The following is a 56,359-nucleotide window of genomic DNA, read 5'->3' on the forward strand; positions in this document are numbered from 1 at the left end:
GTGGAGGTCGGGTCCAGCGCGGAGCACGGCTCGTCCATCAGCAGGATGTCCGGTGAGACGGCCAACGACCGTGCGATGCACAGGCGTTGCTGCTGCCCGCCGGAGAGCGCGCCGCCCGGGGTGTGCAGTCGGGTGGCCACCTCCTCCCAGAGCCCGGCGCGGCGCAGGCTGGTCTCCACCAGGTGCCGGCGCTCCTCCTTGGACACCTTGATCCCGGCCAGCTTGAGCCCGCTGGAGACGTTGTCCTGGATGGACATCGCCGGGAAGGGGTTGGGCCGCTGGAACACCATGCCGATCCGGCGCCGGACTTCGGCGGGGCGCCGCCCGGGCCGGTAGACGTCGTCCCCGTCCAGCAGCACCTCGCCGGCGAGGGCGGCGCCGCGCACCATCTCGTGCATCCGGTTGAGGATCCGCAGGTAGGTGGACTTGCCGCAGCCGGACGGGCCGATCAGCGCGGTGACGCCGCCGGCCGGCATCGCCAGCGAGACCCGTTCCAGCACCTTGCGGCTGCCGAACCAGGCGGACACGTCGCGGGTCTCCAGCCCGGCCAGCGGCTCGCCGCCGGGGTGCCGCCGGTCGGCGTACGGGCCGGGGGCGACCGGGGGGAGGGTGAGGGTGTCGGCGGCCGGGTCGGTCGCCGGGGTGTCGGCCAGTGGCACGTCGGCCAGTGGTGCGTCGGTCATCGGTACGGTCCTCCGGGCGCGCGTCAGTAGAGGTTGGGCAGCAGGGCGGCGGCGTTCTCGTAGACCGCCCAGAGCAGCGCGCCGACCACCGGCGCGAGGCTCAGGTACGCGGCCGAGCGCCGCCAGTGCCGGGCCAGCAGCAGCGCGCCGAACACCGCGCCGAGCAGGCCGAGCGACCACAGCTGCAGCGTGGCCAGCGCGCCCTTGTCCGCGGCCAGCGCCTTGTCGTACGGGACGGTCGCGGGCCGGCCGCCGGGGTTCTGCGCGGGGTCGCCGTCGAGCCGGGCGCCGATCAGCACGGTGGAGCCGGGGATCCAGTCGGAGTCGCCGGTGACCAGCACCAGCCGGTTGCGGGCCGGGTCGCCGATCGGGTGGTCGCCGTCGCCGTACGTGGTGACGGTGTAGGTGAACCTGCCCTGCCCGGTGGTGGCTTCGATCCTGTCGCCGACCCGCAGCCCGGCCAGGTCGGCGAACGGTGCGCCGAAGGTGGCGCCGCGGCCGAAGACCACCGCGACGCCGCTCTGGCCGGGCAGCGCGGTGTCCCGGCGGTGGCCCGGCCCGCGCATCAGGTCCCGGCCGGTGGTGCCCTCGACCACGACCGCCTGGTGCAGGCCGATCGCAGGGATGTCCAGCAGCGCCACCGGGTCGCCGTCGGCGGCCGGGCCGGTCGGGGCGACGGCCCGGGCCAGCTGGTCGCGGAAGGTCTTGTACGCGGTGGACTGGTAGTGCTTCTCCTGGATGTGGGAGAGCGTGAACAGGTAGCCGACGAAGCCCAGCACCAGCGTCGCCGCCAGGCTGACCACCCAGGCGCCCTGGAGGAACCGGCGCCGCCCGGCCGGGACCGCGGACCCGGCCGGGGCGGCCCCGGTGGCGGGCCCGGCGGCGGGCCGCTGCTCGGCCGGCGGCGCGGCCGGCTTCTCCAGCAGGGGGGCGGTCACGAGGTGCCGCCGGAGCCGTTGCGGCGGCGCAGCAGGCGGCGGCCGAGCAGCGGCGGGACGAGGACCACGGCGAGCAGTTCCACCGCGGTGAGGGTGGACAGCGTCCAGTCCTCGGGCTTGCCGCTGACCTCGACCACGTCGGCCGCCACCTGGGTGGCACCGCCGCGGCCGCGGGCGACGACCTGGCCGGTCTGCGGGTCGATCACGTCGCCGGTGCCGTCGCCGTCACCGGGTGCGTTCGGGTCGCCGGCGGCCGCACCGCCGGGCGCGTTCGGGTCGCCGCCCGCCGCGCCGCCCGCACCGCCGGCGCCACCGGCCGTACCGGCGCCGCCCGCACCGCCCGTCCCGCTGCCGCCGGAGCCGTTGCCACCGGACCCGCCGGAGCCACCGGTGCCTCCGGTACCGCCCGCCGCACCACCGGCACCGCCGCTCGCGCCACCGGAGCCGCCCGCGCCCGAACCGGTCTTCACCGGCTGGCCGTTCTGCACGGTGCAGTCCAGCGGGGAGCCCTGCTTGTCGCAGGGGCTCGGCATCGGGGCGTTCTTGAGGACGGTCAGCTCACCGGCGGAGTTGAAGGTCGGGTTGGCGCAGTCGGAGAGGGTGTCCGGGTTCACCGGGCTGGCGTTGCCGGGGATGGACTTGGTCTGCAGCAGGCCACCGCGGACCAGGCCGCGCGGGATCGGCGAGTACCCGAGGTCGTCCGCCTTGCCCTGGCCCTCGCACAGCACGTAGGAGAGGAAGCGGCTGAGCGCGGAGCCCTTGTCGTTGTTGAAGCGCGGCGGCGGGGGCAGCGCCGCTCCGGCGCGCGGCACGATCAGGTAGCTGTAGCTGGAGATCGGGTAGGCGCGCGGGTCGTTCATGGTGTAGACGCCGTCGAGGTTCTGCTGCAGGTAGTTCGGGTCGTTCGCCGGGGTGCTGTCGTCCACGCCGCGGATCTTGGCGGCGGTGAGCGCGACGGCGACGTTGGAGGCGGTCGGCAGCGAGTAGTACCCGGCCGAGTTGAGCACCTTCACGACCGGCCAGTTGCTGCGCTTGGCGAAGGCGTACTCGTCGTAGCCGATGGTGCCCTGGTTGCCCGGGGACTTGATGTAGCCGGCCACCACGTCGGAGCCGTTCTGGGCGGTCATCCGGCCGGACTTCGGGAAGAACTCGGTGTAGTCGCCGCAGCTCACGCCGTTGACGGCGGTGCAGTAGGCGTCCCACTGGTCCTTGTGGGTGTGCTCCATCCAGCGGGTGAACTGCGCGGTGGCGCCGGAGCCGTCGGAGCGGATCACCGGGGTGATCGGCAGGTTGGGCAGGGCCTTGCCGTAGTCGGCGGTGATCTTCGGGTCGTTCCAGTTGGTGATCTTGTTGGTGAAGATGTCCACGACGGTCTGCGGGGAGAGCCGCAGGTCGGTGACCCGCTTGCCGCCGACCACCAGGTTGTACATGAAGGTGGTGCCGCCCGCGGTGATCGGGACGTAGGAGAAGCCGTAGGTCGGGTTCTCCTTGCCGCCGCCGCCGGCGGCCTGGCCGCCCTGGCCGAGGCCGGTGTCCTGCCCGGAGCGGAACGGCACGTCGGAGGCGGTGAAGTCGTCCTGCCCGATGGCCCACTGGGTGCGGCCGGCCGCCGAGCCGACCGGGTTGAAGTTGATCTGGATGCCCTGTGGGGACACGTCCTGCCGCCACTGGTCGATGGCGGGGCCGGCCCAGCTGGAGCCGTCCGCGCTCAGCGAGACGGAGGCCGCGTGGGCCGGGGTCTGCCCGAGCAGCAGGGAGGCCGTGGCGAGCGACAGGGACATCGCCCCCGCGAGCAGCCGGGCCATGGAGCGCCTTGCGGCCTCCCGGAACATGTGAACTCCTCTGGGACGGAGGGTGGTCGGACGGGACATCACTGCTGCGCCTGCGGCCGGAGGGCGTGCGGGCGGGCGGGCACGCCGACGGCTGCCGCCTCCAGGCGGCGGGCCTCCCGGTCGATCCGGCGCTTCTGGGCCCGGGTCAGCTGCCCGGGCCGGCGGCCGCCGATCACGCGGGCGGTGACGAAGAGGATCAGCACCACGCCCATCAGGGTCAGGCCGGCCGCGAAGCCGCGCGCGATCATCCCGTCGTACGGCTGCTTGACGTAGTTCCAGATGTACAGCGGCAGCGAGACCTGGTGCCCCTCGAACGGGTTGCCGTTGAACTGCGAGGTGAAGCCGGAGGTGAGCAGCACCGGCGAGGTCTCGCCGACGCCGCGCGCCATGCCGAGCACCACCGCGGTCACCAGGCCGGGCCGGGCGGTGGGCAGCACCACGTTCCACACCGTGCGCCACTGACTGCCGCCGAGCGCGTACGAGGCCTCGCGCAGGGTGCCGGGCACCAGGCGGATGACCACCTCGGCGGCCCGGGTGACGATCGGCATCATCATCACGGTGAGCGCGAGCGAGGCCGCGAAGCCGCTCTTCTCGAAGCCGAAGGTGATGATCACGACGCCGAGGATGAACAGGCCGGCCACGATGGACGGCAGCGCCGTCATCGCCTCGACCAGGGTGCGCACCGGCCGGGCCGCCCGGCCGCCGACCTCGGACATGAAGACGGCCGCCCCGATGCCCAGCGGAACGGCGAACAGCGTTGCCAGGCCCAGCTGTTCGAGCGATCCGACGATGGCGTTGAGGGCGCCGCCGGAGGTGAGCGGGTCGAGCGGGCCGGTGTGCTCCATGGACTGGGTGAAGAAGTTGAGGTGCTGGGCGGCCTCCCAGCCCCGGCTGGCGACGTAGCCGATCTGGTCGGCGATGAGCGCGACCACCAGCAGCCCGGAGCTCCAGGCGACCACGGCGACCAGCCGGTCCCGCACCATCTGCGGGTTCCACTGGATCCGGCCGAGGACGGAGTAGCCGGCCAGGAAGAACAGGTACCAGCAGATCAGGAAGCCGAAGGCGCCGCTGAACGGCAGCACCCGCTCGTACAGCACCCAGTCCAGCGCGAGCGAGCCGGCCGCCGCGCCCACCACGGTGAGGACGTCGTCGCGGGTGACGCCGCCGATCCGGAGCTTCTTCTCGGGGCGCGGGGTGTCGGCCGCGGCGGGCTCCGCGGGCGCGGGGGCCCCGGCGGGCCCGGGCGGCGCGACCGGCGGCAGGTCGAGCGTGGTCATCGGAGGGTCCCTTCACGGTTCGGGCGGCGGCCTGCCCGGCAGGCGGCCTGACGGTTCGTCATGCTCAGTCCGCCGTCGCGGCGCCGGAGCGCGAACGGTTGATGACGATCCCGGCCAGCACGTTGACCAGCAGGGTGAGCGCGAACAGCACCAGACCGGCGGCCATCAGCGCGGAGAGCGACAGCGAGTCCGACTCGCCGAAGCGCAGCGCGATCAGCGCGGAGATCGAGTTGGCGCCGTTCTCCAGGATGTGCGTGATGGCCTCGAAGTTCGGCGAGATGATCAGCGCGACGGCGATCGTCTCGCCCATCGCCCGGCCGAAGCCCAGCATCACCGCGCCGATCACGCCACCCTTGCCGAACGGCAGGACGACCGCGCGGACCATCCCCCAGCGGGTGGAGCCCAGCGCGTACGCGCCCTCCCGCTCGCCCTGCGGGGCCTGGGAGAAGACCTCCCGGCTGAGCGAGGTGATGATCGGGATGATCATCAGGGAGACCACCACGCCGGCGATGAAGGTCGAGGAGGTGTACGAGGTGCCGATGTCGCCGATCCGCACCTTGAGGAAGGGGATGACGTCGCCCAGGTGGTTGGCCATCCAGCGGACGAAGCCGATGATCCGCGGCTGCAGGAAGAACAGGCCCCACAGGCCGTAGACGATGCTGGGGATGGCCGCCATCAGGTCGATGAGCGAGACCAGCGCGGCGCGCAGCCGCACCGGCGCGTACTCGGAGATGAAGACCGCGGTGCCGATCGCCACCGGGACGGCGATGACCAGCGCGATCACCGCGATCAGCAGGCCGTCGGGCAGGACGGCGGCGATGCCGAAGTTGTGCGCGGCGGTCTGCCACCTCTCCTCGGTCAGGAAGGACCAGCCGACGGTGCGCAGCGCGTCGGTGCCGCGCAGGATCAGGAAGAAGGCGATCAGTCCCATGATCGCGAAGACCGAGAAGCCGGCCAGCCGCAGCACGCCGCGGAACACCCGGTCGCCCGGGGTCGCGGGGGCGGTGATGGCGCGCGGCACGTCCTGGTCGGGCCCGTGGTCGGGTTGGCGCGGCACCCCGGCGTACGGTGCCGCGGGCTCAGCGGCGGATGTCATGGTGTGCTCTCCGTGCTCGGAACGGGCCCGCTCGGGAACGGGCGTGCTCGGTGAGGGTCCGGGGCGCTGCCCCGGCGGGAGGCAAGCGCTCGGCGGGGCCGTGACGGCGGCCCCGCCGAGCACCGGTTCCTACCTGCGGCGCAGCCGCGACCACTGGGTGCGGGCACCGGCCAGCACCTTCGCCCCGGCCGGGGTGCCGCCGAGGAACAGCGCGGCCGGTCCGCCGACCAGCAGCACCAGGCCGGCGATCAGCGCGATCGGCAGCAGCAGCCGGGCGGTACCGGGCCGGTCGGGCACCGGGGTGCCGACCGGGGCCGCGGCGAGCGGACTCCCGGACGGGGCCGCGGAGGGGGCGGCGGTCGCGCCGGGCTTGGCACCGGCGGCCGCCGGGGTGCCGGGCGCCGCGGCGCCGCCGGCCGTACCCGCCCCGGTGGAGCCGGTGGAGCCGCTGGAATCGCTGCCGGACAGGCCGTCGGAGGAACCCGCGCCGGTGCCGCCGGAGTTGCCGTCCGCGCTGGTGGCGGTGTTGCCGGTGCTGCTCACCGGGCTCGTCCCGCCCGAGGTGCCGCCGGTGGTCCCGCCGGTCGTACCGCCGGTGGTCCCGCCGTTGCCGCTCTCCGGCGTGCCCGGGTCGGTGCCCGGGGTGGTCGTCGGCGCGGTCTGGTTGCCGGGCAGCTTGCCGTCCTGCGCCTCCACGTGCTGCACGGCCTCCTGGGCCTGCTGCCGCTGGGCGCCGGTCAGGGCGAGGAAGCCGGGGGCCAGCCGGCCCGGCGCGATGCCGTAGGTCTGCCCGTCGGTGGTCACCGTCTTGAGGAAACGCGCGATCGCGGACGCCTTCGGGGCTGCCACCCCGCCGGTCGGCACCATCGCGTACTGCACGTAGCTCAGCGGGTACGCCCGCTGGTCCCGGGAGAACGCGGTGTCGGGCGTGCCGTAGGGCAGCTGCTGGACCCCGGTGGCCGGGTCGGCGGGCATGTCGGCGACGGCGGCCTGGAAGCCGGCCGTGCCGGGCGACACGTAGGAGCCCGCCGGGTTGAGCAGCGCGGCCTCCGGCAGCGAGAACGCCTTGGCCTGGGCGGTGTCCATGACGGCGAGCATCGCGCGCTGACCGACGGACTGCACGGAGCAGGGCTTGTGGCCGTTGGTGACCGGGTCGATGTTCGGGTCCTGGCAGTTCGGCTGACTCTGCATCATGTTGCGGGCCACGCGGCCGAGTCCGTCGAGGGACGGGTTCCACTCGTACTGCTTCCAGTGCCGGAGGTCCGCGGTCGAGCTGTCCTTGTCGGGCCCGGTGAAGTCCTGGGTCTGGAAGGCCTCCGCCGGGTAGCCGGCGAACTTGGGCTTCAGGTAGAAGCTGTCGACGTGCATGCCCCACGGGTCCGGCTCGCCGTCGAGGAAGCGGGCCGCGTCCGGATCGGCGGCCACCCACGAGGTCAGCAGGTAGGTGAAGTCGGTGGTGCCCCCCGGGACGCCGGGGAAGACGGTCAGGGTCGCGCCGCAGCCCTTCGGCCAGTGGATCCCGTTGGCGTCGGTCTCCGGGTTCAGCTGCTTGAACTCGGGGTCGGTGAACAGGCAGATCGGGTTGCCGGCCACGGAGGGGATCGCCGCGCCCGGTGACGCGTAGGACTGGGTCAGCAGCTTGGCCAGCAGTCGGGCGTTCAGCTTCATGTCGCGGATCTGCCGGCCGGTCGTCGGATCGTCGACCACGTACGTGACCGAGATGCCGGTCGTGGCGAGCGGCGCGTAGACGTACGGGCGCGGGGGCGTCGACGGGTCCGCCCGCGCGGTCAGCGCCACGTCCGTGGTGCCGCTGCCGCCCAGGAACGCCGCACGGGCCTGCGGCTCGCCGCCGGCCGGGATGTAGCCCACGGTCATCGGCGAGTCGCCCAGGCACAGGCCGGCCCGCCACTGCTGCATCGCCCGGTTGGCCATCTCCAGGCCGGCGGTGCCGAAGGACTGGTCGCTCGCCGAGCAGGAGTCCGGTGAGGGGGCGAAGCCGAGTGGGACCACGGTCCGGTGCAGCCAGGCGCACTGCTCGCTGGTCCGGTTGCCGGTCTTCCAGTTCTGGTAGGTGGAGCCGGGCTTCATGATGCCGTCCGAGGCGGTGTTGAAGAAGCCCTCGTTGTCCATCTCGTGGTCGTCGCAGTCGGCCAGGCCGTCCCGGATCTGGTAGATGTCCAGCGGGTCGCCACCGTAGTTCGGCTCGACCACCAGCGAGCAGGGGTGGGTGGCGTCACAGCCGAGCGTGGCGCTCTCCTTGGAGCTCCAGATCTCGATCGAGGCGGTGCCCGAACCGTCCGGGGCGGTCGGGGCGAGCACCTGGTTCGAGGGCCACTCCGGCGTCTCCAGGTGGGTCGGGCGGGGCGGCTGCTCGAAGCCCTTCGACCGGTCGCCGCCGTAGAGCGTGCTGCCGTAGCAGTCCGTCACCACCGGGTCGGTGCCCTTGCACTGGTAGACCCGCACCGCGTACAGGTTGAGGGTCGACTCCTTGGGTGTGACCGTGACCGGACCGCCGGACTGGGTGACGGTCGGCGTGAATCCGCTCCAGGAGACCTGGAGCACCTGGTTGGTCAGGTTGGTCGTCTGGGAGACGGTCACGCTGCCCTCGGGGCCGTACTGCCCGGTGGCCGGAATCCAGATCTTCGGGCCCTTCACCGTCACGGCGGAGTCGGCGTGCGCCTGGGGCACCGCGCCGAACCCGATCGGAACGACGGCGAGCGCCGCCACCACGGACCAGACGAGCGCCAGGGCCGGTAGTCGCCGGCGCCACCGCCCGCTGTCTCTCGGGTCGGGTACGCGGTTTCTCATGGCGGGGCCTCCGGGAGATGCGGGGCCGCCGAGGGAGGCGGCACACGGGAGTCGAGCGCGCTGGAAACGGACGGTTCCGTGCGTACTATTCGGCCAGCCGGACATGGCGGGATCCGGTCGACCAGATGTACGAGACCACAACGCGGCTACTCCGTACCGGAGTTGGGAACTCCACAAGCGGCGGGCCCGCGCCGAGGCGCGGGCCCGCCGGTCTGCGGTCCGGTGCGGCGCGGGTCAGTGCGCCGGGGTGTAGGACAGCGCGAGCGAGCCGATCTGCTGGCCGGCGGTGAAGAACTTGGTGCCGAGCTTGGTGTCGAGGAAGTTCGCACCCTCGGCGTCCACCTGGAAGCTGGAGGAGGCCAGGCTCTGGGTGAGGCCGGTGCGGTTGATCACGTTGTCGCCGGCCGGGTCCAGCAGCGGCACGGGCGTCGTCGAGCCGTTCGGCACGGCGGTGAAGTAGCCGTTGGCGACCGAGAAGTCGAACTGCTTGAAGGTCACGCTCCTGCCGGTGGCGAGGTTCAGGAAGAGCAGCCCGCCGCCGAACTGCACGTCGCCGTAGAAGCCGGGGATGTTCGCCTCGCCACCGTTCACCGGGAGCGTCACGGTGAGGCCGGCGTTCGGGTCGAAGGTCGGGTTGGCGGGCTGGAGCGGAATGACCACGATGCCCTGGAGCGCGGCGCTCGTCAGGAAGTTCACGTCGGTGGTGATCACGGCCTGGCCCGCGGCCGGCGTGGCCGGGGTGGTGTCGGCGACAGCCGCACCGCTCACGGCGGTCAGGGCGAGAACGACGGCGGCACCGGTCGAGGCCAGGCGCGCGCTGATGCGGGACATGCCGAACTCCTTGGGAGAGGGAGGGGAGAGGTGGTTCCGGCCGTGCGGTCGGGCCGGCGGCCGCAGGGGTGAGGTCCCTGCGGCCGCCGGGTGGTGCGGGGTGACTCAGGAGTGGGTGACGCTGCCGCAGGCGAAGGAGGACAGCGGCAGGAAGCCGAAGCTCTTGAGGTCGGTGGCGCCGTTCTTGCAGATCCAGCCGGTGCGGCTGAAGATGGCGCGCAGGGCGTTGCCGTGCGCGTCGGTGGCGGTCCACTCGGCGTCACGGAAGACGTTGTAGACCACGCGGGAGTACGCGGTGGCCGCGAACGCGGAGCTGATGGTCTTGTTCACGGTGTCGACCGGCGCGACACCGTCGACGGAGCGGATGGTCAGCGGGCCCTGGACGTCGGCGCCGCTGCCCTTGCCGAAGTAGACCTGGCCGATGTAGTGGGCCACGGAGTAGGGGACCAGGGAGTTGACGTCGGCCAGCTTGGAGTCGCTGCCCTGGTTCTCCTGGACGCTGCTGTCCACGCAGGCGCCCGGGGTGACCGCGGTGCCGCCACCGATGGTGGTGAGGAAGAACGAGCGGGTGCCGGAACCGGTCTGCGGCAGGAAGGGCTTGATGGTGGCGTTCGGCAGCGACGGGTTGATCTGGGTCCAGTTGGTGACCGCGCAGGTGTAGATGTCCTTCAGGTTCGCCGTGGTCAGGTTCGCCGGGGCGTTGCCGGTGGACGGGGCGGCCCACGCAACGGCGTCCTTGGCCATCGCGACGAAGTCGTCGGTGGTCGGGTCGGTCGGCTGCGGGGAGCGCGAGGAGCGCGCGAAGTCGACGGTGGCGCTGGTGTTGGCGTTCAGCGCGGAGATGCCGGCGCCGGAGCCGTTCGGGCGGGTGATCGGGGTGGCGCCCGACTTGGTGGTGATGGTGCCGGCCGGGATCGCGTCCCAGCTGTACAGGTGCGGGTCGCTCGGGTTGACCAGGGTCGCGTTGTAGTCGGCGGCGATCTGGTTCAGCACGGCCTGGGTGGTGTCCGAGCCGACACCCACGATGTCCTGGGAGTTCGGCAGGCCGGCCGGGTCGGCGACGGCGGTGCCGGCGAAGACGGTGGCGACCGAGGTCGCCAGCGCGGCGGCGGCAAGCAGGTTGGCAGCGGTCTTACGCATGTTTCTCTTCCTCCGGTGGGAGAGACGTCCATCGCGTGACCCGCACTCCGTTCGGGAGTCCGGGGCCGGTGACCGCGTCCGCTGCGGCCCGTCCGGCAGTGCAGATCCTGTCCGGCGGGCAGGTTCCGCCGGAAGGGAGGTCGGGCCCTGCCACGGAATGTCGACTCATCGGTTCAGCGAGGTTTAGGCACTGGTCAACGCGGACGCGACAGGGGCGCGACAGGGCCTCCGAACAGCGTCGACGTTCTTCTCCAGGAAGCTGCTCGGGGTGTTGCCGGAAACCTGGACTTCACCGAAAGCGCACGAACGGAAGGCCGCGAACGATCAGGGGCGAGCGGTCAGGGGCGAACGATCAGGGGCGGACGGACCGCGGCAGCGCGGAACGACGACGGGGCGCGAAGAGGGACGACGACAACGGGATACGGCGGGTCGATACCGCGGCGGATGCGGAGACGGACTACAGCGGTCGGCGGCCGTCGCGCCCGGAGCGGCGCAACTCCTGGCCCACCCACTGCAGTCCGGCCAGGAAGCCCTCGATGCCCGCCTGGCACTGGTCGCGCCGCAGGTACCCGCGCGCGCTGCGGGCGACCGGAACGGCGGAGGCCACCCCCGGCCGGGTACTGCGCACCGGCAGGTAGGCGGCCCAGACCCACTGACGCCCTTCGGACTGCCCGATCGAACATCGCAGCGCGGCTCGCTCGATCAGCAACTCCCGGACCGCCTCGGCGAGTTCCTCCTCGCTCCGGTAGGTCCGCGCGCCGACGCCGAGCGGTCTGCCGTTGGCGGCCCGCAACGCCCAGCCGACGCAGCGGTCGGCCGCCGGCACGATCAGCAGCCGCGGACCGCGCCGCTCAGCGACCATCGGTGCGCCTCAACGGCACTGCGCGCTCGGGCAGTTCGCGCGGTGGCTGCTTGGCGAGCAGCACCACGAACCGCCGGAAGGCGTTCTGGCACGTCGCGTACCGCTCGTACGCGCGGCTGGAGCGCACCTCGGGGAGATTGCGCGAGCCCGGGATGACCCAGACCCAGCCGATGCCGTCCCGGACGTGGGTGATGCGGGCGGTCAGCTCGTCCGCACCGGCCCGTAGGCCGTCGAAGCCCCGCTCGGCCTCGCCGGCCGTCTCGAACGCGGCCGGGGTGATCGCGACGACCCGGCCGTTGGGCGCCTTCAGTTGCCAGCGGTAGCGCCCGTCCGCGGCCCGTTCGGCGCGGAACCCCCCTCGACTTGCCCCTGCTGCGGTGTGACCGCGGCCGGAAGCGTCCACTGCCCCCTCCGTCCGGTTACCTTCCGGTTTCCCCTCCGAGACGGAGCAAAGCTATGTGTGCACACAGAGCCGCCGAAAGCCCAGAACGTTCACAACTTGCGCTGTTGGTCGGGAAGTTCTCTCTCGTTTAACTTTCACTTGTCTTTACCGGAGAGTCCGCTTCCAGGCCGTGGACACCCTCGGAACCGGGCCGTGGAAACCCTCGGAACCGGGCCGCGGACACCCTCGGAACCGGGCCGCGGACACCCTCGGAGCCGGGCCGCGGACACCCTCAGAGCCGGGCCGTCCAGCGCACCGTGGTGCCCTTCCGGTAGGGCCCGCTCTCGTGCCAGGCGTCGCCGCCGAGCGCCTCGGCGCGCCGGGCGAGGTTGAGCAGTCCGCTGCGCCGGCCGCCCGCCGGGATGCCCACGCCGTCGTCGGTCACGGAGAGCACCACACCGGGCCGGCCACCCCGGTCCAGCGACTCCGGGTCGCCGCCCACCGGCCGCCCGGCGTCGCCCAGGTGGACGGTCGCGTCGATCTCCACGCCGACCCGGGAGGCCCGCGCGTGCCGTGCCGTATTGGAGAGCATCTCCCGCAGAGCGGCGAGCAGTTGACGACCGGTCTTCTCGCCGACCAGGCTCTCCACCGGCCCGACGAAGCTCACCGAGGGCTTGAAGCCGAGCGCCGCCGCGGCCTGGCTGGCCTCCCGCAGCACCCGGGTGCGCAGGGTGTCCGGCGCATCGCCGTGGTTGTCGTGCTGCAGGGCGTAGATGGTGGTGCGGACCTCCTGGATGGTGGCGTCCAGTTCGTCCACCGCCTTGCCGATGCCGGTCCGCACCTCGGGGACGACCGCCCGACGGGCCGCGCTCTCCAGCATCATCCCGGTGGCGAACAGCCGTTGGATCACCAGGTCGTGCAGGTCGCGGGCGATCCGGTCGCGGTCCTGGAAGACGGCGAGGCGCTGCTGGTCGCGCTGGCCCTCGGCGAGCCGCAGGGCGAGCGCGGCCTGCGAGGCGAAGGTCTCGGCGAGCTGCTTCTCGCTCTCGGTGAAGGGCAGCGCACCGCACGGGCGCCAGACGCAGAGCCCGCCGAGCACCCGCCCGGCGGCGACCATCGGCACGGCCATCGACGGGCCGAAGCGGCGGGCGAGCCGCATCACCACGGTCGGGTCGCGGGACATGTCGTCGAGGGCGACGCTCTCCCCCGCCAGCAGCCGGGCCGCGAAGCTCTCCTTGGGCAGCAGCTCGCCGCGGACGAACTCGGCCACCTCGCCGGAGGCGTGGGCGACCCGCATCTGCCCGTCCCCCTCGCCCTCCGGGCCGGTCGGCAGCAGGATCATGCCGAGCGCGGCGTCCGCCAACTCCCGTACCTGCTCGGCCGCGACGGTCAGTGCCGTCTCGGCCTGCTCGGCGGAGAGCAGGGCGGTGGTGACGGCGGCTGCGCCGGCGATCCAGCGCTCGCGGCGGCGGCCCTCCTCGTACAGCCGGGAGTTCTCGATCGCCACGCCGGCCGCGGCGGCGAGCGCGTGCACCACCTGCTCGTCCTCGGGGGTGAAGGCGCCGCCGCCCTTCTTCTCGGTGAGGTAGAGGTTGCCGAACACCTCCTCGCGGACCCGGATCGGCACGCCCAGGAAGGTCTTCATCTGCGGGTGCCGGGACGGGAATCCGGAGGAGCGCGGGTCGGCGCCGAGGTCGGCCAGCCGCAGCGGTTCGGGGCGGTCGATGAGCACGCCGAGGATGCCGCGCCCGGCGGGCAGTTCGCCGATCGCGGCGGCGGTCTCGTCGTCCACGCCGACGTGGATGAAGTCGGCCAGTCCGGTGCCGCCGGGGGCGATCACGCCGAGTGCGGCGTACCGGGCGTCGACCAGCTCGGCGGCGCCGGTGGCGATGCGGTGCAGGGTGGCGTGCAGGTCCAGCCCGGCGCCGATGGAGACCACCGCCTCCAGCAGCCGCTGCATCCGGTCGGTGACGGCGGCGGCCGACTGCAGGCGCTCGGCGACCTCGGTGACCAGGGTGTCCAGGCCGAGCGAGGCGATCTCGGGCACCCGATGGGGTGCCGGCTCGGGGGTGGCCTCGGAGGCGTCCGGCGTGGGGTCCATGAAGAAAGACTAGTTTGTACGCTTTTCAGACGAAGGCTGGCGCGACCGGCGCCGCCACGGCTAGCGGGCCTCCCCCACCGGCTCGAACAGGCCGTCCGACTCCAGCAGGCCGTCCGCCTCCCGCTCCCGCCGCCACATCGCGTGCAGCCGCCCGTCCGGGTCGGCGACCAGCTCCGACCAGCGGCCCCGCTCGGCCACCCGGCCGCCCTCCAGCACCAGCACCTCGTCCACCGTGGCGTCGTCGAGCCCGGCCAGCCGGTGGGTGATCAGCACGGTGGCACGGCCCTCGGTGGCGGCCAGCAGGTCGGCGGTGAGCGCGTCGGCGGTGGGCAGGTCGAGGTGCTCGGCGGGCTCGTCCAGGACGAGGACGGGGAAGTCCGCGAGCAGCGCCCGGGCCAGCGCGAGCCGCTGGCGCTGACCGCCGGACAGGCGGGCGCCGTGCTCGCCGACCATGGTGTCCAGGCCGTCCGGCAGCCCCTGCGTCCAGTCCAGCAGCCGGGCGGCGGCGAGCGCGGCACGCAGCTCGTCCTCCCCCGCGCCGGGCCGGGCCAGCCGCAGGTTCTCCCGCAGCGAGCTGTCGAAGACGTGCGCGTCCTGCGCGCAGAGCCCGATCACCCGGCGGACGTCCTCGCCCGCGAGCGCGCGGCTGTCCACAGCCTGTGGACGACCGGCGGCGAAGGTGACGGCGCCGGCGCCCGGCTCCAGGAAGCGCAGCAGCGCCTGGGCGAGGGTGGTCTTGCCGGAGCCGGACGGGCCGACCACGGCGATCCGGCGGCCGGGAGCCAGGTCGAGGTCCACCCCCGCGAGCGCGTCCACCGCCTGCCCGGGGTGCCGTACGGTCAGCCCGCGCACCGCGACCGGCAGCGGCTGCTCGGGCAGCTCGGCCGGGGAAGAGGGCTGGCCGACCGTCGGGGCGTTCAGCACCTCGTCCAGCCGGGCCCGCGCGGCGCGGCTGCGCTGACGGGCCTGGACGGCGAGCGGCATCCCGGTGACGGCCTCGAAGGCGGCCAGCGGGGTCAGCACCACCAACGCCAGGCAGACCGGCGCCAGCGCCCCGCCGCGTACCCCCTGGACGCCGACGGCCGCCGCGGCGGTCACGGTCAGTCCGGTGAGCAGCGCGATCAGCCCGGTGCCGAGCGCGGTGGTGGCGGCCGAGCGGGCGGCCAGCCGGGTCAGCGCGGCGTCGGCGGTGCGGACGGCGGCCAGTCGGCCGGGCAGCGCGCCGGCCACGGTGAGCTCGGCGGTGCCGGTGAAGGCGTCCACCACGGCGGTGGCCAGGCGCCCGCGCGCCGGGGCCTGCCGCCGTTCGGCACCGGCCGACCAGCGGGCGGCCAGCGCGGGCACCACGGCGCCCGCGAGCAGCAGCCCGAGGCCGAGCACCGCACCGGCGGCGGGCAGGAAGGCGGCCAGCGCCAGTGTCGAGCCCAGCGCGACCACGCCCGCCACGGCGGCCGGCAGCCGCCAGCGCAGGTAGTGGTCCTGGATCGCGTCCACGTCGGCGACCAGCCGGGAGAGCAGGTCGCCGCGCCGGAAGGCGGGCAGTCCGGCCGGGGCGAGCGTGCTCAGCCGCCGGTACACGTCGGCCCGCAGGGTGCCGAGGGTGCGCAGCACCGCGTCGTGCGACACCAGCCGCTCGGCGTAGCGGAAGGCGCTGCGGCCGATACCGAAGGCCCGCACCGAGGTGACGGCCATCATCAGGTAGAGCACCGGCGGCATCTCGGAGGCGCGGGAGATGAGGTAGCCGGAGGTGGCCATCAGCGCGACGGCGCAGCCGAGGGCGAGCGCGCCGAGCAGGACGGACAGCGCCAGCCGGGGTGCACTGCCGGTGCCGGTCTCCGGCTCCTCGGGGACGGCGGGGGCCGGCGTCGGCTTCCCGCTGTGGGCGAGCGGGACGACCGGACCGGCGACCGGGACGGCGGAGGGGCCCGCGAGCCGGACCCGCTCGTCCGCGACGGCCAGCAGCGCGGGCCGGTGCGCGACGATCAGCACGGTGCGCGCCGGGTCCTCGGCGAGGGTCCGGACGGTGTCCACGACGGCTGCCTCGGAGGCGCCGTCCAGGTTGGCGGTCGGCTCGTCGAGCAGGACCAGCGGCCGGTCGTCGGCGAGCAGCACCCGGGCGAGCGCGAGGCGCTGGCGCTGCCCGGCGGAGAGCCCCGCGCCGTCCTCGCCGAGCCCGGCGGCCAGGTCGGTCACGAAGTCGAGCGCGTGGGCGGCCCCCAGCGCCGTCCACAGCTGCTCGTCGGTGGCGTCGGGCCGGTGGAGCCGCAGGTTGTCGGCGACCGTCCCGGCGAACAGGTGCGGGTGCTGCGGCACCCAGGCGATCTGCCGCTGCCAGCTCCGCGGTTCCAGCTCGGCCAGGTCGTACGACCGGCCGTCGGCGGCGGTGATCCGGACGGTGCCGGCCTCGGGGGCGGTGAGGCCGAGCAGGACGGCCAGCAGGGTGGACTTGCCGGCGCCGCTCGGGCCGGTCAGGGCGGTGGTGCTGCCCGGACGCAGGGTCAGCCCGGCGCCGTCCAGCGCGGGCTCGGTCCGTCCGGGGTGGCGCACGACCAGGCCCTCGGCGCCGATCACGGCCCCGGCGAGGGCGGGCGCGGGCACCGTGCCGGCGGCGGGCAGCGGGGTCTCCAGCACCCGGAACAGCTCGTCGGCGGCGGTCAGCCCTTCGACGCTGGAGTGGTAGAGCGCGCCGACCTGGCGGATCGGGACGTACACCTCGGGGGCGAGGACCAGGATCAGCAGTCCGGTTTCCAGGTCGAGCGTGCCGTCCACCAGCCGGAACCCGACGGTGACGGCGACCAGCGCGACGGACAGGGTGGAGAGCAGCTCCAGGGTGAAGGAGGAGACGAAGGCGATCCGCAGGGTGCGCAGGGTGGCCCGGCGGTAGTCGGCGGTGATCCGGGCGATGGTGGCGGCCTGGGTGCGGGCCCGGTTGAACACCTTGAGGGTGGGCAGGCCCGCGACGACGTCCAGGAAGTGGTGCGAGAGCCGGGCCAGGGTGTCCCACTGCCGGTCCATCCGGGACTGGGTGGCCATCCCGATCAGCACCATGAACAGCGGGATCAGCGGCAGCGTCCCGGCGATGATCGCGGCCGAGGTGAAGTCGGCGCCGACGATCCGCAGCAGCACGATCACCGGGACGACCACGGCCAGCGCCAGCTGCGGCAGGTACCGGGCGAAGTAGTCGTCCAGCGCGTCGATGCCGCGGGTGGCGAGGGTGGTGAGTTCGCCGGTGCGCCGGCCCGCCAGGTAGGACGGGCCGAGCGCGGTGGCGTGGTCGAGCAGCCGGCGCCGCAGGGTGGACTTCACCCGGGCGACGGACCGGTGCGCGGTGAGTTCGGTGAGCCAGCCGACCAGCCCGCGCCCGACGGCCGTCAGGGCGAGCAGCAGCAGCGGCGTGGTCAGCTCGCCGAGCGTCGCCCCGCGCTGGAAGGCGCGGACGACGATCTCGGCGAGCAGGCTCGCCTGGGCGACCACCAGGGCCGCGCCCGCCGCGCCGAGGAGCACGGATCCGGCGAGGAAGACCCGGGTGGTGCGGGCGTACCCGAGGAGTCGGGGGTCGACCGGCTTCATCGCGTCAGACCCGGTCGAGCGGGGCGGCCGGGGCGGCCGGGGCGTGCCCGGGGATGTGCTGGACGCCGATCCGCTTGCGGAACACCCAGTACGTCCAGCCCTGGTAGAGCAGCACCAGCGGGGTGAACACCGCCGCCACGACGGTCATCAGCTTCAGCGTGTACGGCGAGGAGGCGGCGTTGGAGACGGTCAGGCTCCAGCCGGGGTTCAGGGTGGACGGCATGACGTTCGGGAAGAGCGCCAGGAAGAGCATCGCCACGGCGGCCACGATCGTCGCCCCGGAGAGGACGAACGCCCAGCCCTCGCGGCCGAGCCGGTTGGCGACCAGGGCGCCGGCCAGGGCCAGGACGGCGATCACCAGGGCGGCGAGGCTGCGGCCGTTGCCGCTGTCGGCCTGGGTCCAGGCCAGGAAGGCCGACGCCAGCACGGCGGTGGCCAGTCCGGCCTGCAGGGCGGCCCGGCGGGCCCGCTCGCGGATCTCGCCGACCGTCTTGAGCGCGGCGAACACCGAGCCGTGGAAGGTGAACAGGGCGAGCGTCACCAGGCCGCCGAGCAGCGCGTACGGGTTCAGCAGGTCCCAGAGGCCGCCGACGTAGTTCTTCTGCGCGTCGATGTCCACGCCGCGCACGATGTTGGCGAAGGCCACGCCCCAGAGGAAGGCCGGCAGGAGGGAGGACCAGAAGATGGCCTCCTCCCAGTTCCGCTGCCAGCGGGCGCCGTCGCGCTTGGCCCGGTACTCGAAGGCCACGCCGCGCACGATCAGGCAGACCAGGATCACCAGCAGCGGGACGTAGAAGCCGCTGAAGAGGGTCGCGTACCAGTCCGGGAAGGCGGCGAAGGTGGCGCCGCCGGCGGTCAGCAGCCAGACCTCGTTGCCGTCCCAGACCGGGCCGATGGTGTTGATCAGCACCCGTCTCTCGGCGGTGTTGCGGGCCAGGCCCTTGGTCAGGATGCCGATCCCGAAGTCGAAGCCCTCCAGGAAGAAGTAGCCGATCCACAGGACCGCGATCAGCACGAACCAGACGTCGTGGAGTTGCATGTCAGATCCTCAGTTCCGCAGTGGTCCTCAGTGCCCCGTGTCCCGGTGCCTCAGTAGGCGAAGGCGAGCGGCTTGTCGGCGTCCTCGTCCGAGGTCGGTCCGCGCAGCGAGCGGACCTCGGTGGGCGGCTGTTCGGTCACCACCGGGCCGGCCTTGGCGTACTTGACCAGCAGGCGGACCTCGATGACCGCGAGGATCGCGTACAGCGTGGTGAAGGTGGCCAGCGCGCCGATCTGGGTGCCGACGCTCACGTTGGGGGAGACCGCGCTGGAGGTGGTCATCAGGCCGAAGACGGCCCAGGGCTGGCGGCCCATCTCGGTGAAGATCCAGCCGAAGCTGTTGGCGATCAGCGGGAAGCCCATGGTCAGGATGCCGATCCGCCAGCTCCACTTGGTCAGCGCCGGGCTGAGCTCGCGTCCGGGGGTGAGCATCAGCCGGGGCACCTCGGTGTCGCCGGTGCGGAACCCGGGGCGCAGGAAGAGCTTCTTCCGGGTGGTCCAGAGCCCGATCAGGCCGGCCACGAAGGAGGTCATCCCGAAGCCGATCATGAGGCGGAAGCCCCAGTAGGTGACGAAGATGCTCGGGATGTAGTCCTTGGGGTTGCCGCCGTGCAGCGCGGCCTCGGCGGCCGCGGTGTCGTTGATGCCGGGGACGGAGGAGCTGAAGTCGCTGTGGGCGAGGAAGGAGAGCACCCCGGGGACCTCCAGCGCGACCGAGTTGTGGCCCTTGCCGACGTCGCCGACCGCGAAGACCGAGAACGGCGCGGGCGCCTGGCTGTCCCACAGGGCCTCGGCGGCGGCCATCTTCATCGGCTGCTGCTCGAACATGACCTTGCCCAGCTCGTCGCCGCTGAGCGCGGTGCCGGCGCCGAAGACCACGGCGAGCACCAGGCCGAGCCGCAGCGAGGTGCGCATCGAGGCGGTCTTCCTCGGGTCGGCCGTCTCCGGCTTGCGCTTGGCCTTCCAGAGGTGGAAGGAGGAGATGCCGACCATGAAGGCGGCGCCGGTGAGGAAGGCGGCGGTCAGGGTGTGGGCGACGACGGTGAGGGTGGTGTTCTGGAACAGCACCTTGGTGATGTCGGTCAGCTGCGCCTTGCCGGTGGCCGGGTCGATCGCGTACCCGACTGGGTGCTGCATCCAGGAGTTGGCGGCCAGGATGAAGTAGGCGGAGAGCACGGTGCCCAGCGCGACCATCCACATGCAGGCGCAGTGGATCTTCCTCGGCAGCTTGTCCCAGCCGAAGATCCACAGGCCGATGAAGGTGGACTCGAAGAAGAAGGCGATCAGCGCCTCCATCGCGAGCGGGGCGCCGAAGACGTCACCGACGAAGCGCGAGTAGTCGGACCAGTTCATGCCGAACTGGAATTCCTGGACGATTCCGGTGACGACGCCCATCGCGATGTTGATGAGGAAGAGCTTTCCCCAGAACTTGGTCGCGTGGAAGTACTTCTCCTTGTTCGTCCGCACCCAGGCGGTCTCCAGGCCGGCCACGACCGCGGCCAGGCTGATCGTGAGCGGAACGAAGAGGAAGTGGTAGACGGTGGTGATGCCGAATTGCCATCGCGCGATGGTCTCGTGAGCGATTGCCAGTTCCACGTCGCCCTCTCTCCCAACCTGCCCGCACGTTCGACGGGCGCATTCCGGACAGACTTCTTGTGTAGTCGTAGACCGCCGCCAAGCCGTGCAAGCTTGCCCGCTTGTGAACGTGAACACGTTCACAAGGGCCAGTATCCACCATCCTTACGGGGGAACTGCAGGTGGGGTGGGGTTGACGGACCTGTGCGGTGCGTCACGGTTTGGCGGCGGTCCGCACAGTCTGCGGACCCGGCCCCGGCCGGGGCAACGAACGACCGGGCGGATGCGGACGGGCTCTTGGCCGAACCGGCGCTTGACAGGCCGACGCCCCGCTCGCCACGGCGAACGGGGCGTGCTACCGCCCGACGGGCCCGGTCAGGCGCGGCCGAGGAGCTGGGTGCCCGCGGTGGAGTCGGCGCGAGCGGTGAAGAACTCGGTGAAGCCGTGCAGGAACTCCTCCCGGGTGATCCGCCCGTCCCCGTCCGTGTCCAGCCGGCGGAAACCGTGCGACAGCTCGACCGGATGCACCCGCGGTCCGCCGAACACCGCGCGGTACTCGTCGAACTCCAGGAAGCCGCTGCCGTCGGTGTCGGCGGCCGTGAACACCGCCCGCAGCGCGGGCAGCAACCCCAGCTCCAGGTAGGCCCCGTCCCGGTCGCAGCCGGCCACGGTGGCCGCCACGAACTCCTCCCGGCTGACCTTCCCGTCACCGTTCGCGTCCATCGCCGCGCGCAGCTGCTCCCACCAGCCCTCGAAGGCCTCGTACACCCGGGCCTCACCGGCCTCGTCCAACTCCAGCTGCCAGCACACGTTGTGCGCCATCGCCCGCAGGTCGTGCGCGGTGATGAAACCGTCGCCGGTCTGGTCCAGCACCTCGCGGAAGAACCGGTCCAGCCGGGGCCCGCGGGTGTCACGCTGCGGGCGGTAGCGGCGCCGGCCCGGGCCCGCCTCCTCCGGGGAGCGGTAGCGCAGCCGGTCCGGGAGCCGGCCCACCAGCGCCCCGGCGCCGCGGTGCAGCAGCACCGACAGCAGCGCGCCGCGCCGGGTGGCGGCCAGCCCGAACCGCTCCCGCACCACCGGCGGCAGGTCGGCCACCGTCAGCTCGGTGATCACCCTGGCGACGAGGGCCCGGACCACCCGCCAGCCGGCGTCCCCGAGGAACCACAGCCGCCGCGGCCGGGGCGCCTCGCGCAGCAGGTCGCCCAACAGGTAGCGCGCGGCCTCGGTGAACTCCAGCCTCTCCCGGGCGTACCGGGCGAAGTAGCCGGGCAAGTCCTTCGCGGTGGCGGGCAGTTCGCCCTCGGGCAGGCCGAAGGCGGCGACCGCCTCCTTGAACTCGGCGTACGCCTCCTCCAACTGCCCGGCGTCGTAAGGGTCCCCGCCGAGGCGGCGCATCGCGACCACGCACTCGAAGAGCGTCAGCAGCACCCACGCCCTGGTCGCGGCGTCCCGGGCGTCGTAGGCCCGCCCGTCCGGCCCCGTCCCCCGGATCCGCTTGTGCGCCCGGTCCAGCCGGGCGACCTCCCGCCGCAACGTCTCCGCGTCCTGGTAGAACAGCCGCCGCCCGCTCCCCAGCGTGTGCTCCACCCGCCGCCACGGGTGCGCCCGGTACGTCGAGTGCTCCGCCATCCCCGCCCCGACCACCGGATCCGCCGCCTGCAGCACCAGCAGCCGCCACGCGACCAGGACGATCCGCCACTCGGACAGGTCCCGCCTGAACGACGCCCCCGGCTCAGCCACGGCGCTCGCCGGTGATCTCGGGGCCGATCACGAAGCCCTTGGCCGGGCCCTCGGGGATCACGGCCTCCTTGCCGTAGGGGATACGGGCCGAGTACTCATATGCGCGACGCTCGTGGTCCGGCCCGGTGAGGATGGTCACGATGCCACCGTCATCGTGGTCGTCGATGATCACGTACACCGGGATGCCTGCAGCAGCGTACGCGCGAAGCTTGAGGACATGGTCGCGCTTACGAGCCTCGGCACCAGGAGAAACGGTCTCGACCACCAGCGACACACCGGAAGCCAGTACCCCTACGCCCTCGGGGTGCTCGATCTCGTCGACATCGTCCGGCGCCACGAAGACGTCCGGAATGAGCACCTTGAGGCCGGCAATGACGTTGCCGTCCTGCGCAGGCCCGTACCCGGTGCCCCTCAGATGGTCATACAGAGCCCGCCCCAGCCGCCTGTTGACAGTGAAGTGACGAACTCCGCCGGTGGGTGACAACGTGATCGTCCCCTCGATGATCTCCGCGCGGAAGCCATCGGGTACATCCATGGACTTCCACGCCTGCCACAGCAACTGGTCCAGGTTCACGACGGTCTCCTCGGCAACGAGCGCACTCATGTGAGACACCTCTTTCCCGTCCAGTGTGATCAGCCCGTGCGGGTCCGCACAAGCAACGGCTGCACGGTCGCACACGACCGAGGAGCCGGTTGGGTGAACGGCTTCCGGTTCACTCGATCGGGGCGTTTCGGGCGCGGAAACGCCGGAACTGCAGGGCGGGCCAGGGCCTGTCCTGCGGTTCCGGTGCGGCTCGCGGCCTCCTCCCGAGCGGGCGCGAACCGGGTGGATCAGGAGGTGGAGCGGGTGGCCGGCTTGCGGCGGGAGACGTAGAGGGCGGCGGCGCCGAGGCTGACGGCCAGGCCGGAGCCCAGTGCCAGGTACGGGGTGGCCGGGCCGGAGCCGGTCGCGGCGAGTTCGGTGGTCGAGCCGGTGGTCGAGCCGGTGGTGGTGGCCGCCTGCGAGGTGGTCGTACCGGTCGAGGTCGCCGGCTGGTTCGAGGTGGTGGTGGCCGCGTCCTTGGTGGTGTCCGAGGCCGGGGTGACGGTGGTCGGCTTCTCCGCGGGCTTCTGCACCGGCTGGTCGACCGGCGTCTGCACCGGCTGCTCGACGGGCTTCTCGACGGGCTTCTCGACCGGCTTCTCGACCGGCTTCTCGGCGGCCGCCTTCGCGTCGGCGAGTGCCTTGTCCGCGGCGGCCTTGGTGGCGGCCGCGGCCTTGGTGGCTTCCTGGGCGTCGAGGATCTTGCGGAACTCGGCGACCCGGTCGTCGTCCATCGCCCTCATGGCCGCGTCGGCGGCGGCCTTGGCCTCGGTCTCCGCGGTGTGGGAGGCGTTGGCGGCGTCGAACGCCTTCAGCATCTCCTCCCTGGCCTTGGGCCGGTCCTCCTCCTTGGCCCGGCCGAACGCGGCGGCGGCCTCGCCGGCCGCCTTGTCGAGGGCCTCCCTGGTCTGGGTGGCCAGGGCGGCGGCGGCCTTGGCCTTCTCGTACGCGGCGCGGAGGGCCGGCGGGGTGGTGTAGGTGTCGAACTTGGCCTTGAGGTCGGCCTCGTGGGTCCTGGCCTGCTCGTAGGCCTTGGCCGCGTCGGCGGCGGCCTTCTCCAGTTCGGCGATCGAGCTGTCGTTCCCGGTCTGTGCCGCCGGAGCCGACTCCGCGAAGGCGGGTGCCGCGGAGAACACGGCTGCGGGCGAGATCACGGCGGCGATGACGGCGGCCGAGACCAGCGAACGGCGGAGTTTCACGATGACCCCTTTCGGGTCGGAAAGAAAGCGGGGGCCTCGGTCCGGACTGATCGTCACGGCCGGGCGGTGCCGATCATAGGCAGACGCTTTCTTTACGCTCCATGCCGGTTTCCGGCAATGATCGCGCCCTCGATCTGCCTGGTCCGCAACGGAATTGACGAGTCGACAATCAACCGGCAGTCGGCCCGCGGCCGGCCCTCAGAAAGGCCGGTCGGCGTTGTTGGGCAGTTCGACCCGGAACGTCGCGCCCTCGCCGGGCGCGGTGTCCAGGCTGAGGGTCCCGCCGTGCGCGCGGGTGAGGGCGGTGGCGATGGCGAGGCCGAGTCCGGCGCCGCCGCCGTTGTCGCGGCTGCGCGAGGCGTCGACCCGGAAGAAGCGGTCGAAGACCCGCTGGGCCTGTTCCTCGGTGAGGCCCGGGCCGGTGTCGGCGACCTCCAGCAGGCAGACGCCGCCGGGCCCGGCGCCCACCCCGATCCGCACCGGGGTGCCGGCCGGGGTGTGCTTGACCGCGTTGCCGACCAGGTTGGTCACCACCTGCCGCAGCCGGGCCTCGTCGCCGAGGACGGGCGCCGCGCCGGGTGCGCCCGTGCCGGAGGGGCCGGTGAGCGCGACGGGACGGCTCGGGTCGAGCGCGGTGAGGTCGTGCAGGGCGTCGGCGGCGAGGGTGCGCAGGTCCATCGGGGCGAGGTCGAGCGGGCGCTCCTCGTCCAGCCGGGCGAGCACCAGCAGGTCCTCGACCAGGGCGCCCATCCGGTCGGCCTCGCTCTCGATCCGGGTCATGGTGCGCGTGACGTCCGCCTCGGTGGGCAGGGCGCCCATCCGGTACAGCTCGGCGAAGCCGCGGATCCCGGCCAGCGGGGTGCGCAGCTCGTGCGAGGCGTCGGCGACGAAGCGCCGCATCCGGGCCTCGGACTCGGCGCGGGCCGCGAAGGCCGCCTCGATCTGGGTGAGCATCCCGTTGAGCGCGACCGACAGCCGTCCGACCTCGGTGCCGGGGGAGAGTTCGGGCATCCGGTGCGACAGCTCGCCGGCCGCGATCCGCTCGGCACCCTCCTCGATCCGCCGCAGCGGCCGCAGCCCGGCCCGTACCGCGAAGAAGCCGAGGGCGGTGATCAGCACCAGGACGGCGCCGCCGATGGCGAGGAAGGAGGTGCGCAGTTTGCCGAGGGTGGCGTCGATGTCATCGCGGGAGACGGCCACCATGACGTGGGTGGGGGTGGCCGTCGGGGAGGCGTACGCGTTGGAGCCGGCGGTCTGACCGCGGGGGGCCTGGAGCGGCAGCACCAGCACCCGCCAGCGGTGCTCGCCGCGCTGGTCGGGCAGGTCGAAGGGGACGTCGGGGGCGGTCCGCGCCGGGTCCAGGCCGGCGAGCTGCGGCGCCGGGTCGGTGTCCGCGACGGGTTGGCGCATCACCGCCTGGACCTTGCCGTCCGCGGAGAGGTACTGCACCAGGTACTGGCTGGGCAGGGCGATCCGCCGGCCGGTGACGGCGGGCCGCCCGGGGTTGGGGGTGGACACCTGGGCCGGAGGCTTGCGGGACAGCGGCAGCCCGTAGCGCTGGAGCTGCTCGTCGAGCTGCTCCACCAGCTGGCTCCGGACGGTGCCGACGACGAAGCCGTCACTGACCGCGAGGCCGGTGGTGACCAGCGCGAGGGCGAGCACCAGCAGCCGGGCGCGCAGCGACAGCCGTGAGGTGAACCGGGCGAACACGTGCGGCGGTACCGGTCAGCCCTGCGGGGGGCGGCGCAGTGCGTAGCCGATCCCGCGCACGGTGTGGATCAGCTTGGGGCCGTGCGCCTGGCCGGAGTCGAGCTTGCGGCGCAGGTAGGAGATGTACGACTCGACGATGGAGAGGTCGCCGCCGAAGTCGTAGGCCCAGACGTGGTCGAGGATCTGCGCCTTGGAGACCACCCGGCCGACGTTGGCCATCAGGTAGTGCAGCAGCTTGAACTCGGTCGGGGAGAGCGAGACCGGGGTGCCGCCGCGGGTGACCTCGTGGGCGACCGGGTCGAGGCTGAGGTCGGCGACGACCAGTCGGCCGTCCTCGGCGGGCCCGCCGGCCCGGCGCAGGATGGCGCGGATCCGGGCGATCAGCTCTTCGAGGCTGAACGGCTTGGTGACGTAGTCGTCCGCGCCGGCGGCGAGGCCCTGGACCTTGTCGCCGACGCCGTCCTTGGCGGTGAGGAAGAGCACCGGCAGGTGGTCGCCGGGGTGCCCGTGCGCCGGCCCGGCTATCTGGCCGCGGCTGGTGCGCTCGCGCAGCTTCTCGACGACGGTGAAGCCGTCGAGGTCGGGGAGCATCACGTCGAGCACGACCAGGTCGGGGCGCTCGGCCGTGATCAGTTCGAGCGCCTCGGTGCCGCTGGCGGCGGACGCGACCCGGAAGCCGGAGAAGCGCAGCGAGGCGGCGAGCAGTTCGCGGATGTTGGGCTCGTCGTCCACGACGAGCAGGAACGCCTCGCCCTGGCCCCCGGCCACCGTGGAGCCGCCTGGTGTGGTGACAGTGCCTTGCACGGGGCTTTCGCCTCCCGGTCGGACGATGGCGTTCAGCATGAGGCTAGCTCTCGGAGGCTATGCGGCATGGATGAATGTTGGATTAACACCTTATCGGTCGGTTTTGCGACGACAAGGCCATAGCCGGGCGCTCGGTGGTGTGCGGATGGGCGTGGACACGCCCGGTGCGCCCCCGGACAACAGTGCCCGCCCCCTCCCGTTCGCCGGTATGACCTGGCTCACTCCCCCGCGGACGGAGCCCCGACCACCGGGTGCAGGTCCGCCCACGGGCGGAGCTTCTCCGGGTTGCGCACCGCCCAGATGTGGGTGATCCGGCCGTCGGCGACCCGGAAGGCGATCACCGTGACGGTGACGCCGTCCTGCCGGGCGACCAGGCCGGGCAAGCCGTTGACGGTGCACTCCAGCAACGTCGTCGGCGGCGCGAGACGGGCGATCTCCAGGTAGGCGCGGGCGATCCGCTCGTTCCCGCACAGCGGCTGCGGCAGGGCGCCGACCAGTCCGCCGCTGTCGGCGATCACGGTGGCCCCGGGATCGAGGACGCCCATGAGCGACTTGAGGTCCTTCGCCTCCCAGGCCCGTTTGAACTCCCGCACCACGGCCGCCTGCGCGCGCGTCGGCACCGCCGGGGCCTGCGCGGCACGGATCCGCCGGCGGGCGGAGGTGGCCAGCTGACGGCAGGCGGCCGGCGAGCGGCCGACGATCGCGGCCACCTCGGCGAACGGGTACCGGAAGACGTCGTGCAGGACGAAGGCGACGCGTTCGGCCGGCGTCATGGACTCCAGGACGACGAGGAAGGCCATGGTGACCGACTCGTCCAGGGTGATCCGGTCCGCCGGGTCCGCCGCCGCGGTCGTCGCGGCGGACGTCCACTCCCGGCCCTCCGGCAGCGGCTCGGGGATCCACTCGCCCACGTAGCGCTCCCGCCGCGCCCGGGCCGAGCCGAGGACGTTGAGACAGATCCGGCTGGCGACCGTCGTCAGCCAGCCGCCGGGCGAGCCGATCGCCTCCCGCTCCCGCCGCGGCATCGCGTACCAGCGGGCGTAGGTCTCCTGCACCACGTCCTCGGCGTCGGCCAGCGAGCCGAGCAGCCGGTACGCGAGATTGGTCAACTGCCGCCGCTCGCTCATGATCGCGCCCAGGCGCTCGTCCCGCACCGTTCCCCGCCCCTTCGCGTCGTCGGACCCTTCACCCATCTGACAGGACCGCACTGCGGAATGTGACGCCTTTGCCGTCACCTCACATCCCGAACCGCTGCCTTGTCGTACCGGTCGAAGGCAGGAACCGAGACGGAGGAACCCGATGAACGACTTCCGAGCGACCGCCGACCTGGTCGAGATCCAGGCGCTGCAGGCCGAGTTCACCGATGCCGTGATGATGCGCGACCGCGCCCGGCTGTCACGGCTGTTCACCCCGGACGGCGCGCTGCGGATGCCGAACATCCCCGTCGAGCTGGTCGGCCCCGAGCAGATCCGCGTCGGGGGCGAGAAGCTGCAGGAGCAGTGGGACTTCTTCGTCCAGAACACCCACCCCGGCGCGATCCGGATCGACGGCGACACCGCGACCGGCCGCGCCTACCTGTTCGAGCTCGCGCGTCTGAAGAGCGGCCTCCAGGGGCTCAACCACGCCGTCTACCACGACCGTTACCGGCGCACCGAGGACGGCTGGCGATTCACCGAGCGGGTCTACGAGGTGCGGTACCTCGACACCACCCCGCTGACCGGCTCGGCGCCGGCTCGACGCGCCGACCCGGATGACCCGGGCACCGTCCTGCTGCTGCGCGAGGCCGTCGGCTACTGAGCGCCGTCGGCAACCGAGGACACCCGGGCGCAGGAAGTCGGCCGGGCCGACTTCCTGCGCCGGTGCGGTCCGGCTACGGCTCCAGGCGGTGCGGGCCCCGGAAGAGGAAGGTCGCCTCGCGGATCGACGGCAGGCCGAGGGCGAGCATCAGCAGCCGGCCGAGCCCGAGGCCGAGGCCGCCGTGCGGCGGGGTGCCGTAGCGGAAGCAGTCCAGGTAGCCGGAGAGCGGCCCGGTGTCCATGGCCTTCTCGCGGGCCTGGGCGACCAGCCGGTCGTAGCGGTGCTCGCGCTGGGCGCCGGTGGTGATCTCCACGCCCTTCCACAGCAGGTCGAAGGACTCGGTGACGGTCGGGTCGTCCTCCGGTCGCAGGTGGTAGAACGGGCGCACGGAGGCCGGGAAGCGGGTGACGAAGACGAACTGGTGCCCGGTCTCCTCGGCGATCAGGGCGCACAGCGTCCGCTCGCCCTCGGGGTCAAGGTCGTCCTTGACGCCCTCCGGGTCCCAGCCGGTGGCCCGGAGCCGGGCCAGGGCGTCGGCCATCGTGATCCGGGGGAACGGCAGTTCGGGCACGACGACCTCCGTGCCGAAGTGCTCGGCGATCGCCTCGCCGTGGCGCTCGGCCACGGCCGCGAGGACGCGGCGCAGCATCCGCTCCTCGAAGGCCATCACGTCCTCGACGCCGTCGATCCAGGCGATCTCGACGTCGACGCCGGTGAACTCGGTGGCGTGCCGGGAGGTGAAGGACGGCTCGGCCCGGAACACCGGCCCGATCTCGAAGACCCGGTCGATGCCGCCGGCGATCGCCATCTGCTTGTAGAACTGCGGCGATTGGGCGAGGTAGGCGGTCCGGCCGAAGTAGCCGACCTCGAACACCTCGGCCCCGGACTCGGAGGCCGTGCCCATCAGCTTCGGCGTGTGCAGTTCGGTGAACCCCTCCTCGGCGGTCACCTCGCGCATCGCCCGCTCGACGGTGGTCTGGACGTCGAACACCAGGTGCTGGGAGGGGCGCCGGATGTCGAGGAACCGCCAGTCCAGGCGCTGGTCGATGCCGGTCTTCTCGTCGATCGGCAGCTTCGGCTCGGCGAGCGCGACGATCTCCACGCGGGACGGGACGATCTCCAGACCGCCGAGCTTCACCTGCGGGGCGGCAACCACCTTGCCGGTGATCTTCACCGCGGACTCCGCCGTCACACGCTCGAAGGCGGCCTCGATGACGTCGCCGTCCCCACCGCGCGGGTGGGTGACCTGAACGAGGCCGGTGTGGTCACGGACCAGGACGAACTGGATGCGCCGCTGCAGCCGCAGCGTGTTCACCCAGCCGTAGACGGTGACCGTCTCCTCGATGTGCGCGTGGAGGTCTGCGACGAGGGTGCGCGTCATGGCGGCAACTCCCTGGGTTGCGGGCGCGTTGGTCGCGCCGACGACGAGCGGTAGACGGCCGCTCGGGGGGACGCGCCCACCATAGGCGGCCAAGATCGTGGAAGTCGCCCGGATTTCTACGGCGGCGCGGATCGCGGCACGCAGAGCGCGGCTCGCGGCTCGTGGCTCGCGGCTCGTGGCTCGCGGCTCGCGGCTCGCGGCTCGCGGCTCGTGGCTCGTGGCGCGCGGATTCAGCCCATGCCGAACGAGTCGTGGACCGGCCGCACCTCCACCGCCACCACGTGGAAGTCGAGGACGCGCCCGGCGATCTCCCGCGCCCGCTCCGGGCTCGCGCAGTCGATGACGTAGTAGGCGGTCAGGTGCTCGGCCGCCGCCGCGAAGGGCCCGTCCACGGGGGTCGGACCGTCCGGACCGTCCCCGTTCCACCGGAGCGTCGTCGTGTCCGCCGGGTACGCCAGCCCCGCGCCGTTCAGCATCTCGCCGGAGCCCTCCAGGTCCCGGTGGAGCTCCTCGTGCCGACGGAACACGCCCGCCCGCTGCTCGTCGGTCATCGCCGCGGTCGCCGCCGGATCGGCGTACATCAGCACCATGTACTTCATGCCGCGATCCTCGCACCGGAACGCGTGGATGCCGGGGCTCACCGCACCGGTTCCGCCGTCACGGCTGCCGAGGGGCGGCCCCTCGCGTGGGTGGGCGCGAGGGGCCGCGGGGGCGGATGGTTCCAGGATGGTTCCAGGGGCCGCGGGTCAGAGGGTCCAGCCGAGGGTGGTGCCGTCCGGGGCGGTGTAGCCGATGCGCTGGGTGTCCGGGCCCGCGTCGAGGGTGAACCACTCGCGGCGGGGGCGGTTGTGGGCGAGCCAGCTCTCGTGGACGGCGTCGATGTCCTGGGCGGCGTCGCCGTCCCGGGCGGCGGCGAGGGCGTGCAGGCCCGCCCAGAAGGAGAAGCCGGGGTCGTCCAGGACGCGGGGGTCGGCCGCGGGAGCCGCCGGTGCGGGGGCCTCGCCGGGGTTCAGCGGCGTGCGGGCGGCCGGGCTGGGGAGGAAGCGGCCGACCGCGCGCCCGTCGGGCAGCTTGGTGAGCCTGGCGACCGCGCCGCCGACCGGGGCGAGGATGAGCCCGCCCGGCGCGCACTGGTCGAGCCAGGCCCGGGGGATGCGGCGGACCTCGCCGGTGGCGATGATCCGGTCGTACGGCGCTCCGGCCGGGTGCCCGTCCGCGCCGTCGGCCCGGACGACGGACGGTTCGAAGCCGGACTCGGCCAGGCGGGCGCGGGCGGCGGCGACCGGGTGCTCGGTGCGGTCGGTCGAGGTGACGGTGGCCGCGCCGGCGAGGTGGCAGAGCAGGGCCGTCTGGTGACCGGTGCCGGTTCCGATCTCCAGCACCCGGTCGCCGGGGCGGACGTCGAGCGCGTCGAGCGCTTCGGCCAGCAGGCTCGGCGGGGCGGCGGCCGAGGTGGCGACTCCGCCGCGCAGGCCGCCCGGCGCGGCGTCCTCCGCGTGCACGCCGTCGATCCCGGTCACCAGCACCCGGTCCGCGTACACCTCCCGCAGCCACGAGTCGTCCCCGAAGTCGTCGGCGCGCCAGGGCAGGTGGAGACCGCTCTCCTCGCGGTAGAACACCGGGACGAACGGGTGTCGCGGCACCGCGAGGAACGCCTCGACCACCCGGGCGGACAGCCCGACGGTTCCGCGCTCGACCTCGGAGGCCAAGTCGACCCTGGCACGCAGGAGTTGCTCGTCGGTGTGGAGGACGGTCGGCATGCCCGGTCGGCCCTTCCCTGCTCGCGGTCACGGACGTCGGGGCAGACCGGTCACCTGCTCGATGAACCGTCCGGCCGTTTTGCTTTCCCCCGCGACCGGCGCCCCCGATGCTCCCGAAGACGTGAACAGATGGTCAAGACTTGTGAATGAATGAATTGCTGAATTCGCCGGGCCGGGCGGGCGGTTCGCGTTTCCGGGCTCAGCCGAAGACGGCCGTCGGCTCACCGGTGTACCAGGTGTTGTCGATGCGGAGCCGGCGGATCACCCAGCGGTCGCCGTCCCGGACGAGGTCGACGTCGTACGGGTTCTTCAGCAACGCGTGCGTGGCCGGGTCTGCGGTGAGCAGGTGCTGGGCCTCCACCAGGGCGGTGAGCCGGGCGGTGTCGCCGTCGATGGTGATCCGCGGGTTGGTGACCTGGTGGGTGGTGTCCACCCGGCCGGCGAACATGGCCAGGATGGTGGTGACGATGGTGTCGCGCCCGGACATCAGCGGCGGCTCGGCGCCCCACTTGGCGGCGGCCGGACGGAAGTCCAGCTCGGCGTCGGCGGCGAAGGCCGAGGCGAACAGCTCCTCGTCCTTGAGGTCCTGCCCCAGGCCGAAGCGGTAGAGCGCGTCGACGATCTCCGCACGGTCCCTGAGCTCGGCGACGACCGCGTCGGTGTCGTGCGCGGGGGCGGTCAGGGCGCGGTCGCGGGTGACGTACATGATGTCCTCCTGGGGGCGGGGCGTTGTGCCGACACCGTTGATCCTGCTCGCAGCCTGATGCGCCATCAACGCGGGCCTGCGCAACGATCGTGAAGTCCCGCTTAACGCCGGAAGGGTGGGTATACGTGCTGGAGCGCCATGAGCTGGAGGCCTTCCTGACGCTCGCCGAGGAACTGCACTTCGGCCGCACCGCCGAGCGCCTGCACGTCTCCACGGCCCGGGTCAGCCAGACGATCGCCAAGCTGGAGCGCCGGATCGGCGTCCCACTGTTCCACCGCACCAGCCGCCGGGTGGAACTGTCCTCCTCGGGACGGCAGTTGGAGGAGGAGATCCGGCCCGCCTGGGAGCGGATCACCGACGCGTTCGGGCGGGCCGTCGAGGCCGGACGGGGCCTGACCGGGCTGCTGCGGGTCGCCTTCGACGGGCCGGCGGCGGGCCAACTGCTGGTCGGCGTCGCGCAGGTGTTCCGCGACCGGCACCCCGACTGCGACGTCCGGATCCGTGAGGCACACCTGCCGGACGTCCTGCCGTGGCTGCGCGGTGGCGAGGTGGACCTGGCACTGACCTGCCGCCCGATGCACGCCGAGGGCATCGCCGTGGGTCCGGTCCTGGTGCGGGAGCCCCGCATGCTCGCCGTACCGGCCGGGCACTCCTTCGCCCGCCGCACGGCCGTCTCCGTCGAGGACCTCGCCCGGGTGACCGTGCTGCAGCTCCCCGAGTCCCTGCCGGACGCCCTGCGCGACGACCGCGCACCGCGCCGGACGCCCGCCGGGAAGCCCGTCACGCTCGGCCCGTCGGCCGCGACGTTCAACGAGGTGCTGACCCTGGTCGGCGCCGGGGAGGGCGTCTTCGCCGTCGGCGCCCACGTACGGCGCTACTTCGCCCGCCCCGACGTCGTCTACGTGCCCTTCGAGGACGCCGCGCCGGTGGAGTGGGGCCTGGTGTGGCTCGCCGACGGCGCCACCGCCCGCGTCCGGGCCTTCGGCGAGGCCGCCCTCGACGTGGTGCAGGAGCACACGCCCGCCCCCTGAGCGGTGCTCCGCTGTCCGCCATCAGGGTCAAGGACCGCCCCGCCTTGCCCATCCGCTGGCGTGCCTGGTGAAGCGGCGGCGCCCGTTCGGGCTGAAGTGGTGGCACCATTCCCACCCGCCCGGAGAGAGACCCATGAAGACTTCCCGCACGATGACTGCCACGGCCGCCGTCGCCCTGATCACCGTGGTGTGCGGCGGCTGCTCCAGCAGCACGAAGACGACGGCCCCGGCGAGCACCTCACCCGCGGCGACCTCCACGGCGACTTCCACGACGAGCGCCTCCGGCAGTCCGAGCGCCACGTCGACGTCGACGGGGAGCGCGAGCCCCACCGCCGCAGCCACCGGCGCGGCCGTGGTCGGGGCCGCCACCGCCGGCAAGTACCAGAACATCCTGGTCGACTCCCAGGGCAAGACGCTCTACCTGTTCGAGGCGGACACCTCGCCCACCTCGACCTGCTACGACGCCTGCGCCACCGCCTGGCCGCCGCTGCTGACCACCGGCACCCCCACCGCCACCAACGGCGTCGACCAGGCCAAGATCACCACCACCGCCCGCAAGGACGGCACCTCCCAGGTCGTCTACAACGGCCACCCGCTCTACCACTTCGAGGGCGACACGGCGAAGGGCGACACCAACGGCGAGGAGTCCAGCGCCTTCGGTGCCAAGTGGTACGTGGTCAACGTCTCGGGCAACAAGGTCGAGGGCGACTGAGCGGATGGCTGATGCCGAACGGCCGTCCCGTCCCCGGTGGCGGGCCCCCGGCCTCCTGTGGGCGCTCCTGCCGGTGGCGGTGACGGCCGGGCTCTTCTGGTACGGCCGGGCACACACCCCCGACTACACGAGCAGCCTCTTCGGCCGCCGCTACGACGACGCCAACCAGCTCAAGGCCCAGCTCGGCACCGCCCTGCTGGGCCTGGCCGTGGTCCAGCTCCTGCTGGCGCTGTGGATGTACGGCCGGCTGCCCGGCGCGGCCGCCGCACCCCGCCCGGTACGGACCGGGCACCGGCTGGTCGGCCTGGCGGCGTTCCTGGTGTCGCTTCCGATCGCCTACCACTGCATCACCGCGTACGGGGTGCAGCTGACGGACAGTCGGATCGCCCTGCACTCGTTCGCCGGGTGCTTCCTCTACGGCGCGTTCGTCGCCAAGGTCATCGTGGTCCGCCACCGCCGGCTGCCCGGCTGGGCCCTGCCCGTGACGGGCGGCGCGCTGATCGTCCTGATCGCCCTGCTCTGGTACAGCGCGGCGCTCTGGTACCTGAACGGCTACCACGTGCCCGGCCTGTGAAAGAACCCGGCGGCCCCGTGCGAGAAGCACGGGGCCGCCGGGCTGTTCAGCTCTGCTTGGGGAAAGCAGAGGTGCGGGTGAGGACCGCGACAGCGACCAGGGCGAGGGCGGAGAGTCCCTGGAGGACGGCGTACCAGGGCGGGCAGAGGCCGGGGATCAGATCGACGCCGATGAGCGCGACCGGCATGACCGTGGCGACGGTGCGGAGCCGGTCGAAGTCCCGGTAGGAGCCCTCGGCGGCCCGGGTGGCGAGCCGGAGCAGGAGCGGGGTGACCCCGAGGAGGATCACACCGCGGAACCACATGAACGAGGTCGCCTCGTGCCCGGTGAACGCCATCACGGCGACCGTGCCGAGGATGATCGCGCTGACGGCGCCGAAGAGCGTGATGCACTTCTTCACCGTGGTGAAGCTGTCCTGGGTGGTCGCGGTCGCCATGGTGCTGTTCCCTCCGTGTCGTTGTGAGAACGACGCTACGGAGCAGAGCGGATCCCCGGTACGGGTCTGGCCCCACCCGTGGGTGGGTCCAGCCACACTCCTGGGGAAGACGGACCGGCGGCCCCCTACGAGGAGCAAGGGGCCGCCGGAACGAAGCACTACGCGCGGGGGAGCAGGCGGTCGAACTCGCCCGCCTTCGCCCCCTGGAGGAAGGCGGCGAACTTGGAGGCGCTGGTACGGACGATGACCTCGCCCTCGTCTGACTCACGGAGCTCGATCGCCCCGTCGACAGTGCGCACCTCGACACAGTCGGCGTTCGAACCGGAGTAACTTGACTTCTGCCAGGTAGAGTTACGCATTTTGGCTTTCCATGTCCTTCTTGATGGATCGAATGAACTCCCGGGACTCCTCTTCCGAGAGAGCCGCCGAGCCGATCTGGGCAAGCAGTGACCGAAATCGGGCTGTGTGGGCCGGCGCGTCGAAGAGCAGACTGCCGAGACCCGAGTCCGCTTGCACCGTGTCGAGTTCCTGAATCGGCCCTTCGACGTACGTGAAGTTCTCGCTGGGGAGCGGAATCGTGTCGACATCGAAGGTTACGACTCGAATCGAGATGTTGGGCTGTTCGGAAGCTTCGAGGAGCGCACCGAGCTGCTCGGCTTGGACCTTGGTTCCGCTGAACCGCATGCGCAGTGCCGCTTCATGGATGTATGCGGCGAACGGAGTCGGTTCGGATCGAATGATGTGCCAGCGCCGCAAGCGGAAGCCCACCCGGAGATCGACCTCATGAGCCGGGAGGCGCGGATAGGAACGAGCGAAGATGGCCGAGGCATAGGCGTCCGTCTGAAGCAACCCATGGATGAAAGCCATCGTGTAGGCCGATAGCCCCTGTGCGTGGCCCTCGACCTCAGCCACCTCGAGGAAATGCACGACTACACCGCTCCCCAGGTCACCGCCCTCCTCGGCGAGTTGCACCGGCGTGGACTCCCCTACGGGCTCCTCTGGGGCTCCGCCTCCCCCGGCGAGACCACCCTCGACGGCCGCCTGCTGATCGACTTCGGCAACGCCCCGGTCAGTACTCTCCTCAACCTGCTCCACCTGCTGCGCGACACGGACCGCAACGCGGCCTGGGAGCACGAACCGCGCTGAGCACACGCGAAGGCCCTCGCCCAGGGAAGGGACGAGGGCCTCGCGCGCGTCAGGCGGGTTCCGGGTCAGCCGCCGGACGGGTTCCTAGGGGCGCCGCCACCGGCACCGCCACCGCCGAACCCACCGCCGCCGAAGCCTCCGGCGGCCGCGTTGCCTTCGACGAGCTGGTTGGCGGTGTAACCACCGTTGGCGTCGGGGGTGCCGACGACGGTCACGCTCTGGCCGGGCTGCAGGTCGGCGACCTTGCCCTCCTTGTTGAGCTGGACCTTCGTCGCGTCGCCGGTGGTGACCTTGATGGTGTTGCCGTTGGCGTCGGTCAGGTAGACGGTGGTGCCGTCGACGGCCTTGACCGTGCCCCGGGCGAGACCGGCCTGGCCGCCCTGGCCCTGCCCGCCGCCCTGGCCCTGTCCGCCCTGGCCGGCCCCACGGCGGGAGCCGTTCTGCCCACCGCCCTGCCCGGACCCGCCCTGCCCGGACCCGCCCTGCCCGCCGCCCTGCCCGCCGCCCGCAGCGGGGCGCTGGGCACCGGCGGCCGCCGCGGGCCGGGAGGACTTGCCGTCGGAGGAGCCGTTGTTCTGCTGGTACCAGACCCCGCCCGCGAACGCGCCGGTGGCGATCACGCCGCCGGCCAGCACCAGGCTGATCCAGGGCAGCTTCCGCCGGGGCGGCGCGGCCAGCTCGGCGCTCACATCACGGGCGTCCGGCGGGGTCGAGAGCAGGGCGACCTGCTCGGCCGGGGTACTGCTGACCGTGGCGATCTCTTTGCTCATGGGTTGGAGTCCTACTCGTGCCGGAGGGCGTCGATCGGCCGCAGGGAGGCGGCCCGGTTGGCGGGGTAGCTGCCGAAGAACAGCCCGATGGCGACGGCGATGCCGAACGCGCCGAGCACCGATTCGGGGATCACCACCGGCTTGATGCCGACGATGCTGAAGTGCGAGCCGACCATGCCGGCCGCCACGCCCAACCCCGCGCCGATCACCGACAGCAGCGTCGACTCGGTCAGGAACTGCCCGAGGATGACCGCGCGCGGCGCGCCGAGCGCCTTGCGGATGCCGATCTCACGCGTCCGCTCGGTGACGGTCACCAGCATGATGTTGGTGATCCCGATCCCGCCGACGAGCAGCGAGATCGCCGCCACCGCGCCGAGCAGCACGGTGAAGGTCTTGGTGGTGCTCTCGCGCGCCGTGAGCAGCGAGGCCTGGTTGGTGATCCGGAAGTCGGCCTTGCTCGGGTCGGCGATCGCGTGGGACGCGAGCAGCACCCGGGTGATCTCCGACTGGGCCGCCGTGGTCGAGTCCGCGGAGGCCGCCTGCACCAGGATCTGGTTCACCGTGCCGAAGCCGGTGAAGGCGTTCTGCACCGTCGGCAGCGGGGCGATGACCACGTCGTCCGGGTCGGTGAAGCCGCTGCCGCCCTTGGCCTGCAGCACGCCGACCACCGTGAACGGCGTGCCGCCGAGGACGATCTGCTTGCCGACCGGGTCCTCGGTGTCGAACAGCTGCTTCGCCGTGGTGGCGCCGAGCACGGCGACCTTGCGCGAGCCGAGCACGTCGTCGTTGGTGAAGTACTCGCCCTTCGCGACCTTCTGGTTGGAGGTCTCGAAGTACGCCGGGTAGGTGCCGACGATCGAGCCGGGGCTGTACGAGATGTTCCCGTACAGCGCCGTGCCGCTGGTCGTGACGACCGGGGCCACCGACTTGATCGCCGCGGAGTCGCCGTCGTTCGCCAGCGCCTTGGCGTCGGCGACGGTGAGCTTCTTCACCGAGGAGGCGGCCCGGGCGCCACCGGCCGCCGAACCGGAGCTGACGGTCAGCGAGTTGGTGCCGAGCGAGGTGATCGAGTCCTTGACCGCGACCGACGAGCCGTTGCCGACCGCCAGCAGCAGGATCACCGAGGCGACGCCGATCAGCACGCCGAGCATGGTGAGCGCCGAGCGCACCTTGTTGGCGGCCAGGCCGCCGACCGCGAAGCGGAGTGTCTGCCAGAGGATCACGCGGGCACTCCCAGGTCACGAAGGGCGGGTGGCGGCCCCTCCACCGGAGCCTGCCGGATGTCGCTCACGATCTGTCCGTCGACCAGCCGCAGCACCCGCTTGGCGTGCCGGGCGACCTCGTCCTCGTGGGTGATCAGGACGACCGTGCGGCCGGTGGCGTTGAGCCCGTCGATCAGGCCCAGCACCTCCTCCGTGGAGCGGCTGTCCAGGTTGCCGGTCGGCTCGTCGGCGAGCAGCATCGCGGGGGCGGTGACCAGCGCCCGGGCCACCGCGACGCGCTGCTGCTGGCCGCCGGAGAGCTCGTTGGGCTTGTGCCCGGAGCGCTCGCCGAGGCCGACCAGGGAGAGCGCGGCCAGGGCCCGGCGGCGCCGTTCGGCGGCCCGGACGCCCGCGTAGGCGAGCGACAACTCGACCTGAGCGAGGGCGGTGGTGCGCGGGATCAGGTTGAAGGACTGGAAGACGAAGCCGATCTTGCGGTTGCGCACCAGCGAGAGCTGCTGCTCGTCCAGGTGGCCGACGTCGACGCCGTCCAGCAGGTAGCGGCCGGACGTCGGGACGTCGAGGCAGCCGAGGATGTTCATCAGGGTGGACTTGCCGGAGCCCGAGCTGCCCATCACCGCGACGAAGTCGCCCTGCTCGATGTCCAGGCTGACGCCCTGGGGTGCGCCGGTCTCCGGGTCGTCCGGGCCGCGCAGCGCGTGCACGGTGGCGTCGCCGTGCCCGTACGACTTGGTGAGCCGGCGGATCCGGATCACCGGCACGGGCGTCGCGGGGACGCGCTTGTCGATGACGTGACGCATGCTCAGCCCCGACCGCCCCGGCCGCCGCCGCCACCGCCGCCGCCCGCACCGCCGCCGCCGCCCGGGAAGACCCCGGCGCCGCCGCCGGCCCCGCCGCGGTTGCCGCCGGCGCCCGGGAAGGAACCGTTCGGGAAGCCGTTGCTGCCGCTGGTGGTGGGGAGTTCGACCTTGTCGCCCTCCTTCAGCCCGGAGACCACCTGGACCGTGCTGTCGCCCTCGACGCCGACCCCGACGGTGACCCGCTCGGTGGCGCCGTTCTCGTGCACCACGGTCGCGGTGCGGGAGGTGCCGGTGCCCGACAGGGCGGAGGTGGGCAGCGAGAGCGCGTTGTCGGCCTCGCCGGTGATCACCTGGACGGTGGCGCTGAGGCCGGTGCGCAGCGTGCTGGTGTCGCCGCCCAGCTGGAGCGTGGCCGCGTACTGGACGGCGGAGGAGCCGGCCGCGCCGCCGGAGCCGCTGCTGCTGGGCAGCGAACTGACCGACAGGACGGTCGCGTTGAGCTTGGTTTCGGACTGCGCGTTCAGCGTGACGGTGGCCGCCTCGCCCTTCTTCAGCTTGAGCGAGTCGAGCTCGGAGAAGTTCGCGGTGACCTGCATGCCGGTCGGGTTGGTGAGCACGATGAAGCCGCTGGGGGAGCTCGAACCCGTGCTGGTGCCGGTCGACTTGGCGGAGCCGCTGCCGGTGGACCCGGAGGCGGTCGCGCCGACCGTGTCGCCGACCTTGCTGGAGATCGAGGCGACGGTGCCGTCCGTCGAGGCCGTCAGCGTCGTCCCGGCCAGCGCCGCCTGGGCGTTGGAGAGGCTGGTCTGCGCGGTGGCGACCTGCTGCTCGGCCTGGGCCACGGCCGCGTCGTCGATCTTGGTGGTGGTGATGGTGGTGGTCTGCGGGGCGGGCGTACTGCTCCCGCCCGCCCCGCGTCCGCCACCGCCGCTGCCGGACCCGCCACCGGACCCCCCGGAGGTCGAGGCCGGCAGCGGCTCGGTGGTCGTGGTGGTGACCCCGGCCTGCGCCTTGGTGAGGTTGGCGTTGGCCGTGGTGAGGGCCACCCGGGCCGCGTCCACCTGCTGCTGGGCCGCCGTGGTGTCGACGGTGGCGAGCACCTGGCCCTTCTTCACGGCGTCCCCGACCGCGACCTTGACCGCGGTGAGCTTGCCACCGGTGGTGAAGTCCTGGGCCGCGTCGGTGGGTGAGATCAAGGTGCCGGTTCCGGACACGGTGGCCAGGACCGTTCCCTTGCCGACCGTCGCCGTGCGGGTCGTGGGCTTGGCCGCGGCCGGACCGGAGCTGCCGCTGACCGTGGCGTACACCAGGGCCGCACCGCCCAGCAGGGCCACGCCGAGCGCGGAGTTGACGAGGACGGCACCGCGCCGCCGTGGGAGCACCTTCATGCCGGACAGCTTCGCGGGGCGCTCTTTCGGAGACCTGAGCGCAGGCTGGGAGAAGACTGGACGACCGGATCCGGGCATTCCGGGCAGAGTGCCCGGCTCGCGCGGCCCGCTTGGCCGCTCCGTGGCCGATCGTTGGCCCAACTCCCAGCGGGCTCCCAGCGATCCACAGCCATCCTGGAGCGATCCGGGACGGAACCGGGACAACTCCGGGACGGCCGGGGGACGGCTCCGGAACGGCGACGGAAAGCCTGCGGAACGGCTGCGTGAACGGCTGAACGCCGCAGGGGCGCGCCGGTGGACGGCGCGCCCCTGCGGGTCGTGCGAGCCTTGCGGCTCCGGAAGGTCAGAGCGACTTGCGGAAGGCCTCCGCCACCGACAGGAAGATCGAGTTGCCCTCGGCCTCCCCGATCGACACCCGCACGCCCTCCGGGAACGGCCGCACGATCACGCCCGCCTCGGCGCAGGCCGCGGCGAACTCCGCCGAGCGCTCGCCGAGCCCCAGCCAGACGAAGTTGGCCTGCGAGTCCGGGATCTCCCAGCCCTGGGCGCGCAGCCCGGCCACCACCCGGTTGCGCTCCTCGACCAGCGCGTCGACCCGCTCCAGCAGCGCCTCCTCGGCGCGCAGCGAGGCGACGGCGGCGTCCTGGGCGAGCTGGTTCACGCCGAACGGGACGGCGGTCTTGCGCAGCGCGGCCGCCACCGGCTCGTGCGCGATCGCGAAGCCGACCCGCATGCCCGCCAGGCCGTACGCCTTGGAGAAGGTGCGCAGCACGCAGACGTTGGGGCGGTCGCGGTAGAGGTCGATGCCGTTGGGCACCTCGGGGTCGCGGATGAACTCGATGTAGGCCTCGTCCACGACCACCAGGACGTCACCGGGGACGGCGTCCAGGAAGCGCTCCAGCTCGGCGCGGTGGATCACGTTGCCGGTGGGGTTGTTGGGGTTGCAGACGAAGATCAGCCGGGTGTTCGGGGTGATCGCGGCGAGCATCGCGTCCAGGTCGTGGTCGCCGGTCTCGGTGATCGGCACCGGGACGGGCGTGGCGCCGGCGATCTGGGTGATGATCGGGTAGGCCTCGAAGGAGCGCCAGGCGAAGATCACCTCGTCGCCCGGGCCGGCCGTGGCGAGGATCAGCGACTGGGCGACGCCGACCGAGCCGGTGCCGGTGGCGATGTGCTCGGCGGGCACGCCGAAGCGCTCGGCCAGCACCGCGGTCAGCTCGTTGACGCCCATGTCGGGGTAGCGGTTGAGCGAGCCGGCCGCCTGGACGGCCGCCTCCAGCACGCCGGGCAGCGGGGCGTACGGGTTCTCGTTCGAGGACAGCTTGTAGGCGTCGGCGCCGGCCGGCTTGCCGGGCTTGTAGGTGGGGATGCCGTCCAGGGTCGGCCGCAGGCGCGGGCCCTGCGCTGACGTACCACTGCTCACGGTCGTACTCCGTTTCCAGAAGTTGCACAACTGTCCGGTGCGCTCGCCCGCCACGGACGGGTTCGCCCCCGTGCCCGGGATCTCCTGACGCGCCCGGACCACCCCGGTCGGGTGCCTTGCACCATACCGACCGCCCTCACCCGTAGGAGTGAGATGCCCGGTCGGGTTACAGGTGCAGATCAGCCATTCTGCCCGGTTCCTTTGGCACATGTCAGAGGTAAGAGGCCTGGTTTCGGGCGGGGATCGAAGGGGCGCACCCCGGCTCACTCTTGGAGAAACGTATCTCCGAAGGCTCCCGATGCGCCGGTCACAGACCCTTGTCAGGAGCCATACGATCGGTCCGCCATGACAGCAGCAGCCAACCAGAGCGGTCGGCGACCCACCACCTCACGGCGTCTGGAGCGGGCAGGCATCCGGGATGTGGCGGCAGCCGCCGGAGTGTCGATCACCACCGTCTCCGACGCGCTGAACGGTAAGGGCCGCCTGCCCGACGAGACCCGCAGCCGGGTGCGCGAAGTCGCCGAGCGCCTCGGCTACCGCCCCTCGGCGGCGGCCCGCACCCTGCGCACCGGACGGTCCGGCCTGATCGGGCTGACCGTCACGACGTACGGCGAAGAGCCCTTCACCTTCACCGAGTTCGCCTACTTCGCCGAGATGGCCCGGGCCGCCACCAGCGCCGCCCTCGGCCGCGGTTACGCGCTGGTGGTGCTGCCCGCCTCGTCGCGCCACGACGTCTGGGGCAACATCGCCCTGGACGGCACCGTGGTGATCGACCCGCCCGACCAGGATCCGCTGGTCAGCGAGCTGTACCGGTCCGGCGTCCCGGTCGTCAGCGACGGCAAGCCGGGCAACTGCCCGGTCACCGCCTGGGTCGACAACGACCACGAGGCCGCCGTCCTCGGCATCCTCGACCACCTGTCCGAAGCCGGCGCCCGCCGGATCGGCCTGCTCACCGGCACCAGCACCGACACCTACACCCGGCTCTCCACCGAGGCCTACCTCGGCTGGTGCACCAAGGTCGGGCAGGAACCGGTGTACGAGGCCTACCCGGCGCACGACCCGGCGGCCGGCGCGGTCGCCGCCGACCGGCTGCTCGCCCGCCCCGACCGGCCGGACGCCGTCTACGGCCTGTTCGACCCCAACGGGACGGACCTGCTCGCCGCCGCCCGCCGCTACGGCCTGCGGGTGCCGGACGACCTGCTGCTGGTCTGCTGCAGCGAGAGCGACGTCTACGCGGCCACCGAACCGCCGATCACCACGCTCTCGCTCAAGCCGCGCAAGATCGGCACCACCGTGGTCAACCTGCTCATCGACGCGATCGAGGGCGTGGACTCCGGGACGGGCGTCGACATCGCGCGGCTCTTCCCGCCCCGGTTCCGCACCGCCGGCAACGGACCGCCGCCGGGCACCCTGATGCCGACCGAACTGATCGTCCGCGCGTCCTCCCAACGCCGGAGCCCGCGCACCACCGTCAGCCCGCCCCGCCCCCCGGGCGAGGTCTAGACCGCCGACGCCGACCGGCGTCGGCGGGGCACCGACCGGGGCGCGGATCGGGGCACCGGCCGGAGCCCCGACCGGCCCAGCCGGACACCGACCGGAGCCGGGCGAGCACGAAAGACGCCCGGCCAGAGCTGACGAGACCCTATCGAGCCAGGACAAAACGGACCCTCAAGGGCCGCCCGGCTGACGCTCCGGAGGATTGGATGCCCACCAGGTGACGACGGCGGGAGAGTGGTCTTCCTATGATGGGCGAATGACACCCGAGGACCGCTTCCCCGGGCCCGAGCACCCCCACTCGGGCCCCCGCCATCAGCCGGACCTCGACGTGCTGCCGTACGGCACCTATTACGAACCCGAGCCCGCCCAGACCTACCCGGGCACCCCGTACGACGCCGAGACGTACAGCGGCTACGGCGGCGCCCGCTACCTGGAACAGCACTGGACCTCCGACGGGCAGGGCCACACCGTGCACGCCCAGGGCCAGACGGTGAACCAGTCCACGGCGTTCTCGCACCAGGACCACGCGGGCTACGACGGCCGGACCGGGTACGAGGAGCCCACGGCCTACGACGGCCAGGAGCGCTCGGCCTACGACAGTCAGGAACACGCGGCCTACGACGGTCAGGAGCACGCGGCGTACGAGGACAACAGCGGCTACGACGACCGCGCCGGCTACGAGCCGACCCTCCCCGACCAGCCCTCCCCGGCCCTCCAGCTCGCCGGCCGCGACGACCCGCCGACCATCGAACTCGGCCCGCCGCTGCCGCTGCCCGACCCCGCCGCCCCGACCTACCCCTACCCGGCCCCCGGCCCCGGCGAGCCCCCCGGCCCGGTGTACGTCGTCGGCGACGTCCACGGCTACCTGGAGGAGCTGCGCGCCGCGCTGCACGGCCAGGGCCTGATCGACGCCGACGGCCACTGGTCGGCCGGCCGCGCCCGGATCTGGTTCCTCGGCGACTTCACCGACCGCGGCCCCGACGGCATCGGCGTCATCGACCTGGTCATGCAGCTCGCCGCCGAGGCCGCCGCGGCCGGCGGCTACTGCCGCGCCCTGATGGGCAATCACGAACTGCTCTTCCTCGGCGCCGCCAAGTACGGCGACGAGCCCGTCCAGTCCACCGCCGGCACCGCCTCCTTCCTGGCCGCCTGGCGGCTCAACGGCGGCCAGCAGAACGACCTGGACCGCCTGGAGGCGCACCACATCAGCTGGCTGTCCCGGCTCCCCGCCATCGCGCTGGAGGACGACCACCTGCTGCTGCACTCCGACACCACCGCGTACCTGGAGTACGGCGAGTCCATCCCCGACGTCAACGACGCCGTGCACGGCCTGCTCTCCGACGGCAGCGTGGACGAGTGGTGGGACTGCTTCCGCCGCTTCACCAAGCGCTTCGCCTTCCGCGGCGACGCCGGACCGACGGCCGTCCACGAGCTGCTGGACACCTACGGCGGCACCCGGATCGTGCACGGGCACAGCCCGATCCCGTACCTCACCGGCGCGGTGCACGCGGACGACGGCCAGCCGCCGCACATCCCCGGACCGTACGTGTACGCGGACGACCTCGCGGTGGCGATGGACGGCGGCGTCACCATGGAGGGGCGGCTGCTGGTCGCCCGACTGCCCATCAACTGACGGCAGTCGTCGAACGGTTGTTCCCGGCGCCCGGGCCGTCGCACACGCGCGGCCCGGGGCGCGAAATTCCGGAAACCGACTGTCAGCCCGGGCACACCCGCCCCTACCATGAGGCACACCACACCCGGCCGCCCGTCCGGCGGCCCGCCTCCGCGCCCGTTTCGGCGTCCTGAGGGCGCCCGCGCCCCCGGGGCGGAGCGAACCGGGGTCCGCACGAACGGGGTCCCCATGTCCAACCCCCCGCCGATGCTCGCCGAGGACCGCCCGGAGTACGAGCGCCTCCTCGCCGAAGCCCTGCGCGACCGCACAGTCCTCACCGCCCTGCGCGCGCCCGGCGCGCTCACCACCGACCAACTGCGCATCCGCGCGCTGCGCGACGCCGACGGCATCAACGCCGCCGCCGGCACCGAGTACGCGCACTACGCCCGGCTGCGCGAGAGCCTGCGCACCACACCCCCGCCACCACCCGGCGCCGAACCCACCGCCCCCGGCCTGCTCACCCAGCTGCGCTCCGCGAACGGCGGCGCCGGGCTGTTCCCCGTCCTCACCGTGCTCACCCCGATCCTGGCCTGGGCCGCCGCCGTCCTCCTGCTGCTGATCGGCTACCTGCTGCGCGCCGCCGACCCGGACCTCGCCCTCGCCCGCTCGCTCGTCACGGCCGGCTGGGTGGCACTCGCCGCCGGCGTCGCCGCGATGGCCATCGGCATCGTCGGGCTCCTCCTCACCGCCATACGCGACGGCGCCGCGGCCGCCCCGGCCGGCACCGACCCGGAGCTCGCCGCCGAACTCGCCGACGCCCGCACCGAGTGGCGCACCGCGCTGCGCGACCGCGGCCTGCTGCCCTACCTGCACGCCGCACTCCCGCCGGTGCCCGGGCACGAACCCGCTCCCGACCGCAGCACCGCTCCCGGCCGCGGCACCGACGCCGACGCCGACGCCGACGGGGGATCCGCCACCGCCGAACGGCCCGACTTCAGCAGCCCCGACTTCAGCAGCCCGGGATACACCTCCCCCGCCTTCACCAGCCCCGGCCCCGACGGCCTGACCGACCCCGAGGGCCGCACGCCCCGCCCCGCCGCGTTCACCACCCCCGACTTCACCGGCCCCGGGTACACCCCACCGGCCTTCACCGGCCCCGACGACGTGACCTGACCCGTCGAACACAACTCCCGGCGACCCAACCCGAGTTCGAATAAGGGGGATGCATACACCCCCGATCCGGGTGTGACCACCATCGCCCGGCCACCGCCTCCCCGCCAGGCTGGAAGCACACCAGACCGCCGACCCGGGGGAGGCCGATGATGAGCATCGGACGGACCGGACCACAGCACACCGCGCCCACCCGCACCGGACGGACGGCACTGCTGGTCGCCGCCCTGCTGGCGGCCCTGCTCGGGCTGCTCCCCGGCGCAGGGCCGGCACATGCCACCACCACGAAGGCCCCGAGCGGGGGAGCCACGACCACGAGTACCCCGGCCACGAAGGCCCCGGCCACGACGGCCCCCAAGCCCCCGAAGCCCCCGACCGCGAACCCGGCCGCCGCGACCGACCCGGTCGGCACCCGGGTCGACTTCGCCGGCGCCGGCGGCACCGTCCTGCACGGCCTGGTGCTGACCCCGCCCACCGCGACGGCCGCCCACCGCGGCCCCGGGTTGGTCATGGTCCCCGGAGCCGGCCCGGGCCCGCTGAGCGAACTGCGGCCGGCCGCCGAGGCGTACGCCCGCCGCGGCATCACCACGCTGATCTTCGACAAGCGCACCGACGGCTACTCGATGACCCACCGCGACTACGGGCAGCTCGCCGACGACGCCCTCGCCGCCGTCCGGCTGCTGCGCTCCCGGCCGGAGGTCGCACCCGGCCGGGTCGGCCTGTGGGGCCTCTCCGAGGGCGCCTGGGTGGTCTCGCTCGCCGCCGCCCGCTCCGGCGACGTGGCGTACCTGGTCACGGCCGGCGCGGTCGGCCTCACCCCGGCCCGCCAGCAGGCCTGGGCGTACGACGGCTACCTGCGCCACGCCGGCGTCTCCGGCTCACTGCGCACCGCCCTGCCCGACAGCTCGGTCCGGGTGCTCGCCGCCGCCGGGCTCTTCCCGGAGGCCGACTACGACCCGGTGCCGGTGTGGGAGCGGGTCCACCAGCCCGTCCTCGCCGAGTGGGGCACGCTCGACCGCGAAGCCGCCCCGCAGGAGAGCGCCGCGATCATCCGGCAGGCCCTCGACCGCGCCGGCAACACCCACTACACGCTGCGGACGGTCCCCGGCGTCCGGCACAACCTGCACCTGACCGACGACGACGGGTACGACCGGCCGGACCGGCTGCCGCCGGACTACGCCGACACCGAGACCGCCTGGATCCAGCGGCTCGCCACCGCGCTCCCCGCCGCCTCCGCCGATCCGGCACCGCACCAGGCCACCCTCAGCCACGCGTTCGCCCCGCTGCCCTGGTACCAGCGCGCCTGGGCCGAGGCCGTCGCCACCCTGCTCTGCCTGACCGGCTTCGCGGGCTACGCGCTGACCGGCGCCGCCCGCCGGATCCGCCGCCGCCCGCGCCCCGCCGCCCTGCCCCGCGCCGCCCGCTGGGCGGCCGTCACCGGCACCGCCGCGCTGCTGGGCGGGCTCGGCTACCTGTTCTTCCTGATGGTCACGGCCGCGATGTTCCCCGGGCCGGTGCTGTTCGGCCGCCCGGTGGTCTGGCTGGCGGTGCAACTGCTCGCCCTGGTCGCCGTGGGATCGGCCGGCGTCGCCGCCGGCACCGCGCTGCGACGCCGGGCCGCCCTCGCCGCCACCCGCGGCCTCGACCGCGCCCGGCTCGGCGCGCTGCTGCTGGCCTCGGCGATCTTCGTGCCCTGGGCCCTGTCGTGGGGCCTGCTGCTGCCCTGACGACGGACCGGCTCCTCATGACCCGCTCCCCTGCCCGGGGAGCGGGTCGGCCCCGTGCGGGCAGGGCGCCGGTCAGCCGGCCGCCACGACGCACGACGGCGCAGCCCCGACGGCCCGCACCCCGGCGGCGTCCGCCGCCGCCCGGACGAACGCCAGGACCCGGGCGGTCGAGTTGCCCTCCCGCCAGATCGGGCCGCGTTCGATCGGCGGCGCGTCATGGATCGGCACGTAGGCGACGTCCGGGCGCGGGTAGTAACGGCGGGAGTGCTCGCCGACCGGCAGCACGCCACGGCCCATGGCGACCAGGCTGAGCATCTCGGAGAACGTCCCGCCGGACGGGCCCCTGGTCACCGGGCGACCGGACGGCGTGTGGTCGGGGGTGCGGTCGCGCTTGAAGGCCGCCGAGGTGACGGCGGGGTACTGCACCACCGGGTGGTCGGCGAGCACCTCGATCGACACCGACCGCTCCGCGGCCAGCGGGTGTCCGACGGCCACCGCGAGGACCCGCTGCTCGGTCAGCAGGACCGGCCCGTTGGCCATGCCGTCGAACGGGTAGGAGGCGATCAGGACGTCCACCGAGCCGTCCACCAGGCTCGCCCGGGAGTTGGAGAGCTGGACCTCGCGGACGTCGACCCGGCAGTCGGGGTGCCGCTCACCGAACAGCGCGACCGCCTTGAGCAGCACCGGCGCCGTCCACTCGCCGAGGAACGCGACCCGCAGCTCCCCGGTGACCCCGCGGCTGGCGTCCTCCGCCCGGCGCAGGGCCGCCGCCATCGCCTCCACCACCGGGACCAGGTCGTCGGCCAACTGTCCTCCCACTGCGGTGAGTCGGACCGACCGACTGGTACGTTCGAACAGCGGGCCGCCGATCCGGCGCTCCAGCTTCTTCACCACCTGGCTGACCCGCCCGGTGGTCAGGTGCAGCCGCTCGGCCGTCCGGCCGAAGTGCAGTTCCTCCGCGAGCGCGAGGAAGACCTCGACCTCCAGCCGCTCCAGCATCCGCCCGCCCCGCCCCTCGATCGTTGAATCCAGCTCAACGATCGTACGTGGATCACGCGTTGATGGCGGGTCCGTTCCGGAGGATCGTGGAACACGTCACCGACCGCGCGGAACAGCCCGCGGCGAACCCCCGAGTCCCGCCCGGAGCCCCACACCATGACCAGCGCCACGCGCCCCGCCACCGCCCCGACAGCCGACACGACCGCCGCCACGACCGCAGGCAGGGCCTCCGGGCGCCGGATCACCGCAGGCCTCTTCATGTCCCTGGACGGCGTGGTCGAGGCCCCCGAGACCTGGCACTTCCCGTACCTGAACGAGGAGATGGGCGCCGTGGTGGGCGGCCTCGCCGCCGCGGCCGACACCCTGCTGCTCGGCCGGCGCACCTACGAGACCTTCGCCGCCACCTGGCCGCACCGGACCGGCGAGATGGCGGACGCGCTCAACGCGATCCCCAAGCTGGTCGTGTCCACCACGCTCGACGAGGCCGAGTGGAACAACTCCACCGTCCTCGGCGGTGACCTCGTCGCCGAGCTGACCGAGCTGAAGCGCCGGCCGGGCCGCGACATCAGCCTCTCCGGCTCCGTCATGCTCACCCGGTCCCTGCTGCGCGCCGGGCTGATCGACGACCTCCACCTGCTCGTCCACCCGATCGTCCTGGGCTCCGGCATCCGCCTGTTCACCGAGCAGGACCGGATCCCGCTGCAGCTCGCCCACTCGGCCACCTTCAGCACCGGCGTGGTCCACCTGCACTACCGGCAGGCCTGACCACCACCCCGGCACCCTCACCCACCGAAGGACCCACCATGCGCGTCATCGCTTTCGACCACCTCGTCCTCAACGTCTCGGACGTCGAGCGTTCCCTGGCCTTCTACGCGGGCCTGCTGGGCCTGGAGCCCGTCCGCGTCGACGAGTGGCGGGCCGGGAAGGTCTCCTTCCCGTCCGTCCGCGTCACCGCCGACACCATCATCGACCTGACCGACCGGCCCCGGCAGGAGTCCAACGTCGACCACATCTGCCTCACCGTCGAACCCCTCGACTGGCAGGAGGTCATCGACGCCGGCACCTTCACCGTCCTCGAAGGCCCCGTCCCCCGCTACGGCGCCCGCGGCACCGCCACCTCCGTCTACGTCAGCGACCCCGACGGCAACACCGTCGAACTCCGCTGGTACCCCGAGGACGCCACCCACTGACCACGGTGCCGCCCCGGACCCACGGGGGTGGACCGGGGCGGCACCGTCCGATGCGACGGGGGCCGTTGCGCAGAGCCCGGCCGGTTACGGACGGATCGCCTCGAAGACCTCGATCTCGCACTTCGCGGCGCTGCTGCGGCTGATCCTCCGCGGGCCGGTCAGCCCGAAGACTCGAACGTCAGTCGGCTGCCCCAGGCCGCGCTCCCGCCACTGAGCCAGACAGCCAGCCCCGTGTACGTGAAGACGCAGCCGAAACCCACCCCCCAGTCGTCGCCGTCGTCGTAGCGGAGGGAACGGTCCGCGAAGGCGGTTCGGAGGTCGTCGAGCGGTATCACGGTGAAGGCATCGCCGGATTCCACCGCGAAGTGGCGGACCTCGATCCAGCCCTCGCGCACGTACGGGAGCAGCGGAGCGAGCCGGCGGTCGACCCACTCCGAGAGCTCGACGCCGGCCGACTCGGTCGGCAGGTCCTCCCAGATGCCGAACGGCCCGGTGAGCAGGCCGCCGGCCTCGGAAGCGCAGACCAGGACCTCCTGTTGCTCGCGGGTGAGCTCGTCCCAGCCGGGCAGACCGTCACCGACCACAACCGGAAGCGTGCTCGCCTGCCACCACTCGCGCGCGGGCTCGGTGGCGTCCAGGTCGAACGTCACCGCCGCCTCCGGGCTCCGGAGCCAGTTGGCCGGCTCGGCCAGCACGTCCTGCAGCTGCGAGCCGGTCAGGACGGGATCGGTCGGGGCGGCACCGAGACCCTGCCGCGTCCGGACGGTGAGCAGGCCGCGTTCGACGAGGTCCAAGGCCACCGAGGCCAGCCGTGGCACCAGCGCACGCTGTTCGTCCTCGGTGTAGCTGCGCAGCAGCGGAGCATCCTTCGCCCCGGCCCATCGGAGATCGATTCCGTACTGCTGGATCGTCCCGGCCAGGCGGGACTGCCACAGACCACGGCGCATCAGTGTCTGCTCGGCCGGGCTCAAGGCGGTCCAAGGCTTCACGGCACGGATCATCCCAGGCACGGCCCTGCGTCACCGAGCGGATGTCCGCGCAGCATCGACCGCTGTGCCGGACGGGCACCGGACCGGAGATCGGGCCTCGGACTCCTCGGAGGCGAGCAGCCGGCGCAGGGCTGTGGGTGTGTGCCCCACGTGCTCGCGGATGGTGCGGGTCAGGTGCGCCTGGTCGGCGAAGCCGAGCTGTGCTGCCAGGTCGGCGAGGCTGGGCGCGCCCTCGGTGATTCCGTCCATGGCCCGCGTGACGCGTACGCGGTTGCGGTAGCGGGTCAGCGAGACGCCCATCTGCTGCGAGAACACCCGGCTCAGTCGGTAGGGCGACACCTCCAGCAGCGCGGCCAGTGCGCAGAGCCCCCCAGCCTCCGAAGCCTCTTCGGTGATCGCCTCACGCGCCGCGGCAACCAACGCCCGATCGGCCGGCCCCGGACGCACGACCGGCGGCCCACCTGCCGCCGCCGCGACGAGACGGAGCAGCTCCTCCGTCAGCGCGTAGTCGATGTCGCCGGTGCCCGCGGCGGAGACAAGACGACGGTGGGCAAGATCGACGCGTGCGTCCACGTACACCGTCGTCGCGGGGAGAGGGCGTCCCAGGAGGGAGGGCCTGAAGCTGACCGACGTGCAGACGTCGCCGCCGGACGGGTGCGCGAAGCGCTCCTCCTCGCCCGGCGCGCCCAGGTAGGCCAGGGTCGGGTCCAGATCGGCGTCGGTGCCGTCGGCCCATCGCCGGAACCTGCCGCGCCGTACCAGGACCAGGCGGTGGTCATCGCGGGTCTCCGGCTCCGACCACCGGACGTGGTCGGAACGGCACCCCACCGTCGCCACGGTGAACTCGGGCCGGGCGGCGAGGATCGACGCGGACAGCATGCTGCGGACAGTACGCGTCGGGTACGACAGAACGGCCCGCAAGGATCTTCAAGACCGTCACTGCGGCCACCCCGGATGCTGGGGCCACGTGATGACACGAAGGGAGCCACCAATGGCCGTCCACGCGGAGCTCACCGCGATCACCATCGACTGCGCCGATCCCCGGGCACTCGCCGAGTTCTACCGGAAGGTCACCGGCTGGGACGTGGCGCAGGCCGACGACGACTTCGTCCACCTGGGCCGAGGGCCGGTCCGGTTGGCCTTCCAGCGGGTCACGGGCTACCGGGGACCGGGCTGGCCTGACGCTGCCAAGCACGCCCATCTCGACTTCACGGTCGCCGACCCGGAGGTCGCGGTGAAGGAACTGCTCTCGGCGGGAGCGACCAAGCCCGGTTTCCAGCCCGACGAGGGCCAGTGGATCGTTCTCGCGGACCCCGAAGGTCACCTCTTCTGCCTCGCTTCGTCCTGACCGGGAGTCGATCGCCAATGGCCTCCATCCACAAGGAATTCATCATCGACGCCCGCCCCGAAGCCGTATGGGCGGTGCTCAGCGACTACGGCGCGGTACACGAGCGTCTGGCGCCCGGGTTCGTCATCGACACCCACCTGGGTTCGGACACCCGCACCGTCACCTTCGCCGACGGCACGATCGTCCTCGAACGGCTCGTCGACCTCGATCACGAGGCGAGGCGGGTCGCCTACACCGTGATCGGCGGAAGCCTCCATCCGTCCCATCACCACGCTTCCATGCAGGCCTTGCCGGAAGCCGGAGGCCGAACGAGATTCGTGTGGCACACCGACGTCCTCCCCGATGCCCTGGCCGCACCGATCGCCGAGTTCGTCGAACACGGTTCGACGGTCATCCGCCGCACGCTGGAAGCCGCGCCACCGGCCCGGCCCGACTCGGCACCCACCGGGGGCCCGGCCCGATGACGTAACGGCCGAGCGCCGCCCGGAGGCCGGGAATACCCTCGCGGCGGCGCTCGGCGCGTGTCGGTCCGGTCGCGGATGCGGTCACCAGCGGACCGGGCCGTCGTCGTCGAAGAAACCGCCGGTCGGTCCGTCCGGCCCGAGGGTGGCCAGGCGTACGGCGATCGCCGCGCCTTCGGCCGCAGTGCGGGTGATGGTGTGCCCGAAGGGGAGGTTCCTCGTGAAGTCGGTGGCGCAGGCACCCGGGGCTACGGCGTTGACGAGGATTCCCTCCGGCCGGAGCTCTCTCGCGTACTGCACCGTCAGCATGTTGAGCGCGGCCTTCGCAGCGGGGTAGGCCGCCATCGGCGGCAGACCGGACAGGTAGTGGCCCGGGTCGGTCTGGTTGCCGAGGGAGCCGACTCCGCTGGACACGTTGACGATCCTGGCCGCAGCCGAGCGCCGGAGCAGCGGCAACATCGCGTTGGTCACGGTCAGCACGCCGAAGACGTTCGTTTCGAACACCTCCACCATCGTCTCCACTGCTGCAGCGCTGGGAAGTTGGGCGTCGACGTCTCCGGAGATCCCGGCGTTGTTGACCAGGACGTCGAGCCGGCCGAACCAGGCGTCAGCCTGCAGGGCGGCCTCATGGACAGTCGCCCGGTCGGTGACGTCCAGGGCCAAGGACCTGACATCGGATCCGGCTCCGCGCAGGCGGTCGGCGGCGGCTGCGGCCCGTTTCGGATCTCGCGCGGTCACCAGCACGGTCATGCCGCGCTCGGCGAGTCGGCGGGCGATGGCATGGCCGATGCCCCGGTTGGCTCCGGTCACCAGGGCGATCGTGTTCTCGTTGGGCATGGGCCCAGCTCACCATTCGCAAGCGCCGACAGGCCAAGACCGTTTCGGTCGCGACCGATACCGTGCCGGTATGAGCCGACTGGAGACCCGCGAACTGGCGTACTTCCTGGCGGTCGCCGAGGAACTCCACTTCGGCAGGGCGGCCCGACGCCTCGGCATGGCTCAGCCGCCGCTCTCCCGCGCGATCCGACAGCTTGAGCGGCGCATCGGTGTCCCGCTGCTGCTGCGCGAGAACCGCCGGGTGACGCTCACGGAGGCCGGCCGGGTGCTCGCCGCGGAGGCGGCCATCGTCCTGGAGGCAGCGAGTGCGGCGGTCCGACGCACCCAGCGGGCGGGCCGGAGGGATTCCCGGCTGGTGGTCGCCATGAAACCCGGCGGCGACGGTGACCTGCTGCCTGCCATCCTCGCCGCCCATCCCGCCGAGCCGGGAGCCGCCGAAGTCGACGTCGTGCTGTGCGACGTGGCCGAAAGAGCACGTCTCCTGCGGGACGGCACTGCCGACATCGCGTTCCTGCACAGCCCGTACGAGGACTTCACCGGCCTCGACACCGAGCCGCTGCTCACCGAGCAAGCCGTGGTCGTCCTGCCGCGAACGCACCGGCTGGCCGAGCACACACACCTGCGGCTCGCAGACCTGGCGGGCGAAACAATGGCCCGCTGGCAGGGCCGACCGGGGCAGGACGGATCGGGGCCCGAAGTGCGCGACTCCGCCCAGCTGATGCAACTCATCGCCATCGGACGGACGGTGGCCGTCGTACCCGAGTCGGTCCGCACCCAGCTCCGTAGCGACCTGGCCTGCGTTCCGGTGCTCGACGCGACGCCGGTCACCTTGGTGCTCGCGTGGCCGGACCACTCCCGCTCCCCGGCCCTGGCCTCATTCGTGCGAACCGCCGCGTCCATCGCGGCCCGACGCCGCCCTCATGGCGGAGCGCTGCCCCAGGTGGTCTCGTCGCCACCCGGGACAGCGCTCGCCGAACAGTGAGGTCAGTCCGCCAGCGGGAGGTAGACCCGGTTGCCCTGGGCCTTGAACTCCTCGGACATGGCCTGCATGCCGGCCACCGCCTCGGCGTCGTAGCCGGACGCCACGGCCGTGGCGCCGTCGCCGTGCTCGTCGCGGATCTTCTGGGAGATCTTCATCGAGCAGAACTTCGGGCCGCACATGGAGCAGAAGTGGGCCGTCTTGGCGGGTTCGGCGGGGAGCGTCTCGTCGTGGAAGTCGCGGGCGGTCTCCGGGTCGAGGGCCAGGTTGAACTGGTCCTCCCAGCGGAACTCGAAGCGGGCGTCGGAGAGGGCGTCGTCCCACTCCTGGGCGCCGGGGTGGCCCTTGGCGAGGTCGGCGGCGTGGGCGGCGATCTTGTAGGTGATCACGCCGGTCTTGACGTCGTCCCGGTTGGGCAGGCCCAGGTGCTCCTTGGGCGTGACGTAGCAGAGCATCGCGGTGCCCCACCAGGCGATCATCGCGGCGCCGATGCCCGAGGTGATGTGGTCGTAGCCGGGGGCGACGTCCGTGGTGAGCGGGCCGAGGGTGTAGAACGGCGCCTCGTCGCAGATCTCCTTCTGGAGATCCATGTTCTCCTTGATCTTGTGCATCGGGACGTGGCCCGGGCCCTCGATCATCACCTGGACGTCGCGCTCGCGGGCGATCCGGCCGAGCTCGCCGAGGGTCTGCAGCTCGGCGAACTGCGCCTCGTCGTTGGCGTCCGCGATCGAGCCGGGGCGCAGGCCGTCACCGAGCGAGAAGGTCACGTCGTAGGCGGCGAGGATGTCGCAGAGTTCCTCGAAGTTGCTGTAGAGGAAGTTCTCCTGGTGGTGCGCCAGGCACCAGGCGGCCATGATCGAGCCGCCGCGCGAGACGATGCCGGTCTTGCGGCGGGCGGTCAGCGGGACGTAGCGCAGCAGCACGCCGGCGTGGACGGTCATGTAGTCGACGCCCTGCTCGCACTGCTCGATGACGGTGTCCCGGTAGACCTCCCAGCTCAGGTCCTCGGCCCTGCCGTCCACCTTCTCCAGGGCCTGGTAGAGCGGCACGGTGCCGATCGGCACGGGGGAGTTGCGCAGGATCCACTCGCGGGTGGTGTGGATGTTTCGGCCGGTGGAGAGGTCCATGACGGTGTCGGCGCCCCAGCGGGTGGCCCAGGTCATCTTCTCCACCTCCTCCTCGATCGAGGAGGTGACGGCCGAGTTGCCGATGTTGGCGTTGATCTTCACCAGGAAGTTGGTGCCGATGACGGCCGGCTCCACCTCCGGGTGGTTCACGTTGACCGGGATGACGGCCCGGCCGCGGGCCACCTCGTCCCGCACGAACTCGGGCGCGAGGCCTTCGCGCAGCGCCACGAACTCCATCTCCGGGGTCACCACGCCCCGCTTGGCGTAGGCGAGTTGGGTGACGGCCGCACCGCCGCGACCGCGCAGCGGACGGCGCGGGCGGCCGGGGAAGACGGCGTCCAGGTTGCGCAGGTTCCCGCCGCGCGGCGCGGTGTGCTTGATCCCGTCGTCCTCGGGGCGCGGCTCGCGGCCGTCGTACTCCTCGACGTCGCCGCGCTGGCGGATCCAGGCGTCGCGCAGCGCGGGCAGGCCGCGCCGCACGTCGGGCTCGTACGACGGGTCGGTGTACGGGCCGGAGGTGTCGTACAGCGGGACGGACTTGCCGTTGGTGAGCCGCACCTCGCGGTAGGGCACCCGCAGGTCGGGGCGGGATCCCTCGCGGTAGGCCTTGCTCCAGGCCGGGGTCGGGTAGCCGGTGCGCTCGCTGCTGGGGGCGCTCTGGGCAGACTGCGGCTGTGCTTCGAACGTGGTCATCTGACCTCTACTCCCTACGCCGGCATTACCCGGTCCAGGTTCCTGCGGTCGACGCAGCCGTCGGTCCGTCCGTCGACGTCCCGGTCAGCGTCCTCTCAGCCCGGTGCTCCGAGCTCCCGCGTCGCAGGCGGTGTTGCCTGCACATGACGCCCAACACCGTAGCGAGCCGATTGCCGCTGGTCCAGAGCGGGTCCGCGGGCCGGGAACGGCCGAGGCCCGGCTCCCGTGACGGGGACCGGGCCTCAGGGCGGCGTTCGGGAGGGAGGTCAGCTCTTGGCGGCCTTCTTCACCAGGATCACCACGGCGGCCGCGATGCCGACCACCACCAGCAGCTTGATCGCGAAGCCCACCAGGGCGCCGATCACCCCGAAGACGAAGGCCACGATGTTCCAGGCCAGCACCAGGACCAGCACC

52 protein-coding genes (2 of these 52 running past the window's edge) are annotated in these 56,359 nt (G+C 72.7%); 14 read left to right on the forward strand and 38 right to left on the reverse strand.

The genetic code is table 11. From position 1 onward, the window contains the following. The 20 genes from ABTY56_RS07240 to sigJ all read right to left on the reverse strand — a co-directional run. Positions 1–683, reverse strand: partial view of a phosphate ABC transporter ATP-binding protein gene (locus tag ABTY56_RS07240; protein ID WP_350627373.1) — the 5' portion only. Its footprint begins 223 nt before the window's first position; the window shows 683 of its 906 coding nt (coding positions 1–683); its start codon is at positions 681–683; the stop codon falls past the left edge of the window. Positions 684–706: 23 nt separating this feature from the next. Beyond that, positions 707–1,621 (reverse strand): class E sortase, encoded by a 915-nt coding sequence (locus ABTY56_RS07245; RefSeq protein ID WP_350627374.1) that lies wholly within the window; start codon positions 1,619–1,621, stop codon positions 707–709. Beyond that, positions 1,618–3,453 (reverse strand): phosphate ABC transporter substrate-binding protein PstS, encoded by a 1,836-nt coding sequence (locus ABTY56_RS07250; protein WP_350627375.1) that lies wholly within the window; start codon positions 3,451–3,453, stop codon positions 1,618–1,620. Before ABTY56_RS07250 ends, ABTY56_RS07245 begins: the two co-directional genes overlap by 4 nt. Before the next feature lie 38 nt (positions 3,454–3,491). Beyond that, complete coding sequence (gene pstA / locus ABTY56_RS07255) at positions 3,492–4,730, reverse strand: phosphate ABC transporter permease PstA (RefSeq protein ID WP_350627376.1); 1,239 nt, start codon at positions 4,728–4,730, stop codon at positions 3,492–3,494. A gap of 64 nt (positions 4,731–4,794) precedes the next feature. Further along, positions 4,795–5,826: a phosphate ABC transporter permease subunit PstC gene (gene pstC, locus ABTY56_RS07260; RefSeq protein ID WP_350627377.1), complete on the reverse strand. Its 1,032-nt coding sequence runs from the start codon at positions 5,824–5,826 to the stop codon at positions 4,795–4,797. 129 nt (positions 5,827–5,955) lie between these two features. Then, positions 5,956–8,634, reverse strand: coding sequence for a hypothetical protein (locus ABTY56_RS07265; protein WP_350627378.1), 2,679 nt, complete (start codon positions 8,632–8,634; stop codon positions 5,956–5,958). Between the two features lie 234 nt (positions 8,635–8,868). Further along, on the reverse strand, positions 8,869–9,465 hold the full coding sequence (locus ABTY56_RS07270; protein WP_350627379.1) for a hypothetical protein: 597 nt from the start codon (positions 9,463–9,465) through the stop codon (positions 8,869–8,871). 105 nt (positions 9,466–9,570) lie between these two features. Continuing rightward, positions 9,571–10,605: a PstS family phosphate ABC transporter substrate-binding protein gene (locus ABTY56_RS07275; RefSeq protein ID WP_350627380.1), complete on the reverse strand. Its 1,035-nt coding sequence runs from the start codon at positions 10,603–10,605 to the stop codon at positions 9,571–9,573. Between the two features lie 457 nt (positions 10,606–11,062). Beyond that, positions 11,063–11,467 (reverse strand): hypothetical protein, encoded by a 405-nt coding sequence (locus ABTY56_RS07280; RefSeq protein ID WP_350627381.1) that lies wholly within the window; start codon positions 11,465–11,467, stop codon positions 11,063–11,065. Continuing rightward, the gene (locus ABTY56_RS07285) at positions 11,457–11,870 is read right to left on the reverse strand and encodes a YegP family protein (RefSeq protein ID WP_350627382.1); all 414 of its coding nucleotides are present in this window, start codon (positions 11,868–11,870) and stop codon (positions 11,457–11,459) included. The genes ABTY56_RS07280 and ABTY56_RS07285 overlap by 11 nt, the downstream gene beginning before the upstream one ends. 271 nt (positions 11,871–12,141) lie before the next feature. Next, positions 12,142–13,950 carry a sensor histidine kinase gene (locus ABTY56_RS07290; protein WP_502893043.1) on the reverse strand — a complete coding sequence of 603 codons (1,809 nt, stop codon included), beginning with the start codon at positions 13,948–13,950 and terminating at the stop codon, positions 12,142–12,144. A gap of 60 nt (positions 13,951–14,010) precedes the next feature. Next, entirely contained in the window at positions 14,011–17,520 is a 3,510-nt protein-coding gene (gene cydD, locus ABTY56_RS07295) for a thiol reductant ABC exporter subunit CydD (protein ID WP_350627383.1), read from the reverse strand. A 4-nt stretch (positions 17,521–17,524) separates the two neighbouring features. Then, positions 17,525–18,559, reverse strand: a complete 1,035-nt coding sequence (gene cydB / locus ABTY56_RS07300) for a cytochrome d ubiquinol oxidase subunit II (RefSeq protein WP_350627384.1) — start codon at positions 18,557–18,559, stop codon at positions 17,525–17,527. A gap of 50 nt (positions 18,560–18,609) precedes the next feature. Further along, positions 18,610–20,154: a cytochrome ubiquinol oxidase subunit I gene (locus ABTY56_RS07305; protein WP_350627385.1), complete on the reverse strand. Its 1,545-nt coding sequence runs from the start codon at positions 20,152–20,154 to the stop codon at positions 18,610–18,612. Between the two features lie 354 nt (positions 20,155–20,508). Then, positions 20,509–21,873, reverse strand: a complete 1,365-nt coding sequence (locus tag ABTY56_RS07310; RefSeq protein ID WP_350627386.1) for an oxygenase MpaB family protein — start codon at positions 21,871–21,873, stop codon at positions 20,509–20,511. Next, positions 21,866–22,477: a Uma2 family endonuclease gene (locus ABTY56_RS07315; RefSeq protein ID WP_350627387.1), complete on the reverse strand. Its 612-nt coding sequence runs from the start codon at positions 22,475–22,477 to the stop codon at positions 21,866–21,868. The genes ABTY56_RS07310 and ABTY56_RS07315 overlap by 8 nt, the downstream gene beginning before the upstream one ends. A gap of 227 nt (positions 22,478–22,704) precedes the next feature. Continuing rightward, entirely contained in the window at positions 22,705–23,655 is a 951-nt protein-coding gene (locus ABTY56_RS07320) for an LAETG motif-containing sortase-dependent surface protein (RefSeq protein WP_350627388.1), read from the reverse strand. Between the two features lie 198 nt (positions 23,656–23,853). After that, positions 23,854–25,365: a sensor histidine kinase gene (locus ABTY56_RS07325; protein WP_350627389.1), complete on the reverse strand. Its 1,512-nt coding sequence runs from the start codon at positions 25,363–25,365 to the stop codon at positions 23,854–23,856. A gap of 15 nt (positions 25,366–25,380) precedes the next feature. Then, complete coding sequence (locus ABTY56_RS07330) at positions 25,381–26,169, reverse strand: response regulator transcription factor (protein ID WP_350627390.1); 789 nt, start codon at positions 26,167–26,169, stop codon at positions 25,381–25,383. Positions 26,170–26,387: 218 nt separating this feature from the next. Next, positions 26,388–27,362, reverse strand: coding sequence for an RNA polymerase sigma factor SigJ (sigJ, locus tag ABTY56_RS07335; RefSeq protein WP_502893044.1), 975 nt, complete (start codon positions 27,360–27,362; stop codon positions 26,388–26,390). A gap of 106 nt (positions 27,363–27,468) precedes the next feature. Between sigJ and ABTY56_RS07340 the strand changes: the two genes are divergently transcribed. Continuing rightward, complete coding sequence (locus ABTY56_RS07340; RefSeq protein ID WP_350627391.1) at positions 27,469–27,966, forward strand: nuclear transport factor 2 family protein; 498 nt, start codon at positions 27,469–27,471, stop codon at positions 27,964–27,966. Between the two features lie 73 nt (positions 27,967–28,039). Here ABTY56_RS07340 and aspS read toward each other — a convergent pair whose 3' ends face one another. The 4 genes from aspS to ABTY56_RS07360 all read right to left on the reverse strand — a co-directional run bounded on the left by aspS (position 28,040) and on the right by ABTY56_RS07360 (position 31,813). Beyond that, positions 28,040–29,347, reverse strand: a complete 1,308-nt coding sequence (gene aspS, locus ABTY56_RS07345; RefSeq protein WP_350627392.1) for an aspartate--tRNA(Asn) ligase — start codon at positions 29,345–29,347, stop codon at positions 28,040–28,042. Between the two features lie 230 nt (positions 29,348–29,577). Then, a complete protein-coding gene (locus ABTY56_RS07350) occupies positions 29,578–29,946 on the reverse strand; it encodes a YciI family protein (RefSeq protein ID WP_350627393.1) in 369 nt (122 codons plus the stop codon). Between the two features lie 147 nt (positions 29,947–30,093). Beyond that, a complete protein-coding gene (locus ABTY56_RS07355) occupies positions 30,094–31,107 on the reverse strand; it encodes a methyltransferase domain-containing protein (protein WP_350627394.1) in 1,014 nt (337 codons plus the stop codon). Positions 31,108–31,306: 199 nt separating this feature from the next. Further along, positions 31,307–31,813, reverse strand: coding sequence for a nuclear transport factor 2 family protein (locus tag ABTY56_RS07360; protein WP_350627395.1), 507 nt, complete (start codon positions 31,811–31,813; stop codon positions 31,307–31,309). 125 nt (positions 31,814–31,938) lie between these two features. Between ABTY56_RS07360 and ABTY56_RS07365 the strand changes: the two genes are divergently transcribed. The 3 genes from ABTY56_RS07365 (at position 31,939) to ABTY56_RS07375 (ending at position 34,130) form a co-directional block, all read left to right on the forward strand. Then, positions 31,939–32,844 carry a LysR family transcriptional regulator gene (locus ABTY56_RS07365; RefSeq protein WP_350627396.1) on the forward strand — a complete coding sequence of 302 codons (906 nt, stop codon included), beginning with the start codon at positions 31,939–31,941 and terminating at the stop codon, positions 32,842–32,844. A gap of 133 nt (positions 32,845–32,977) precedes the next feature. After that, entirely contained in the window at positions 32,978–33,556 is a 579-nt protein-coding gene (locus ABTY56_RS07370) for a COG4315 family predicted lipoprotein (RefSeq protein WP_350627397.1), read from the forward strand. Positions 33,557–33,560: 4 nt separating this feature from the next. Further along, complete coding sequence (locus ABTY56_RS07375) at positions 33,561–34,130, forward strand: DUF6529 family protein (protein WP_350627398.1); 570 nt, start codon at positions 33,561–33,563, stop codon at positions 34,128–34,130. 46 nt (positions 34,131–34,176) lie between these two features. Here ABTY56_RS07375 and ABTY56_RS07380 read toward each other — a convergent pair whose 3' ends face one another. The 3 genes from ABTY56_RS07380 to ABTY56_RS07390 all read right to left on the reverse strand — a co-directional run bounded on the left by ABTY56_RS07380 (position 34,177) and on the right by ABTY56_RS07390 (position 35,493). Continuing rightward, on the reverse strand, positions 34,177–34,566 hold the full coding sequence (locus ABTY56_RS07380) for a hypothetical protein (RefSeq protein ID WP_350627399.1): 390 nt from the start codon (positions 34,564–34,566) through the stop codon (positions 34,177–34,179). 158 nt (positions 34,567–34,724) lie between these two features. Further along, positions 34,725–34,925, reverse strand: a complete 201-nt coding sequence (locus ABTY56_RS07385; RefSeq protein WP_350627400.1) for a DUF397 domain-containing protein — start codon at positions 34,923–34,925, stop codon at positions 34,725–34,727. Then, the gene (locus ABTY56_RS07390) at positions 34,918–35,493 is read right to left on the reverse strand and encodes a DUF5753 domain-containing protein (RefSeq protein ID WP_350627401.1); all 576 of its coding nucleotides are present in this window, start codon (positions 35,491–35,493) and stop codon (positions 34,918–34,920) included. The genes ABTY56_RS07385 and ABTY56_RS07390 overlap by 8 nt, the downstream gene beginning before the upstream one ends. Between ABTY56_RS07390 and ABTY56_RS07395 the strand changes: the two genes are divergently transcribed. Then, complete coding sequence (locus ABTY56_RS07395) at positions 35,488–35,712, forward strand: hypothetical protein (protein ID WP_350627402.1); 225 nt, start codon at positions 35,488–35,490, stop codon at positions 35,710–35,712. The genes ABTY56_RS07390 and ABTY56_RS07395 overlap by 6 nt on opposite strands. 65 nt (positions 35,713–35,777) lie before the next feature. Here ABTY56_RS07395 and ABTY56_RS07400 read toward each other — a convergent pair whose 3' ends face one another. The 5 genes from ABTY56_RS07400 to hisC form a co-directional block, all read right to left on the reverse strand. Further along, entirely contained in the window at positions 35,778–36,482 is a 705-nt protein-coding gene (locus ABTY56_RS07400; protein WP_350627403.1) for a hypothetical protein, read from the reverse strand. Positions 36,483–36,493: 11 nt separating this feature from the next. Then, on the reverse strand, positions 36,494–37,705 hold the full coding sequence (locus tag ABTY56_RS07405; protein ID WP_350627404.1) for an ABC transporter permease: 1,212 nt from the start codon (positions 37,703–37,705) through the stop codon (positions 36,494–36,496). Beyond that, positions 37,702–38,505 carry an ABC transporter ATP-binding protein gene (locus tag ABTY56_RS07410; protein ID WP_350627405.1) on the reverse strand — a complete coding sequence of 268 codons (804 nt, stop codon included), beginning with the start codon at positions 38,503–38,505 and terminating at the stop codon, positions 37,702–37,704. Before ABTY56_RS07410 ends, ABTY56_RS07405 begins: the two co-directional genes overlap by 4 nt. A gap of 2 nt (positions 38,506–38,507) precedes the next feature. Next, complete coding sequence (locus tag ABTY56_RS07415) at positions 38,508–39,893, reverse strand: efflux RND transporter periplasmic adaptor subunit (RefSeq protein WP_350627406.1); 1,386 nt, start codon at positions 39,891–39,893, stop codon at positions 38,508–38,510. A gap of 343 nt (positions 39,894–40,236) precedes the next feature. Further along, a complete protein-coding gene (hisC, locus tag ABTY56_RS07420; RefSeq protein ID WP_350627407.1) occupies positions 40,237–41,316 on the reverse strand; it encodes a histidinol-phosphate transaminase in 1,080 nt (359 codons plus the stop codon). 345 nt (positions 41,317–41,661) lie between these two features. Between hisC and ABTY56_RS07425 the strand changes: the two genes are divergently transcribed. The 4 genes from ABTY56_RS07425 to ABTY56_RS07440 all read left to right on the forward strand — a co-directional run bounded on the left by ABTY56_RS07425 (position 41,662) and on the right by ABTY56_RS07440 (position 47,322). Then, positions 41,662–42,819: a LacI family DNA-binding transcriptional regulator gene (locus tag ABTY56_RS07425; RefSeq protein WP_350523668.1), complete on the forward strand. Its 1,158-nt coding sequence runs from the start codon at positions 41,662–41,664 to the stop codon at positions 42,817–42,819. A gap of 424 nt (positions 42,820–43,243) precedes the next feature. After that, a complete protein-coding gene (locus tag ABTY56_RS07430; protein WP_502893050.1) occupies positions 43,244–44,446 on the forward strand; it encodes a metallophosphoesterase in 1,203 nt (400 codons plus the stop codon). Positions 44,447–44,674: 228 nt separating this feature from the next. Continuing rightward, positions 44,675–45,598, forward strand: coding sequence for a hypothetical protein (locus ABTY56_RS07435; RefSeq protein ID WP_350627409.1), 924 nt, complete (start codon positions 44,675–44,677; stop codon positions 45,596–45,598). A 149-nt stretch (positions 45,599–45,747) separates the two neighbouring features. Next, the gene (locus ABTY56_RS07440) at positions 45,748–47,322 is read left to right on the forward strand and encodes an alpha/beta hydrolase family protein (RefSeq protein WP_350627410.1); all 1,575 of its coding nucleotides are present in this window, start codon (positions 45,748–45,750) and stop codon (positions 47,320–47,322) included. Positions 47,323–47,394: 72 nt separating this feature from the next. On the opposite strand, the gene ABTY56_RS07445 is transcribed toward ABTY56_RS07440, so the two are convergent. Further along, a complete protein-coding gene (locus ABTY56_RS07445) occupies positions 47,395–48,321 on the reverse strand; it encodes a LysR family transcriptional regulator (RefSeq protein WP_350627411.1) in 927 nt (308 codons plus the stop codon). A 156-nt stretch (positions 48,322–48,477) separates the two neighbouring features. Between ABTY56_RS07445 and ABTY56_RS07450 the strand changes: the two genes are divergently transcribed. Both ABTY56_RS07450 and ABTY56_RS07455 read left to right on the forward strand, forming a co-directional pair. Further along, a complete protein-coding gene (locus ABTY56_RS07450) occupies positions 48,478–49,086 on the forward strand; it encodes a dihydrofolate reductase family protein (RefSeq protein WP_350627412.1) in 609 nt (202 codons plus the stop codon). Positions 49,087–49,124: 38 nt separating this feature from the next. Then, positions 49,125–49,511, forward strand: a complete 387-nt coding sequence (locus ABTY56_RS07455; protein ID WP_350627413.1) for a VOC family protein — start codon at positions 49,125–49,127, stop codon at positions 49,509–49,511. Between the two features lie 158 nt (positions 49,512–49,669). Here the strand turns inward: ABTY56_RS07455 and ABTY56_RS07460 are convergent, their stop codons facing one another. Then, positions 49,670–50,500, reverse strand: a complete 831-nt coding sequence (locus ABTY56_RS07460; RefSeq protein ID WP_350627414.1) for a hypothetical protein — start codon at positions 50,498–50,500, stop codon at positions 49,670–49,672. Positions 50,501–50,530: 30 nt separating this feature from the next. Next, positions 50,531–51,379, reverse strand: coding sequence for a helix-turn-helix domain-containing protein (locus tag ABTY56_RS07465; RefSeq protein WP_350627415.1), 849 nt, complete (start codon positions 51,377–51,379; stop codon positions 50,531–50,533). Positions 51,380–51,491: 112 nt separating this feature from the next. Between ABTY56_RS07465 and ABTY56_RS07470 the strand changes: the two genes are divergently transcribed. Both ABTY56_RS07470 and ABTY56_RS07475 read left to right on the forward strand, forming a co-directional pair. Continuing rightward, on the forward strand, positions 51,492–51,848 hold the full coding sequence (locus tag ABTY56_RS07470) for a VOC family protein (protein ID WP_350627416.1): 357 nt from the start codon (positions 51,492–51,494) through the stop codon (positions 51,846–51,848). Between the two features lie 17 nt (positions 51,849–51,865). Beyond that, positions 51,866–52,312: an SRPBCC family protein gene (locus tag ABTY56_RS07475; RefSeq protein WP_350627417.1), complete on the forward strand. Its 447-nt coding sequence runs from the start codon at positions 51,866–51,868 to the stop codon at positions 52,310–52,312. An 81-nt stretch (positions 52,313–52,393) separates the two neighbouring features. Here ABTY56_RS07475 and ABTY56_RS07480 read toward each other — a convergent pair whose 3' ends face one another. After that, positions 52,394–53,146, reverse strand: a complete 753-nt coding sequence (locus ABTY56_RS07480) for an SDR family NAD(P)-dependent oxidoreductase (protein ID WP_350627418.1) — start codon at positions 53,144–53,146, stop codon at positions 52,394–52,396. Positions 53,147–53,216: 70 nt separating this feature from the next. Here ABTY56_RS07480 and ABTY56_RS07485 point away from each other — a divergent pair, with 70 nt between their 5' ends. Continuing rightward, positions 53,217–54,128, forward strand: a complete 912-nt coding sequence (locus ABTY56_RS07485) for a LysR family transcriptional regulator (RefSeq protein ID WP_350627419.1) — start codon at positions 53,217–53,219, stop codon at positions 54,126–54,128. Between the two features lie 2 nt (positions 54,129–54,130). Here ABTY56_RS07485 and thiC read toward each other — a convergent pair whose 3' ends face one another. Beyond that, positions 54,131–55,945: a phosphomethylpyrimidine synthase ThiC gene (gene thiC / locus ABTY56_RS07490; protein WP_350627420.1), complete on the reverse strand. Its 1,815-nt coding sequence runs from the start codon at positions 55,943–55,945 to the stop codon at positions 54,131–54,133. Between the two features lie 266 nt (positions 55,946–56,211). Beyond that, positions 56,212–56,359, reverse strand: the 3' portion of a protein-coding gene (locus ABTY56_RS07495; protein ID WP_350627421.1) for a DUF5326 family protein. The gene runs 53 nt beyond the window's last position; only the last 148 of its 201 coding nucleotides appear in the window; the start codon falls outside the window, past its right edge; it ends in the stop codon at positions 56,212–56,214.

It is taken from the genome of Kitasatospora sp. NPDC097691 (assembly GCF_040302665.1).
In the GTDB taxonomy this organism is placed as follows: domain Bacteria; phylum Actinomycetota; class Actinomycetes; order Streptomycetales; family Streptomycetaceae; genus Kitasatospora.

Bases quoted from the DNA above. Each gene is read 5' to 3' on its own strand.
- ABTY56_RS07265 (WP_350627378.1), bottom strand. From the start codon at position 8,634: ATGAGAAACCGCGTACCCGACCCGAGAGACAGCGGGCGGTGGCGCCGG.
- sigJ (WP_502893044.1), bottom strand. From the start codon at position 27,362: ATGGGTGAAGGGTCCGACGACGCGAAGGGGCGGGGAACGGTGCGGGAC.
- ABTY56_RS07395 (WP_350627402.1), top strand. From the start codon at position 35,488: ATGCACGACTACACCGCTCCCCAGGTCACCGCCCTCCTCGGCGAGTTG.
- ABTY56_RS07340 (WP_350627391.1), top strand. From the start codon at position 27,469: ATGAACGACTTCCGAGCGACCGCCGACCTGGTCGAGATCCAGGCGCTG.
- pstA (WP_350627376.1), bottom strand. From the start codon at position 4,730: ATGACCACGCTCGACCTGCCGCCGGTCGCGCCGCCCGGGCCCGCCGGG.
- ABTY56_RS07355 (WP_350627394.1), bottom strand. From the start codon at position 31,107: ATGCCGACCGTCCTCCACACCGACGAGCAACTCCTGCGTGCCAGGGTC.
- ABTY56_RS07290 (WP_502893043.1), bottom strand. From the start codon at position 13,950: ATGGACCCCACGCCGGACGCCTCCGAGGCCACCCCCGAGCCGGCACCC.
- ABTY56_RS07435 (WP_350627409.1), top strand. From the start codon at position 44,675: ATGTCCAACCCCCCGCCGATGCTCGCCGAGGACCGCCCGGAGTACGAG.
- pstC (WP_350627377.1), bottom strand. From the start codon at position 5,826: ATGACATCCGCCGCTGAGCCCGCGGCACCGTACGCCGGGGTGCCGCGC.
- ABTY56_RS07380 (WP_350627399.1), bottom strand. From the start codon at position 34,566: ATGGCGACCGCGACCACCCAGGACAGCTTCACCACGGTGAAGAAGTGC.
- thiC (WP_350627420.1), bottom strand. From the start codon at position 55,945: ATGACCACGTTCGAAGCACAGCCGCAGTCTGCCCAGAGCGCCCCCAGC.
- ABTY56_RS07475 (WP_350627417.1), top strand. From the start codon at position 51,866: ATGGCCTCCATCCACAAGGAATTCATCATCGACGCCCGCCCCGAAGCC.
- ABTY56_RS07350 (WP_350627393.1), bottom strand. From the start codon at position 29,946: ATGAAGTACATGGTGCTGATGTACGCCGATCCGGCGGCGACCGCGGCG.
- ABTY56_RS07470 (WP_350627416.1), top strand. From the start codon at position 51,492: ATGGCCGTCCACGCGGAGCTCACCGCGATCACCATCGACTGCGCCGAT.
- ABTY56_RS07280 (WP_350627381.1), bottom strand. From the start codon at position 11,467: ATGGTCGCTGAGCGGCGCGGTCCGCGGCTGCTGATCGTGCCGGCGGCC.
- ABTY56_RS07385 (WP_350627400.1), bottom strand. From the start codon at position 34,925: ATGCGTAACTCTACCTGGCAGAAGTCAAGTTACTCCGGTTCGAACGCC.
- ABTY56_RS07270 (WP_350627379.1), bottom strand. From the start codon at position 9,465: ATGTCCCGCATCAGCGCGCGCCTGGCCTCGACCGGTGCCGCCGTCGTT.
- ABTY56_RS07250 (WP_350627375.1), bottom strand. From the start codon at position 3,453: ATGTTCCGGGAGGCCGCAAGGCGCTCCATGGCCCGGCTGCTCGCGGGG.
- ABTY56_RS07315 (WP_350627387.1), bottom strand. From the start codon at position 22,477: ATGAGTGCGCTCGTTGCCGAGGAGACCGTCGTGAACCTGGACCAGTTG.
- ABTY56_RS07370 (WP_350627397.1), top strand. From the start codon at position 32,978: ATGAAGACTTCCCGCACGATGACTGCCACGGCCGCCGTCGCCCTGATC.
- ABTY56_RS07465 (WP_350627415.1), bottom strand. From the start codon at position 51,379: ATGCTGTCCGCGTCGATCCTCGCCGCCCGGCCCGAGTTCACCGTGGCG.
- ABTY56_RS07455 (WP_350627413.1), top strand. From the start codon at position 49,125: ATGCGCGTCATCGCTTTCGACCACCTCGTCCTCAACGTCTCGGACGTC.
- ABTY56_RS07360 (WP_350627395.1), bottom strand. From the start codon at position 31,813: ATGTACGTCACCCGCGACCGCGCCCTGACCGCCCCCGCGCACGACACC.
- ABTY56_RS07410 (WP_350627405.1), bottom strand. From the start codon at position 38,505: ATGCGTCACGTCATCGACAAGCGCGTCCCCGCGACGCCCGTGCCGGTG.
- ABTY56_RS07275 (WP_350627380.1), bottom strand. From the start codon at position 10,605: ATGCGTAAGACCGCTGCCAACCTGCTTGCCGCCGCCGCGCTGGCGACC.
- ABTY56_RS07450 (WP_350627412.1), top strand. From the start codon at position 48,478: ATGACCAGCGCCACGCGCCCCGCCACCGCCCCGACAGCCGACACGACC.
- ABTY56_RS07425 (WP_350523668.1), top strand. From the start codon at position 41,662: ATGACAGCAGCAGCCAACCAGAGCGGTCGGCGACCCACCACCTCACGG.
- ABTY56_RS07415 (WP_350627406.1), bottom strand. From the start codon at position 39,893: ATGAAGGTGCTCCCACGGCGGCGCGGTGCCGTCCTCGTCAACTCCGCG.
- ABTY56_RS07485 (WP_350627419.1), top strand. From the start codon at position 53,217: ATGAGCCGACTGGAGACCCGCGAACTGGCGTACTTCCTGGCGGTCGCC.
- cydB (WP_350627384.1), bottom strand. From the start codon at position 18,559: ATGCAACTCCACGACGTCTGGTTCGTGCTGATCGCGGTCCTGTGGATC.
- ABTY56_RS07375 (WP_350627398.1), top strand. From the start codon at position 33,561: ATGGCTGATGCCGAACGGCCGTCCCGTCCCCGGTGGCGGGCCCCCGGC.
- cydD (WP_350627383.1), bottom strand. From the start codon at position 17,520: ATGAAGCCGGTCGACCCCCGACTCCTCGGGTACGCCCGCACCACCCGG.
- ABTY56_RS07480 (WP_350627418.1), bottom strand. From the start codon at position 53,146: ATGCCCAACGAGAACACGATCGCCCTGGTGACCGGAGCCAACCGGGGC.
- aspS (WP_350627392.1), bottom strand. From the start codon at position 29,347: ATGACGCGCACCCTCGTCGCAGACCTCCACGCGCACATCGAGGAGACG.
- ABTY56_RS07440 (WP_350627410.1), top strand. From the start codon at position 45,748: ATGAGCATCGGACGGACCGGACCACAGCACACCGCGCCCACCCGCACC.
- ABTY56_RS07445 (WP_350627411.1), bottom strand. From the start codon at position 48,321: ATGCTGGAGCGGCTGGAGGTCGAGGTCTTCCTCGCGCTCGCGGAGGAA.
- ABTY56_RS07400 (WP_350627403.1), bottom strand. From the start codon at position 36,482: ATGAGCAAAGAGATCGCCACGGTCAGCAGTACCCCGGCCGAGCAGGTC.